Origin of the sequence: Runella salmonicolor (assembly GCF_024158025.1) — a bacterium.
GTDB classification, from domain to species: Bacteria; Bacteroidota; Bacteroidia; order Cytophagales; family Spirosomataceae; genus Runella; species Runella salmonicolor.
In genome coordinates this window covers 1-57,671 of record NZ_JAMZEL010000012.1, presented here as the reverse complement: position 1 = coordinate 57,671, position 57,671 = coordinate 1, and the positions used below count along the sequence as shown (strand labels likewise).

The 57,671-nt window shown below is 45.4% G+C and carries 46 protein-coding genes and 1 rRNA gene (1 of these 47 running past the window's edge); 27 read left to right on the top strand and 20 right to left on the bottom strand.

Annotated features, from left to right (window positions below; all coding sequences use genetic code 11):
- Positions 1 to 1,720 carry the 3' portion of a methionine--tRNA ligase gene (metG, locus tag NCI00_RS22870; RefSeq protein ID WP_253531650.1) on the top strand. The gene continues 344 nt to the left of window position 1, outside the view, so 1,720 of the gene's 2,064 nt are visible here — the last part of the coding sequence; the start codon falls outside the window, past its left edge; it ends in the stop codon at positions 1,718 to 1,720.
- Between the two features lie 74 nt (positions 1,721 to 1,794).
- On the opposite strand, the gene NCI00_RS22865 is transcribed toward metG, so the two are convergent.
- Both NCI00_RS22865 and NCI00_RS22860 read right to left on the bottom strand, forming a co-directional pair.
- Positions 1,795 to 2,655: a Brp/Blh family beta-carotene 15,15'-dioxygenase gene (locus NCI00_RS22865; RefSeq protein WP_253531649.1), complete on the bottom strand. Its 861-nt coding sequence runs from the start codon at positions 2,653 to 2,655 to the stop codon at positions 1,795 to 1,797.
- Positions 2,652 to 3,884 carry a lycopene cyclase family protein gene (locus NCI00_RS22860; protein ID WP_253531648.1) on the bottom strand — a complete coding sequence of 411 codons (1,233 nt, stop codon included), beginning with the start codon at positions 3,882 to 3,884 and terminating at the stop codon, positions 2,652 to 2,654. Before NCI00_RS22860 ends, NCI00_RS22865 begins: the two co-directional genes overlap by 4 nt.
- Positions 3,885 to 4,211: 327 nt before the next feature.
- Here NCI00_RS22860 and NCI00_RS22855 point away from each other — a divergent pair, with 327 nt between their 5' ends.
- A complete protein-coding gene (locus NCI00_RS22855; protein WP_253531647.1) occupies positions 4,212 to 5,615 on the top strand; it encodes a Gfo/Idh/MocA family protein in 1,404 nt (467 codons plus the stop codon).
- Positions 5,616 to 5,744: 129 nt separating this feature from the next.
- On the opposite strand, the gene NCI00_RS22850 is transcribed toward NCI00_RS22855, so the two are convergent.
- The 7 genes from NCI00_RS22850 to NCI00_RS22820 form a co-directional block, all read right to left on the bottom strand.
- Entirely contained in the window at positions 5,745 to 6,209 is a 465-nt protein-coding gene (locus NCI00_RS22850; RefSeq protein WP_253531646.1) for a hypothetical protein, read from the bottom strand.
- A 240-nt stretch (positions 6,210 to 6,449) separates the two neighbouring features.
- Complete coding sequence (gene pth, locus NCI00_RS22845) at positions 6,450 to 7,010, bottom strand: aminoacyl-tRNA hydrolase (RefSeq protein ID WP_166560060.1); 561 nt, start codon at positions 7,008 to 7,010, stop codon at positions 6,450 to 6,452.
- Between the two features lie 43 nt (positions 7,011 to 7,053).
- Positions 7,054 to 7,596 carry an ATP-dependent protease subunit HslV gene (gene hslV / locus NCI00_RS22840; RefSeq protein WP_166560061.1) on the bottom strand — a complete coding sequence of 181 codons (543 nt, stop codon included), beginning with the start codon at positions 7,594 to 7,596 and terminating at the stop codon, positions 7,054 to 7,056.
- A 109-nt stretch (positions 7,597 to 7,705) separates the two neighbouring features.
- Positions 7,706 to 9,328: a pyruvate dehydrogenase complex dihydrolipoamide acetyltransferase gene (locus tag NCI00_RS22835; RefSeq protein ID WP_253531643.1), complete on the bottom strand. Its 1,623-nt coding sequence runs from the start codon at positions 9,326 to 9,328 to the stop codon at positions 7,706 to 7,708.
- 90 nt (positions 9,329 to 9,418) lie between these two features.
- The gene (locus tag NCI00_RS22830; protein ID WP_253531641.1) at positions 9,419 to 10,009 is read right to left on the bottom strand and encodes a Uma2 family endonuclease; all 591 of its coding nucleotides are present in this window, start codon (positions 10,007 to 10,009) and stop codon (positions 9,419 to 9,421) included.
- 9 nt (positions 10,010 to 10,018) lie between these two features.
- A complete protein-coding gene (gene lepA / locus NCI00_RS22825) occupies positions 10,019 to 11,806 on the bottom strand; it encodes a translation elongation factor 4 (RefSeq protein ID WP_114069385.1) in 1,788 nt (595 codons plus the stop codon).
- A gap of 463 nt (positions 11,807 to 12,269) precedes the next feature.
- Positions 12,270 to 12,659, bottom strand: a complete 390-nt coding sequence (locus NCI00_RS22820; RefSeq protein WP_253531639.1) for a hypothetical protein — start codon at positions 12,657 to 12,659, stop codon at positions 12,270 to 12,272.
- A gap of 253 nt (positions 12,660 to 12,912) precedes the next feature.
- Between NCI00_RS22820 and NCI00_RS22815 the strand changes: the two genes are divergently transcribed.
- On the top strand, positions 12,913 to 13,044 hold the full coding sequence (locus NCI00_RS22815; RefSeq protein ID WP_310586789.1) for a DUF1059 domain-containing protein: 132 nt from the start codon (positions 12,913 to 12,915) through the stop codon (positions 13,042 to 13,044).
- Between the two features lie 74 nt (positions 13,045 to 13,118).
- Here the strand turns inward: NCI00_RS22815 and NCI00_RS22810 are convergent, their stop codons facing one another.
- The gene (locus NCI00_RS22810) at positions 13,119 to 15,353 is read right to left on the bottom strand and encodes a DUF5916 domain-containing protein (protein WP_253531637.1); all 2,235 of its coding nucleotides are present in this window, start codon (positions 15,351 to 15,353) and stop codon (positions 13,119 to 13,121) included.
- Positions 15,354 to 15,443: 90 nt separating this feature from the next.
- Positions 15,444 to 15,779, bottom strand: a complete 336-nt coding sequence (locus tag NCI00_RS22805) for a hypothetical protein (RefSeq protein ID WP_253531634.1) — start codon at positions 15,777 to 15,779, stop codon at positions 15,444 to 15,446.
- Between the two features lie 179 nt (positions 15,780 to 15,958).
- Here NCI00_RS22805 and ade point away from each other — a divergent pair, with 179 nt between their 5' ends.
- Both ade and NCI00_RS22795 read left to right on the top strand, forming a co-directional pair.
- The gene (gene ade, locus NCI00_RS22800; protein WP_253531632.1) at positions 15,959 to 17,602 is read left to right on the top strand and encodes an adenine deaminase; all 1,644 of its coding nucleotides are present in this window, start codon (positions 15,959 to 15,961) and stop codon (positions 17,600 to 17,602) included.
- A 100-nt stretch (positions 17,603 to 17,702) separates the two neighbouring features.
- Positions 17,703 to 18,284: an RNA polymerase sigma factor gene (locus NCI00_RS22795; RefSeq protein WP_114069394.1), complete on the top strand. Its 582-nt coding sequence runs from the start codon at positions 17,703 to 17,705 to the stop codon at positions 18,282 to 18,284.
- 259 nt (positions 18,285 to 18,543) lie between these two features.
- On the opposite strand, the gene NCI00_RS22790 is transcribed toward NCI00_RS22795, so the two are convergent.
- On the bottom strand, positions 18,544 to 19,086 hold the full coding sequence (locus NCI00_RS22790) for a GNAT family N-acetyltransferase (RefSeq protein WP_253531630.1): 543 nt from the start codon (positions 19,084 to 19,086) through the stop codon (positions 18,544 to 18,546).
- A gap of 83 nt (positions 19,087 to 19,169) precedes the next feature.
- On the opposite strand from NCI00_RS22790, the gene NCI00_RS22785 reads away from it, so the two are divergent.
- Complete coding sequence (locus NCI00_RS22785; RefSeq protein WP_253531627.1) at positions 19,170 to 20,432, top strand: replication-associated recombination protein A; 1,263 nt, start codon at positions 19,170 to 19,172, stop codon at positions 20,430 to 20,432.
- Positions 20,417 to 21,349 carry an endonuclease/exonuclease/phosphatase family protein gene (locus tag NCI00_RS22780; RefSeq protein WP_253531624.1) on the top strand — a complete coding sequence of 311 codons (933 nt, stop codon included), beginning with the start codon at positions 20,417 to 20,419 and terminating at the stop codon, positions 21,347 to 21,349. Before NCI00_RS22785 ends, NCI00_RS22780 begins: the two co-directional genes overlap by 16 nt.
- A 1-nt stretch (position 21,350) precedes the next feature.
- Here NCI00_RS22780 and NCI00_RS22775 read toward each other — a convergent pair whose 3' ends face one another.
- Together NCI00_RS22775 and NCI00_RS22770 are read right to left on the bottom strand one after the other, a co-directional pair.
- Positions 21,351 to 22,115 carry an enoyl-CoA hydratase/isomerase family protein gene (locus NCI00_RS22775; protein ID WP_253531621.1) on the bottom strand — a complete coding sequence of 255 codons (765 nt, stop codon included), beginning with the start codon at positions 22,113 to 22,115 and terminating at the stop codon, positions 21,351 to 21,353.
- Positions 22,116 to 22,122: 7 nt separating this feature from the next.
- The gene (locus tag NCI00_RS22770) at positions 22,123 to 23,664 is read right to left on the bottom strand and encodes a DUF5723 family protein (protein ID WP_253531618.1); all 1,542 of its coding nucleotides are present in this window, start codon (positions 23,662 to 23,664) and stop codon (positions 22,123 to 22,125) included.
- A 234-nt stretch (positions 23,665 to 23,898) separates the two neighbouring features.
- Between NCI00_RS22770 and NCI00_RS22765 the strand changes: the two genes are divergently transcribed.
- The 4 genes from NCI00_RS22765 to NCI00_RS22750 all read left to right on the top strand — a co-directional run bounded on the left by NCI00_RS22765 (position 23,899) and on the right by NCI00_RS22750 (position 27,947).
- Positions 23,899 to 25,329, top strand: a complete 1,431-nt coding sequence (locus NCI00_RS22765; RefSeq protein ID WP_166560073.1) for a circularly permuted type 2 ATP-grasp protein — start codon at positions 23,899 to 23,901, stop codon at positions 25,327 to 25,329.
- Between the two features lie 126 nt (positions 25,330 to 25,455).
- The gene (locus tag NCI00_RS22760) at positions 25,456 to 26,043 is read left to right on the top strand and encodes a TetR/AcrR family transcriptional regulator (protein ID WP_253531615.1); all 588 of its coding nucleotides are present in this window, start codon (positions 25,456 to 25,458) and stop codon (positions 26,041 to 26,043) included.
- A 79-nt stretch (positions 26,044 to 26,122) separates the two neighbouring features.
- Positions 26,123 to 27,013: an NmrA family NAD(P)-binding protein gene (locus NCI00_RS22755; RefSeq protein WP_253531613.1), complete on the top strand. Its 891-nt coding sequence runs from the start codon at positions 26,123 to 26,125 to the stop codon at positions 27,011 to 27,013.
- Positions 27,014 to 27,218: 205 nt separating this feature from the next.
- Entirely contained in the window at positions 27,219 to 27,947 is a 729-nt protein-coding gene (locus NCI00_RS22750) for a DUF4412 domain-containing protein (protein WP_253531610.1), read from the top strand.
- Between the two features lie 63 nt (positions 27,948 to 28,010).
- Here NCI00_RS22750 and NCI00_RS22745 read toward each other — a convergent pair whose 3' ends face one another.
- From NCI00_RS22745 to NCI00_RS22730, 4 genes are all read right to left on the bottom strand, one after another.
- Positions 28,011 to 29,396: an amidohydrolase family protein gene (locus NCI00_RS22745; RefSeq protein ID WP_253531606.1), complete on the bottom strand. Its 1,386-nt coding sequence runs from the start codon at positions 29,394 to 29,396 to the stop codon at positions 28,011 to 28,013.
- Positions 29,374 to 29,751 (bottom strand): four helix bundle protein, encoded by a 378-nt coding sequence (locus tag NCI00_RS22740; RefSeq protein ID WP_253531603.1) that lies wholly within the window; start codon positions 29,749 to 29,751, stop codon positions 29,374 to 29,376. Before NCI00_RS22740 ends, NCI00_RS22745 begins: the two co-directional genes overlap by 23 nt.
- 49 nt (positions 29,752 to 29,800) lie before the next feature.
- Entirely contained in the window at positions 29,801 to 32,842 is a 3,042-nt protein-coding gene (locus NCI00_RS22735) for an amidohydrolase family protein (protein WP_253531600.1), read from the bottom strand.
- Between the two features lie 170 nt (positions 32,843 to 33,012).
- Positions 33,013 to 33,465, bottom strand: a complete 453-nt coding sequence (locus tag NCI00_RS22730; RefSeq protein WP_253531596.1) for an Lrp/AsnC family transcriptional regulator — start codon at positions 33,463 to 33,465, stop codon at positions 33,013 to 33,015.
- Positions 33,466 to 33,683: 218 nt separating this feature from the next.
- Between NCI00_RS22730 and NCI00_RS22725 the strand changes: the two genes are divergently transcribed.
- The 6 genes from NCI00_RS22725 to NCI00_RS22700 all read left to right on the top strand — a co-directional run bounded on the left by NCI00_RS22725 (position 33,684) and on the right by NCI00_RS22700 (position 42,834).
- Complete coding sequence (locus NCI00_RS22725; RefSeq protein WP_253531593.1) at positions 33,684 to 36,212, top strand: serine hydrolase; 2,529 nt, start codon at positions 33,684 to 33,686, stop codon at positions 36,210 to 36,212.
- 55 nt (positions 36,213 to 36,267) lie between these two features.
- Positions 36,268 to 37,329, top strand: coding sequence for an N-acetyltransferase DgcN family protein (locus NCI00_RS22720; protein ID WP_253531590.1), 1,062 nt, complete (start codon positions 36,268 to 36,270; stop codon positions 37,327 to 37,329).
- A 56-nt stretch (positions 37,330 to 37,385) separates the two neighbouring features.
- Positions 37,386 to 38,447 carry a mandelate racemase/muconate lactonizing enzyme family protein gene (locus NCI00_RS22715; protein WP_253531587.1) on the top strand — a complete coding sequence of 354 codons (1,062 nt, stop codon included), beginning with the start codon at positions 37,386 to 37,388 and terminating at the stop codon, positions 38,445 to 38,447.
- A 110-nt stretch (positions 38,448 to 38,557) separates the two neighbouring features.
- Positions 38,558 to 41,395, top strand: a complete 2,838-nt coding sequence (locus NCI00_RS22710; protein WP_253531584.1) for a S8 family serine peptidase — start codon at positions 38,558 to 38,560, stop codon at positions 41,393 to 41,395.
- A gap of 127 nt (positions 41,396 to 41,522) precedes the next feature.
- Positions 41,523 to 42,362: a glycoside hydrolase family 16 protein gene (locus NCI00_RS22705; RefSeq protein WP_253531581.1), complete on the top strand. Its 840-nt coding sequence runs from the start codon at positions 41,523 to 41,525 to the stop codon at positions 42,360 to 42,362.
- A gap of 13 nt (positions 42,363 to 42,375) precedes the next feature.
- Positions 42,376 to 42,834: a Uma2 family endonuclease gene (locus NCI00_RS22700; RefSeq protein ID WP_253531579.1), complete on the top strand. Its 459-nt coding sequence runs from the start codon at positions 42,376 to 42,378 to the stop codon at positions 42,832 to 42,834.
- Positions 42,835 to 42,858: 24 nt separating this feature from the next.
- Here the strand turns inward: NCI00_RS22700 and NCI00_RS22695 are convergent, their stop codons facing one another.
- Complete coding sequence (locus tag NCI00_RS22695) at positions 42,859 to 44,361, bottom strand: DUF7133 domain-containing protein (RefSeq protein ID WP_253531577.1); 1,503 nt, start codon at positions 44,359 to 44,361, stop codon at positions 42,859 to 42,861.
- A gap of 54 nt (positions 44,362 to 44,415) precedes the next feature.
- Positions 44,416 to 45,504, bottom strand: a complete 1,089-nt coding sequence (locus NCI00_RS22690; protein ID WP_253531574.1) for a plastocyanin/azurin family copper-binding protein — start codon at positions 45,502 to 45,504, stop codon at positions 44,416 to 44,418.
- Positions 45,505 to 45,698: 194 nt separating this feature from the next.
- Here NCI00_RS22690 and NCI00_RS22685 point away from each other — a divergent pair, with 194 nt between their 5' ends.
- The 10 genes from NCI00_RS22685 to NCI00_RS22640 all read left to right on the top strand — a co-directional run.
- Complete coding sequence (locus NCI00_RS22685; RefSeq protein ID WP_253531571.1) at positions 45,699 to 46,157, top strand: DUF5606 family protein; 459 nt, start codon at positions 45,699 to 45,701, stop codon at positions 46,155 to 46,157.
- Positions 46,158 to 46,220: 63 nt separating this feature from the next.
- On the top strand, positions 46,221 to 48,140 hold the full coding sequence (locus tag NCI00_RS22680) for an alginate lyase family protein (RefSeq protein WP_253531567.1): 1,920 nt from the start codon (positions 46,221 to 46,223) through the stop codon (positions 48,138 to 48,140).
- Positions 48,141 to 48,247: 107 nt separating this feature from the next.
- Positions 48,248 to 49,255, top strand: a complete 1,008-nt coding sequence (locus tag NCI00_RS22675) for a transaldolase family protein (protein ID WP_253531564.1) — start codon at positions 48,248 to 48,250, stop codon at positions 49,253 to 49,255.
- Positions 49,256 to 49,343: 88 nt separating this feature from the next.
- Positions 49,344 to 49,946 carry a 7-carboxy-7-deazaguanine synthase QueE gene (locus NCI00_RS22670; RefSeq protein ID WP_253531561.1) on the top strand — a complete coding sequence of 201 codons (603 nt, stop codon included), beginning with the start codon at positions 49,344 to 49,346 and terminating at the stop codon, positions 49,944 to 49,946.
- Positions 49,901 to 51,883, top strand: a complete 1,983-nt coding sequence (locus NCI00_RS22665; RefSeq protein WP_253531558.1) for an OmpA family protein — start codon at positions 49,901 to 49,903, stop codon at positions 51,881 to 51,883. The genes NCI00_RS22670 and NCI00_RS22665 overlap by 46 nt, the downstream gene beginning before the upstream one ends.
- 7 nt (positions 51,884 to 51,890) lie before the next feature.
- On the top strand, positions 51,891 to 53,873 hold the full coding sequence (locus NCI00_RS22660) for an OmpA family protein (protein WP_253531555.1): 1,983 nt from the start codon (positions 51,891 to 51,893) through the stop codon (positions 53,871 to 53,873).
- Positions 53,874 to 54,042: 169 nt separating this feature from the next.
- On the top strand, positions 54,043 to 54,984 hold the full coding sequence (gene trxB, locus NCI00_RS22655) for a thioredoxin-disulfide reductase (protein ID WP_114463802.1): 942 nt from the start codon (positions 54,043 to 54,045) through the stop codon (positions 54,982 to 54,984).
- A 72-nt stretch (positions 54,985 to 55,056) separates the two neighbouring features.
- Positions 55,057 to 56,136: a M23 family metallopeptidase gene (locus NCI00_RS22650; RefSeq protein ID WP_229599135.1), complete on the top strand. Its 1,080-nt coding sequence runs from the start codon at positions 55,057 to 55,059 to the stop codon at positions 56,134 to 56,136.
- Positions 56,137 to 56,142: 6 nt separating this feature from the next.
- On the top strand, positions 56,143 to 56,862 hold the full coding sequence (bshB1, locus tag NCI00_RS22645; protein ID WP_253531552.1) for a bacillithiol biosynthesis deacetylase BshB1: 720 nt from the start codon (positions 56,143 to 56,145) through the stop codon (positions 56,860 to 56,862).
- Between the two features lie 607 nt (positions 56,863 to 57,469).
- Positions 57,470 to 57,671, top strand: a 16S ribosomal RNA gene (locus NCI00_RS22640); the annotation flags it as partial.

The following is a 57,671-nucleotide window of genomic DNA, read 5'->3' as shown; positions in this document are numbered from 1 at the left end:
AGACGGCTTCATTGAAGAAACCAGCGAGCAATATTACGACGAAGTAGCGCAGCAGTTTTTGGCCGACCGCTACATCGTGGGTACTTGTCCTGTGTGTGCCAATCCAAACGCCTACGGCGATCAGTGCGAGCGTTGCGGAACGGCGTTGAGTCCGTTGGAGTTAAAGAATCCTCATTCTACGTTGTCAGGTTCAAAACCAGTATTGCGAGCCACTAAAAACTGGTTTTTGCCGCTAGATAAAATGCAGCCTGACATTGAAAAATACGTCAGCAGCCATACCGAATGGAAGACCAACGTGGCCGGTCAGTGCCAGTCTTGGCTGAAAGAAGGGCTGCGCCCGCGCGCCATGACCCGCGACTTGGATTGGGGTATCAAAGTGCCCCTGCCCGATACCGACGGCAAAGTGCTCTATGTGTGGTTTGAAGCGCCAATCGGGTACATTTCGGCCACCAAAGATTGGTTGATTCAGAAAAATGGCACCGATGCAGGTTGGGAAACTTGGTGGCGGCGGTCGTCACCAGAAGACCAAGATACCAAACTGATTCACTTTATCGGCAAAGACAACATCGTGTTTCATTGCATCATCTTCCCGGCTACTTTGATGGCGATGGGCGATGATTACATTTTGCCCGACAATGTGCCCGCCAATGAATTCATGAATCTGGAAGGGGATAAGATTTCGACATCCCGCAATTGGGCCGTGTGGTTGCATGAGTTTTTGGAAGAAATGCCTGACAAGCAGGATGTACTGCGGTACGTGTTGACGGCCAATGCCCCCGAAACCAAAGACAGTGAGTTTACTTGGAAAGACTTTCAGACCCGCAATAACAGCGAATTGGTGGCCATTTACGGCAATTTCGTGAATCGTGCCGTGGTGTTGACCCACAAATATTGCGATGGTAAAGTGCCAGTACGCGGTGAATTGACCGATTTTGATAAAGAAACCTTGGCAACGCTGGCGGCTTTCCCGCCCCGAATCGCCGAGGCCATCGAAACCTACCGTTTCCGCGAAGGCTTATCGTTTTTGATGGATTTGGCGCGTTTGGGGAATAAATACCTGGCCGAAACGCAGCCTTGGCAGGTCATCAAGACGGATGCCGAGCGGGTGAATACCATCATGAACATCGCCTTGCAAATTGCGGCCAACTTGGCCATTGTGAGTGAGCCGTTTTTGCCTTTTACGGGAAACAAACTTCGCCAACAGTTGGGTGAAGGGCAGTGGAAATGGGAAGAAGCGGGAAGCGCAGATTTATTGGCTGAAGGACAGGCGATTGGCGACGCATTTTTGTTATTTGAAAAAATTGAAGACGCCGTCATTGAAAAACAAATTCAAAAACTACACGACGCAAAGAAAATGAATGAGTTAGAAACCAAATCGGTGCCTGAGTTGAAACCAACGGTACAATTTGATGATTTTGCCAAATTAGACCTCCGCATCGGTACCATTTTAGAAGCTGAGCGAGTGCCTAAAAGCGATAAATTATTGAAGTTTTTGGTCGACGACGGTTTTGAAAAACGCACCATTTTAAGTGGGATTGCTAAGCATTTTACACCTGAAGAAATGGTGGGCCGCCAAGTGACCTTCATTGCCAACCTCGCGCCGCGCAAAATCATGGGGCAAGAATCCAACGGCATGATTCTCATGGCCGAAGACCGCGACGGAAGCCTTTCGCTGATTCAGCCGCACAAAGAAGTGTGGGCGGGTGCGTCTATTTCATAACGAGGGCTTGAAGTATCGTTGTAAAATCATTTCACTAAAAAGGGCAAATAGGTTCAAAACTTATTTGCCCTTTTTTAGTGAAATGCAGCGTAGAGGCGGTGCATGACCACGATATGAGGCAACGTGATGAGCGATAAAAGAATGAAGGCTTCCCCAACGGCAAAACCTCGAAAGTAAACGTACACCCCAAAGCCGACCAAAGCCAAGAGACCAAAGGGAAGCAATGCGAAAGTGAATTGCTTGAATGTGCCTTTTTTCGTTGCTTTATAATAAACCAATTGATGTTGGAGCGATTGCATTGAATGCCAAAGACAGAATACCACAATAAAGCCAAACAGTAAGGGCGTGAGCCAATACCACGCCGTCACTACGGCCCATTGCAAAGTGTATCGTGGCCAATTTTGGCTTTCGTAACGAAGCAAAACGCCGAAATAAATGAGAGAAAATGCGGCACCAATCCCCCAACGCGCTGTTTGAGTAATGGGGAGATTGATACTTGTGTTGCCAACCATCGTCCCAAAAATACCAAGCGCTTCTTCCCAGTGCAATAATACGGGAAAGGTCAACAGCCATATACCCCAAAGTAAAGAGGGGAAATACCAAACAGATGGATTCTCAAAGTTTGATTGTCCGAAATGATGGAGAGAAATCGCAAAGAAAATGATAAGGGCTGCCGCAGGTGTCACCCACCAAACTGCCAAATAAACGCCCATTGAGCCTAAATAAATGCCGATAAACGCCAATAAACCCATCAACGTGGTACTTTGACGGTACAAATGGTCGTTGGCCCCGTGAGGAATCCCCACGCTGCACAGCAACACCCCGCAGAGGACTCCCTGCTCGGTAGTGTTCCAATCCAACCATGCGAACAAACCGATAAGCAGCCCCTGCAATAGGCATTGGAACATGAACAAAGGGGAATGTACGTATTTCATAAGTTGAAATAATAAGAGGTTAAACTGCGAAGAAATAACCGGATAGGCAGGCGAATAAAAATCAGCATTTCTTCCCAAAGGTTGGTCTCTTCATCCAAAAATCGCAGAATACGGGGTACGGGCTGGGTTTCAAAAAGGCGTTGAAACACGGCTTTGCCGCGGTTAGGGTAGCGGGCTAAAATTTGTAAAAGTAAGTGGTCATAAAATCGAAATCGTTGCGCCCGCCGCATCGTGGGTAGTGGTTTCTGCTGTTTGAGGGCTGTAGCAAGGGCTTTGGCGTAGGCTTGCATCCGCCGAAATCCATAACCTGTGGTGGGCTTGATGGCTCCGCCCAAAGTACCGAGGTAGATGAGGCGGGTTTGGGCGCTCAGGTACTTTCGTTGCATATCAAATTGGGGCGTCATTGGAATTGCGCCTTCTTCTTCCTCCAAAATTTGATAATTAATGTTTTTTTTGAGCATATAATCACTCAATGCCGCATCGGCTTCATCTCTCGTGAGCCTAAACTCCCCAAATCGGGTTATTTCGACCAGAGCCTCGGTACTCGAAAAAGGCAACTCGTACATGAATTGAGTACTGCCGTTTTGGGCTATATCAAATCGCATGAGGGTGGCGCAGGTCTCATCAAATACCGGCTCAACGGTTCGGACGCGCCAGCCGACAAAGGTTTGCCACAAAAAGAGTCTGTTTTTTTTTCTTTCTTGATTGCCCAAAAATACAGAGAGTGGATTGGAAGAACCAAGTTCGCCATTTGGCTGACCGGGCATAGCCGACATAAATACCCGACTGCTCCACCAAGTATCATCGGTGGTTTTTATCCTAACTTTTGCTCCAGTGTCGTCAATTTCTACAACGGTCATTGTGCGCCAGACAATGTTGGCGCAACCCGCAAGTTGTTGTCTGATAGATGCGTAAAAATCGGCACTGCGTACGTGATGATAGGAATAAGGGGATAAATCATTGCGTTGGGAGAGGTCGTGGGGATTGAATATAGAAGACCACGATTGGCTAATCATTTGGTTGGGAGTTAATGGTGAAGTTGACCAATAACACCATGTACGGTCGTTATGCTTGGTTGAATCACTTTCTACAATGCACAAATGCTTGGTATTCAGTAGTCCCTGCTCAAAAAGTGATAGAGCCAGCCAAAGACCAGACGCCCCCGCACCCACGATTGTATAATCAAAAAAAGCTAAAGTGTCTGTTGAAATGAGGGAGGGGGATGTCATTATTTAATCTCGGTAGGTGGGTTTTGAGGCCAACAATAGACATGCTGGTAGAAGCATTTTTAGAAAGTTTTTGCTTTTGGATTTACAACATTTTGTTATTTGAGATTGTTTTGCCGCACGTCAAAGCCAGGGAATACCTTCTTATCCCCTTAAATCCTATCCACTCGTATTTCGTTTTTTAAATTATTTTATTAATTTGCTTCCCAATTGTATTATAACTATTTCTGATTTTATTATTAAATTAACGATATGTATTGCATCGCAGAAATAGACAATAAAACTCCCTAATCGACACTATTTAATTAACCTTCAAACCCCTCCCATTTCATGAAAAATTTCCTGGAACGCCGTTCATTTTTGAAAGCATCGGCGGCGATAGGTTCCGCTTTAGGATTACCTTTTATTTCCAAAGCCAATAACAATTCTGTTGAGGCGCAAATCGAACGGGCCAACTTTGCCCCCAAGCCCGTGGGTAAGTCAGTCATTGGTCTCAAGATGCCACCCATTGCCCAAGTCCGTGTCGCCTTTATTGGGGTAGGAAACCGTGGTTCGGGTCACGTGAAGCTCGTTCACGCTTGCGGGGCTAAGGCTAAAATTGTGGCGGTTTGTGATATTCAGGAGCGTTACACCAATCGTACAAAGCAATGGTTGGAGTCAAAAGGCGTAAATGATGTTGCTTACTACCACACCAAAGTGGATGCTTGGAAAGAAATGTGTCGCCGCGATGATATTGACCTTGTCATCATCGCTACGCCTTGGGAAGACCACGTACCCATGTGCGTTTATGCCATGCAACAGGGCAAACACGCAGCTACCGAAGTACCCGCTGCGTATACTTTGGAAGATTGCTGGAAGTTGGTCAACACCGCCGAGCAAACCCAGCGTAACTGTATGATGTTAGAAAACGTCTGCTACGGTGACGAAGAATTATGGCTGCTCAACATGGCCAATGAAGGTCTTTTTGGCACGCTTACCTACGCGGAATGCGGGTATATCCACGACCTGCGTGAGATGCTTTTCTCCAAGACAGATTACTACAATATGTGGCGTATTCGTCACAACTACGCCCGCGACGGAAACCTGTATCCGATGCACGGTTTGGGGCCCGTAGCTCAATACATGAACATCGACCGTGGCGACCGCTTCAATCATTTGGTTTCGATGAGCAGTTTGGAAGCAAGCCTAAGTGAAGACTCGACCGTAATGACCGACCCTACGAATGAGTTTCATGGTCGTAAAGGATTTAAGAAAGGAGATATGAACAACACCTTGATTAAGACACATTTAGGCCGCTCGATTTTGGTGCAGCATGATATTGTGACGGCGCGGCCTTACAGCCGTATCAACATGTTGGCGGGCACCAAAGCGTTTCATATGGGCTATCCAAGTCATTTCTCGAAAAAAGGACAGGGCCACGGATTTTTGAAAGAAGAAGAATACAAGGCGCTCAGAGAGCAATACAAACACCCGATTTGGGCCAAAATGAAGGACGAAATCGAGAAAAACGGCGGGCACGGCGGGATGGATTTTGTGCTGATTTACCGTTTGATTGATTGCTTCAATCGGGGTACGTCGCTAGATATGGATGTGTACGATGCGGCTTCTTGGTCGTCGGTTACACCACTTTCGGCGCTTTCGATTCAGGGTGGCAATGCGCCTGTTAAATTCCCTGATTTTACCCGGGGACGTTGGAAAGAAGCGCGTAAGCTCGGAATGCTGGTGAATGTATAGAACTTGATGGGCATAAAAAGATAAAGCCCCGCTATCGAGAGCGGGGCTTTATACTGACTATTCCTAAACCCTTAACCTTTTCTACATGAAAAAACTAACTTTAAATTCTTGGCAGCTTTTCAAAAGTTATTAAAAACCGTTGAGCATGCTGATTGGTTCCCCAATGATTCTTTCCGTATCGTGGGTGGGAGTCAATGTTTCCCACTCTACAGTCCACAGAAAATTTATATTGTGTGCCGTTTTGCGAACGTTTTCGAGCCAAATTTTTGCATTTTCGTCATTGCTGCTCTTCATGGCATGATTCAACAACTTCACTGCACTTTTAAACTCTTGCTGCTTTTCGGCGTTTATATTCACTAACTTGGACGGGCTTTGGTTGTATAAAGTCACAACTTCTGTAAAAACTTTCCACTCGTCCTGCTCAATAAAAGGCGTAAAATGATCGGTAATGTACTGTTCAAATGCCTTTTCTCTTCCTTTTGATAAACCCGCAGTATTTACGGTACTTTTATCATCTTTTGCGTTTGATTCGATTGAAATTAAACTCAAACAGAATCCTATTACAAATATAATTAACTTAACTGGGTATTTCATAATATAGTTCAATTCTCTTCTGCTGATTGAACGATACAAAGGTACGGCAATATTTTATAAGTCCAAATTTTTATTTTTCATCATTCGGAATAATATTCTGTTTATTCTTTCATAAAACGCTGATTTTTAATAAAAAACAAAGTGAATGTTTGAATATTTCAGAATATTATTCTGGTTAAAATAATACAACTTCAATAAAATTTTTATTTACAAAAAAGTAAAATTCTTTAAAAAGTACAATCATTGATTGAAATTATTCATAGCATTTTGGAGTCCTAAAGTACAAAAACTAAGTATTGCTTCTCCTGCACGGTCCAAATCAATGAGTAATTCTTCGAAACTATTTTCGGGAAAATTACTTAAAACATATTTTACCTGTTGTCCACGGGGAAAATCATCGCCAACCCCAAACCGCAACCGGGTGTACTCCTGAGTGCCCAGCAATTCTTCAATATTTCGTAAGCCGTTATGTCCTCCGCTGGAGCCTTTGGGTTTGATTCGAATCTTGCCCTGCGGAAGTTGAATCTCATCCGTCACGACCAGCACATTTTCAACGGGGATTTTCCACGCGTCCATGTAGTAGCGCACGGCTTTGCCGCTGAGGTTCATATAGGTAGTCGGTTTGATAAAGTAAATCTGCCGTCCTTTGTATTTAAACTCGGCGGTATAGGCCAGTTTTTGCATCGAAAACTTAAAGTCATGTTGGGCAGCCAGTCGGTCAAGTACCATAAAGCCTACGTTGTGGCGCGTAAATGCGTATTCAGGTCCAATGTTGCCGAGACCTACGACGAGGTATTTCATAGAAAGTGTAATTGATTATAAAACAAAAAAGTGAATCCAGTCTTTATTCTTTGACTTTCTCCACTACCAGATTGTGGTTGGTATAGATACAAATATCGGCGGCAATGTGGAGACTTTCGCGGACCATATCTTCGGCAGAAAGGTGCTGTGCGTGTTTTTTGAGCGCCAAGGCTGCACTTTGGGCAAACATCGCTCCTGAGCCGATAGCGGCTACCTGATTGTCGGGTTCGAGTACATCGCCGGTGCCTGAGATAACGAGCAGCTCTTCTTTTCCCGCCACTATCATCATGGCTTCCAATTTTCGAAGGTATCGGTCGGTGCGCCAGTCTTTGGCGAGTTCGATGGCGGCGCGTTTGAGGTTGCCGCCGTAGGCATTGAGTTTTTCTTCAAAACGCTCAATGAGCGTAAACGCGTCGGCGGTGGAGCCCGCAAATCCCGCAATTACTTTTCCGCCAGCTAAACTTCTTACTTTACGAACGTTGCTTTTGGCCACGGTATTTCCCATGGTGGCCTGCCCGTCGGCGCCTACTACTACTTCTCCGTTATGAATGATACCTACTACGGTGGTGGCATGAATTGGTTGCATGATATAAATGAGTCTGATGATTGAAAAACAATTGATGGACAATAAAAATCCCTCTCCTAAAAAATGACAGTAGGAGAGGGACTAAGGTCGGCCGCTGCCGTGGGGTTGATTATACCAACATTCCGAGCGGGTTCTCCAACAGTTTCTTAAACGTTTGGAGGAAGGCCGAGCCTGTAGCACCATCTACCACGCGGTGGTCGCAAGAGAGCGTTACTTTCATGATATTGGTGGGATAAATCGTACCGTCTTCTTTGAAAGCGGCTACTTTCTTGATGCCACCCACGGCCATGATGCACGAATCTGGCGGATTGATAATGGCCGTAAATTCGTCGATCCCAAACATTCCAAGGTTTGAAATCGAGAATGTATTGCCTTCCCAATCTTTAGGTTGAAGTTTTTTGTCCTTGGCTTTGGCGGCCATTTCTTTCACTTCTCCAGCAATAATGGAAAGTACTTTCTTGTCGGCGTCACGCACCACGGGAACCAACAGACCTTCGTCAACGGCTACCGCCACGCCAATATTTACGTAATGATATTTGCGAATCTTATCACCCAACCACGCAGAGTTAACGGCAGGATGTTGTTTCAATGCCAACGCTGCGGCTTTGATGACCATGTCGTTAAATGATATTTTGACAGGGCTAACTTCGTTGATTTTACCGCGCAATTCCATGGCTTTGTCCATGGTAATTTCCATGGTCAGGTAGAAATGCGGAGCTGTAAACAAACTTTCGCTCAAACGACGGGCAATGGTTTTGCGCATTTGCGACACCGGCACGTCCTCGTATTCGCCCACGGGCGCTGGAGCGGCGGCGGGTGCAGGAGCAGCAGCCTGTGGTACTGGAGCTGGAGTGGCTACGGGCTTTGCAGGTGCTGATTGTGCGGCGTCAATGTCTTTCTTAACAATACGTCCACCTTCGCCCGAACCCGTGATTTTGGTTAAATCAACGTTTTTATCTTTTGCCAACGCTTTTGCCAATGGCGACGCCTTAATGCGAGCGTCGGTACCGTTGTCGGAGACTTGCGGGGCCTGAGCAGCAGGAGTCGTTGCGGCGGGAGCAGGTGCTGCGACTGCAACGGGGGCTGGTTGACCATCGCTGTTCAATAAAGCTTGGTAATCAGCGCCGTCTTCGCCAATGATAGCAATGACGCCATCTACGGCTACGGCTTCTCCTTCTTTGGCTCCAACGTAGAGCAAGGTGCCGTCTTCGTAGTTTTCAAGTTCCATGGTGGCTTTGTCGGTTTCGACTTCGGCCAGAATATCGCCTGATTTTACTTTGTCTCCTACTTTTTTTAGCCACGCTACCAGTACCCCTTCGGTCATGGTATCGCTCATTTTAGGCATTCTTACAATCGTCGCGTTGACATTTGCGGCGGGCGCAGGGGCTGCTACTGCGGGAGCAGGTGCCGCCGCTGGTTGCTCAGCGGGAACTGTGGCAGGTGCGGGTTGAGATGGAGCAGCGCCGCCATCAAGAAGCGCCTTGTAATCTTCGCCGGGCGCACCCACGATTGCCATGATGCCATCTACGGGTACGGCAGCGCCTTTTTCTACGCCAATGTACAAAAGTGTACCTTCTTGGTAGGACTCCAAGTCCATGGTCGCTTTATCGGTTTCTACTTCGGCAATGATATCGCCTGATTTAATTACATCTCCTACTTTCTTGTTCCAAGCTGCTATGACGCCTTCGGTCATGGTATCGGACATCTTGGGCATTCGGATTACTTCTGCCATATGAGTGAGAATGAATAGGGAATAGTTCCTTTAAGTTTCGAGTGTCAAAATTAGTAGAAACACTCAAAAGTCGTTTATTTCTTTCAGAAATTAGTTCGATGTTTGTTCATTAAAAATCACTCCGCTGTATAATTCGGCAAGCGGAATTTCGGCTTCGATAGAATCTAACTGCACCATTTGGTCCAATTGCTCATAGACTCGGTATTGCCAAGTCTTTTCGTCTATTTTAAAAAATACTTCTACCAACGGAAAGCGTTGCTCAATTAATACATATTCCCTGAAAGTTGGAATTTGACGGTATTTTTTAAATTTCTCACCTCGGTCGTACGATTCCGAACTTTCGGAAAGCACTTCTACAATCAGCACGGGATTTTTGGCGGCTTCGGGATTCTCATCAAAATACTCTACGGGGCCACAAATCACCGATGCATCCGCGTAGCGATATTTTTCCTCGCTGATGGCGATTTTTAGGTCGCTGTTGTAGGCATTACACGGGCGATTTTTGAGAACACGGCGGAGTTCTCCACCTATGTTGTTTCCAATAAGACTATGTTCAACCGTTCCTCCAGCCATCGCAAATACTTCACCGTCTTCATACTCGTATTTAATGCCAGTTTGGCGTTCGAGTTCAAGGTATTCAGCAATGGTATAAAATTGATGATTGTGTGCTGGCAAACCCATATTTATACATTAATTAATCTTTAACACCGCCATAAACGCCTCTTGCGGGATTTCTACGCTACCGACCTGACGCATCCGTTTCTTTCCTTTTTTCTGTTTTTCCAACAGTTTACGTTTACGAGAAATATCTCCTCCGTAACACTTGGCCAGTACGTCTTTACGCATGGCTTTGACGGTTTCGCGGGCAATGATTTTTTGTCCGATAGCGGCCTGAATGGCAATCTCAAACATCTGACGAGGAATAAGTTCGCGCAATTTTTCGCAAAGTTTCTTTCCCCATTCGTAGGCTTTGGTACGGTGTACGATGGCCGAAAGGGCATCTATGCCGTCGCCGTTGAGCATCACGTCGAGTTTAATCATGTCTGACTCACGGTAATCCAGCAGCTCATAGTCGAGCGAAGCATATCCGCGCGAGATGGTTTTTAACTTATCGAAAAAGTCAAATACTACTTCAGCCAATGGCATTTCAAACACCAACTCCACACGCTCGGCGGTAAGGTAGTTTTGGTTTTTGAGCAGGCCGCGCTTGTCCATACAAAGCTTCAAAATGGGCCCGATGTATTCAGACTTCGTGATGATTTGTGCTTTGATAAAAGGCTCCTCAATCCACTCAATATAGTTGGGTTCGGGCATTTCAGAAGGTGCACTTACTTCGAGCATGTTTCCTTTGGTGGTCACCACGTTGAATTTTACCGAAGGAACGGTCGTAATCACGGTCATGTCAAACTCCCGCTCTAGGCGTTCCTGCACGATTTCCATGTGCAACATTCCTAAGAAGCCGCAACGAAAACCGAAGCCCAACGCCGCCGACGTTTCGGGTTCCCACACGAGGGCTGCATCGTTGAGTTGCAGCTTTTCCATGGCTTCCCGCATTTCTTCAAACTCGCTGGTTTCGACGGGATAAAGTCCCGCAAAAACCATTGGCTTTACTTCTTCAAACCCTTTGATGGGTTCTTTGGAAGGTTTATCTACGTGCGTGATTGTATCTCCAACTTTTACTTCACGGGCTACTTTGATACCCGAAATCAAGTACCCTACATCGCCGCATTCAATCACATCTTTGGGTTCTTTTTCCAGACGTAGCGTCCCGATTTCGTCGGCATTGTATTCTTTGCCCGTGGCCACAAATTTTACCTTATCGCCTTTGCGGATGCTACCGTTCTGAACGCGGAAAATTACTTCAATACCGCGATAAGAATTAAAAACAGAGTCAAAAATCAGGGCTTGGAGCTCAATATCAGGATTGCCTTTGGGGGCGGGAACACGCTCAATAATGGCCGCTAAAATTTCTTCAATGCCGATGCCTGCTTTGCCCGAGGCGGGAATGATATCGTCGCGGTCGCAGCCGAGGAGGTCTTCCATTTCGTCTTTGACTTCTTCGGGCATGGCACCTGGAAGGTCAATTTTGTTCAAAACAGGGATGATGACCAACCCCTGATTCATCGCCAAATACAGGTTAGAAATCGTTTGTGCCTCTACGCCTTGCGAAGCATCTACGAGCAACAGTGCGCCTTCGCAGGCGGCAATCGAGCGTGATACCTCGTAGCTAAAATCCACGTGGCCGGGCGTATCAATCAAATTAAGGGTGTACTTTTCGCCTTTATATAAATAGTCCATTTGGATGGCGTGGCTCTTGATGGTGATACCGCGCTCACGCTCCAAATCCATGTCATCAAGTAGCTGGGCTTGCATTTGACGGTTAGTGACCGTCTTGGTAAACTCCAATAAGCGGTCGGCCAGCGTGCTTTTGCCGTGGTCAATGTGGGCAATAATGCAGAAATTACGAATGTGTTTCATTAAAAATTTAGTATTGAGTGCAGCGTATTGAGTAGTAAGAGCTTGGTACAAAAACTGTACTCAATACTTAATACTCAATGTGGTTTGCAAAATTACGTCAGATTAGCCGAATAACAGCGGCTTTGGTAGGATTGTTTGCCCAACAATCGGTTGAAGTTGCATTTTATGGTTATATGCCACCGTAGGGGTAAGTGCAATTATGAAACATAGTTTAACCGCTACGTTTCAGATTGTAGGTAACCAATATGTTACTTAAAGGTGACCTAAGGTTGCGTACCATTTATTTACAATACTGGCTCCTGAAAAACAGGAGCCAGTATCGCTTTTCCTCACGTTATACTACCTTATGTTTCAGTAAGGTAGCCATTATGGTTACATTACATTGGAGATTATTTACTGGAGTGATGCTTTCACCTCCTGCTTCATCTATTCTCGGATATTAATTGGAATTTTAAATTCTGACCTAGTGGCTGGTTTTAGAAAAATGGTCTTTAACGAAGGCATGAAGTTGGTTTTCGGTCATTTTTTCAGTCGACATAACTTCAATCTTTATATTATCAAAATGGTGGTCGGTTTTTAATAGATTAACAAGTTCGGCCTTGGCGTTGGTAGGACCAAAAAGGAGTACTTCATCATAGTTTTTGATAACCTCCCCCAACCGTTTGTAATAATCGGCCTGTTGATGTTGCTCTTTATTGTGCATTATATTTTCATTCTTTCCTAAACTGATTTCCTTCGCTTCGTGCGTAAATGTTGACTCAATTTCGGCATCTTGTTTGGGTTCATCCGTAAATTCCATAAAGTGAGCGCTTTCTGAATCCATCCAAATGCCAATTTTCTTTGATGTTGTCATGGTGTGTGTTAGTTTTGGATTGTGTAATTAATATCAATTTGTGTAAAGAAGTGATAATAGTCTCCTCCTTCTTTTATTGACCTACAAAAACATTGCTTCTGTTTTTGGTTTTTGAACATTTTTTTGTACCGCAAAAATCCGTTTTTTAGGCCCAAAATCATTACACTTTTACCTTGAAGAATTACATCTTTCACACATCAACTCTCCCATCCTTGGTACCCAATATACAACTTAGAATCTACCTGTTTGCTGAATTTCAATAAAACTACCTACCAAAGAAGAAGTACTAAACATAGCCGCGGCTCATGCCCTAAACGTGCACGGACTGGCTATTACGCCCGAAATGGCAGAACAGGGAAAAGTTTTCATTAAAGAGGAGAATTGAAGGGGGGGGCACCGCAGAACACTGAGCATTCACCGCAGATAACATTCAAAAGGTCATCTGCGGTGAATAGAATATTACAGATTAAACCAATACGTCAGCTTGGCTTGGATAGAACGGTTGCGAGATTGGCCGTTGGCGGTGTTGTAGTTGTCGATATAGACCAAAAAGAAATCTGACACGGGCGCAAAACGCCACTGAAAACGCGTATTGATATTCATGTTCTCAAATTGACTGTTGTATTGCATATAGGTTGTCAAAAAAACCTTTTTAGAGAACGTCCAGTCTAAGCGTGGGCCAATCAAAAAAACGTTGTTTTTGCCGATGGGCAAATCAATGTGGTTGTAGGTGAAGTTCATCGCCAACGCAATGTAGGGCTGATAACGATAGTTGAGCGAGCCCGCCAGACTCACGATGTTTCCGTCGTAATATTGCCCGATGAGCGGCTGGGCAAAAAGCCACCATTTTTTGCGTTGGTCCGAGAAATAATTGAGCGAAGCGTTGTAGTAAGTATACTCCGAACCTCTTTTTAAAGGAGCCAGTTTGTTGTTGCTGCGTAACGCGTCAAAGTCAGAAAAAAGATAGGTATAGTTTTGATTGATTGAAAACAGCATCCGTGCCGAGCTATTGAAAAACATTGACAAAAACGGCCCCGCTATGCGGTCAGTGGTACCTATGTTGGGCATGGTGTATTGCTCCAAGGCCACCCCAACACTGTACCGGTTGACGAGTTTGTTGCGCGGATAAAACGAAAACCCGAGTGTAGGGTTGATGCGCAGGTAATCTTTGCGCGGTACAAAACCCACTTCGGCGTCGTAGCCCTTGCCCACCCAATCGTGCGCCCAGCGGAAAGTATATTTCAATACACTGTACATGATGGAGAATCCATTGGCAAAAGCATCTTTTTGCTTGGTTTCACTGAAAGATTGATGATAATAGGCTTTGCCCGTCCAGCGGCTGTCTTTAGAGGTAAAATTGTATTCCAGACCACCCACTCGGTTAAAATTCGTCAGTTTGGGGCTCATTTCGGGGTGTAAGGTCTGTTTGTTGACAAAAATAGCCGCGATGTTTGACCGGTTAAATATCTTCCGTTGCACGGCCAGTACGCCATAATTTGCCCCCGAGATTCCCTTAAATTCATCATCGGCCGTTTGAGCGTTGAGTAGCCCAAGACGCCAGTTATCGTCTAGTTTTCCGCTCAAACGAGCGCCGTACACAATACGGTTCGGAACGCCTAAGCCCGTCGTGGAGTCGCGGGCGATGCCGATTTGACGCGAGAAAAAAGGACTGATGATTTGATTGCCCGCTCCGCCAAGGTTGCTTTGCGGGGGCAAAAAAGGGTTGATGACGTAACTTCCGAAACCCGAAAACAAATCGGAATTTTCCAAGAAGAACTGCCGCTGTTCGGGAAAGTTGATGTCAAATCGGGAAAGGTTGATAATTTGTCGGTCGGCTTCTACATTGGAAAAATCAGGATTGATGGTCAAATCCAAATTAAGCCCCGACGTAACGGCGATTTTGGCGTCTCCTCCGAAGTTGAGCCGGCTTCCATTATTGGGGTTTTTAGGATTCACGAAGTCCTGCGCGTTGCCCGCCGCAATGTACGGAATCAGTGAGATGTTGGCACCTGATTTTTTCAAAGGTTTTTCGAATTCAATCGGAATGGCATAGCCCAAATTCATGATAATCTGATTTTGGGGAATTTGCACAAGCGTGCTTTGCTCGTTTATTTGGGTATCAAAACGATAACTTTTAAACAACCATTGAGGCGTGTTTTCTTTGAAACGCAAGGTCGTAAAGGGAATCGCGATTTCGGTGGTCCAATAGTTATCATAAATCTTTGATTCGCCCGTCCATTTATTATCCCAAAATTCACTAAAAAAAGAGTTGTCGGTGGCCCCGTTGTAGAGCAATGCTTCGCGCATTACGCCCAAGGGGTTCATCCCAAACAAAAACGCATTGGTCTTATCGTTGAAGGTATCAATGACAAAGGTGACGTTGTCGTTGCCGCCCGCCCGATAATCCCGGCGGTAGGAGAGAATGACAAACTTGTTGCTTTTGGTATAGCATTTGGCGCTGATGTAAACGAATTTCTCGTCGTACGCGATTTTTACATCCGTTTTGTACACGGCTTTTAGGGTATCCGTGGGGAAGTATTGCCAAAAATCCCCTAATGTGGTACTTTTTTCCCAGATGGGTTCGTCCAAAACACCGTCAATTTTAATTTTATCCGTCGTGAAATTGACCTTGTAAGGGGTTATGTTTTGGGATAAGACTGGGATGGAAAATAGGAGTAAAAGTAGAATTCTCATCAAATGCGGTGGGTTGTTTACGAGAGATAGATTAGGAAAGAACAAATTTAAGGGTTTTGTGTACCAACAACCATCTCATAGCTCAATAACTCACAAATATTTCCAAAAAGCCCAAGCTTTTCGGGTCTTTAGGTATATTAAATCCTTGTCATTTGTGTAGGCTTCGCGCTCAAAACTAATATTTCTGTATGCTAAATAGCGACGACGGTACTGAATCAACCGCACGAGAAACTCTACCAGATACCAGGCATAAAAAAGAAATATTCCCAGCTCAAGCTGTTGACGCAGATGAATGCGCTCGTGATTGAGCAGCCATTTGGGCGGGCTGGCTTCACGGCAAAACACCCACGGAAAAAACGTCAGCCCTTCCACCCACAAAAAAGGAGTGTGTACTAAAATCATGGGCAGACGAAATTGTTTTGGCATGGTTTTCGTAAAAGGTTTGACAACTTTTTACGAAAGAACTAATTTTAGGCAACTTTCTCAACGGGTTGAGGGCTAAATCTAAAAGTGGCAAAGGTATTATTGCTTCTTTTCTTACCGATAATAAAGTATTTATTTGCGCTTAACTCTTTCATTTTAAACCCCTAACCCTTTTGGGAATTATGCTATTTACAGCCAATTTACTTAATCTTTTTGACCACACCATTGGAAAGGCCGAAATTGAAGTAGCCGAAAAAAGAATCATCAGTATCAAAATAATTGGAGCCGAGGAGCCAGAACTGCCGTACATCATGCCCGGTTTTGTGGATGCCCACGTCCACATTGAAAGTTCGATGTTGACCCCCGCGCAATTTGCCCGTCTAGCGGTTGTCCACGGAACCGTCGCCACGGTCTCCGACCCGCACGAAATCGGCAATGTGTTGGGCGTGGCGGGCGTAGAATACATGATTGAAGACAGCAAACGCGTGCCGTTTAAGTTTTGTTTCGGTGCTCCTTCATGCGTACCCGCTACTACCTTCGAAACCGCTGGGGCCGTGATTTCAGCCAAAGACGTTCGTCGGTTGTTGGCCATGAAAGAAATTGGTTACTTGGCCGAGATGATGAATTTTCCGGGCGTTTTGCACGAAGACCCCGATGTGATGATGAAAATCCGTTTGGCGCAGGCATTCAATAAGCCCGTAGACGGACATGCGCCGGGGCTGCGCGGTGCTGATGCCCAAAAATACATCGAAGCGGGCATCACGACCGACCACGAGTGCTTCACCTACGACGAGGCGCTTGATAAACTTCAACTTGGGTTAGATTATATTTTGATACGGGAAGGAAGCGCAGCCAAAAATTTTGAGGCGCTTATCCCGCTTATCGCCGACTTCCCCAACCGACTGATGTTTTGCTCGGACGACAAGCATCCCGATAATTTGGTGGAAGGCCATATCAATCAGTTAGTAAAGCGAGCGCTGGCCAAAGGCTATCCGCTTTTCAGCGTATTGCGGGCGGCCTGCCTGAATCCCGTATTGCATTATCGTCTCAACGTCGGTTTGTTGCGGGAGGGAGACCCCGCTGATTTTATTTTGGTCAACAATCTTCAAGATTTTGACATTTTGGAGACCTACATAGAAGGAGAGAAAGTATCCCAAAATGGCAGCTCAAATATCCCTGACCTGCGAAGCCCGCTGGTCAATCAATTTGACTGTAAATTTTTACAGGCCACTGATTTGAAAATTGAAGCGACTTCTTCGTCTTTGACATTGAACGTCATTGAGGCGTTGGATGGACAACTCATCACAAATCAGTTGGAAGTGCCAGCGCTGATACAGAATGGCCTTATTGTGTCGGATACGGCGCGGGATATTTTGAAAATCGTTGTTGTAAATCGCTATCATCCTGCGCCTGTCGCGGTAGGATTTATTAAAAACATCGGATTGGAGGAAGGAGCGATTGCGTCGTCGGTGGCGCATGATTCTCACAATATCATTGCCGTGGGCTGTGACGATGAAAGTTTGGTACAGGCCATCAATTTGGTGATTGAAGCCCAAGGTGGTGTGAGTGCGGTCAGCCAAAAAGCGGGTGCGGCGCATCTTCTACCGCTCCCAATTGCGGGTTTGATGTCGGACGTTGATGGATATAAAGTGGCGGAACAGTATACGCAAATTGATTTTTTTGTTAAATCTCAACTTGGTTCTAAGCTAAATTCGCCGTTTATGACACTATCTTTTATGGGCCTTTTAGTAATTCCTTCGTTGAAAATGAGTGATTTAGGTTTATTTGATGGGCAAAGTTTCAGTTTTACCAAATTATATTTTTAAAAATTAATTGTTAAAAAAACACTTTTTATTTTGCAACTTATTATAAAGAAAATTACATTTGAGGCGTGATTGTTTCTAAACCCCAAACCCCTCCACCCCAATGCCTCGTTTTCACCTTACAACCCAAGAAGAGGTAACTCTCTGGAATCAGTTCCGCCAAGACGATGAGCCTTCTTTTGCACGTTTGTATCAATGTTATGTTCAATTATTGTACAATTACTGTACACAATTCAGCGCCGATAAGGCTCTAATCAAGGATTGTATCCACGATTTGTTTGTGGAACTTTGGCAACACCGCCACACGCTCGGCGATACCACTTCGGTACGCTATTATTTGATGGCTTCGATTAAACGTAAGTTGGTTCGTCACCTCAATGCCCAGCAAAAAAACACGAGCAGCGAGGAGATTCCGTTGGAGTACCATCATTTGTACACCGCTTCGGCAGAGTCTTATGTGATTGCTCAGGAAGATTATCTACAAACCAATCGTAACCTGAATGAAGCACTCGAAAAACTGCCCCGCCGTCAGCGCGAAGCTATTTTCTTGAAATTCTACGTTAATATGACCAACGAAGAAATTTCTAACTTCATGAAAATCAATATCCAATCGGTGTATAACCTCGTATTTGGTGCGTTGACGAGCTTGAAAAAACAACTGTCGATGGAGCGCGTAATCGTGTAGCGTTAAAAAGAATTTTGCTTTAATTTGATATTTAGGCCAACGCCCGTGGATGAATTTCTACGGGCGTTTTGTTTGGTGTTTCTGCCTAATTATTGAGGGAAAATAATACCTTCAAAGTTTTAGTTGTAAATTGCTGATAATCAAAAGTATAGTGGGCTGTGTGGCGGGCCGTTTGGAAAGCCTCTCTTAACTCAGCCTACATACTTAATAGCATGGTGGTAATTTCATGCTTCTCGGTAATTTTTAGCACGAAGAAAACTTAGATTGGCTGAAATTTTTTCCATACGCACCGCCAAACACGAACATTATTCCCTCCAGGCATCATGTCTGAAAACAGGGCTTGTTTTTCACCACCAACTTTTTCGTAAAAAAATCGGGCTGAGTGGTTGTCTTCGAGGACCTTTAAGTAGAGTTTGGGTTGGTTGAAATGTTGAAGACTCCAGTCAGATACTTCTTGCATCAGATCTCTACCAATTCCCCGTCCTTTAAAAGAAGGTAGTACGTGAAGATTGTCAATAAATGTCCCAAATTCATCGGTTTGACTTCCGTAAGCGCAAACAAAGCCAACGACGATATTGTCTATTTCTTTGACAAAAATAATTTGATTAGCTGGAGGCTCATTTATTTTCTGCGTCCAAACCTGAATCCGATCTGCCAGGACGTGGTTGTCCAGATAATCATCTGAAAGCATTCCTCGATAACTGTTTTGCCAACTTAATGCGTGTAGGTTAGCGATTGTTTCAATGTCGTTAGGGGTAGCAATTCGGTAATTGTTCATTTTTTTTAAGTAAAGAGTATTCAAAAATAATAGGAAGTTTGGAAGACTCCTAGGATAGATTTATACGAGCATTTGTATTTTTGTGCCCACCATTAACTGCCGATGCTATGCTTGCTCCCTTGCCCGAACGTATGCGCCCGCGCACGCTCAATGATTTTATCGGCCAACCCAAACTATTGGGGGCCAACGGTGCTTTACGTCGGGCTATCCAAAACAATTTGGTGCCGTCCATGATTTTGTGGGGGCCGCCGGGTGTAGGAAAAACAACGCTGGCGCTACTCATTGCCGAATCGACCAAACGAACCCTCTACAGTTTGAGCGCGGTAAGTTCTGGAGTGAAAGAGTTGCGCGATGTGTTGGCGCGCCCGTCTGGTCTTTTTTCGCCCGTAGTGTTTATTGATGAGATTCACCGCTACAACAAAAGCCAACAGGATGCGCTGCTTGGCGCGGTCGAAAAGGGACAAATTACCCTCATTGGCGCAACCACCGAAAATCCTTCCTTTGAAATCAACTCGGCGCTGCTGTCGCGCTGTCAGGTGTATATTTTAGAAGCGCTCGGAAAAGAAGAATTAATAAAAATGCTGCACCAAGCGGTGGAAAAAGACGAAGACTTGAAGACCAAAACCATTCAGTTTGAGTCGTATGATGCCCTGTTGCGGTTGTCGGGTGGTGATGGACGAAAGCTGTTGAATCTGCTGGAATTGGTGGTTAATGCCCATAGTCAGGAGGAACTGATTGCGATTACCGATGAAATGGTGACCGAAGTAGCCCAGCAAAACATGGCGCGTTATGACAAATCGGGAGAGCAACATTATGACATTATTTCGGCTTTCATCAAATCGCTCCGGGGAAGTGACCCCAACGCGGCCCTTTATTGGATGGCCCGCATGATAAAAGCGGGGGAGGACCCCGATTTTATCGCCCGGCGTATGTTGATTATGGCTTCCGAAGACATTGGAAACGCCAATCCGACGGCAGTAATCATGGCCAATGCCTGTTTGCAGGCCGTTAAGGTGATTGGCTATCCGGAGTCTCGCATTATCATGTCGCAGGTGGCGGTGTACTTGGCTACCTCTCCCAAAAGCAATGCGAGTTATTTGGCCATTGATGAGGCATTGGCGTTGGCCGAACAAACCGCGCATTTGCCCGTGCCGCTGCATCTACGCAACGCCCCGACGAAGTTGATGAAAGAAATCGGCTACGGCAAAAACTACCAATATTCTCATAATCATCCTGGAAATTTTGCGGCTCAAAACTTTATGCCCGACGAGCTAAAAGGCACTGTTTTGTACCAACCAGGACAAAATGCCCGGGAAAATGAAATTCGTAAACAATTGCAAAAATGGTGGGGCGAATGGTACGAATATTGAAAAAAGCTTTACAATACGCTCCTTGGTTGGTGCTTTTTGCCTCGTTGATTGGATATTTGGGTGAATACAGCCGTTGGTTTGATCATTTTTCCAGCTTCCGGGTTCAATACTGCTTTTTAAGTTTGATGTTAGCCATTTGGCAGCTTTTGCGGAAGCAATGGGCATTGACGGCCCTGAGTTTAGCGCTATTTGTAGGAAATGCTTGGTTGATAGAGAATTGGTTATTCTCGTCAAAATCAGTTTCGCAACATAAAGCTGATTTTAAGGTTTATCACGCTAACGTTCTTTTCAAAAACCATGATTATTCGCTCGTTACCCAACAGATTCGGGAAGAAAAACCTGATTTTTTTTCCATCAATGAAGCCACACCGCCGCTTATTGCGCACTTAAAAAAGACGTTTGCGCAAGAATATCCGCATTCTTTTGTGGTTTTTGCCAAAAATGACACCGAGGTGTTTGTGGCAAGTCGTACGCCGATTGTGGTTGACTCAGCGGCGACTTTTGCCGTGAGAGGGTTGATGCGATTGACCACGATTGTCAAAAACAAACCCTTGACCATCATTGCGTGCCACGCCTACAACCCCATCAAGGAAGTGGATTTTATAATCCGTAATCAAGAATTGAAGCACATTGCAGCATTGTTGACCCAAGAACGAAATCCAACGCTCGTGATTGGCGATTTAAACATCACACCTTGGTCGGTTATTTACCAAGATTTCATAATGAAGTCAGGGCTAACCAATTGCCGCGAAGGGTTTGGTCTTCATCCAAGTTGGCCGGTTTGGATGCCACTCATGTTGATTCCGATTGACCATTGTTTGATCAACAACCGATTAGAAACGGTCGTATTTCAGACTGTAAAATACACCAAGTCTGACCACTATCCATTGGTCATTCAGTTGCGTTTTCGGCCCTGATTTATTGATTTTTTGCTTTCATTCGGCCAATAGCCGCCCGTGTAAAATCCGACAGGACGAGTCGGCCGCTGATGGCTGCACGCTCGGTCAAAAGGGTATTCCAATGTTCTGTTCCTTGCCAAAATACTTTCTTCAATTCTTGTAAAGCAGCAGGATGGTAGGCCGTGAGAGAACGTGCAAAGGCGCTGAGGGCCGTATCCAATTCGGCGGTTGTTTCAAAAACCTCGGTATAAAGACCTTTGTCTTGGGCCCAAGTGGCGGAGTAAAAGGTAGAAGCATTGAGCGTAAGTTGTGAAAAGGCTGATACGCCTATCTTGCGCTCAATGGCAGGCCCTACCACAAACGGGCCGATTCCAATCAATAATTCACTCAACCGAATGGAGGCGTGTTGGGTGGCAAAACAATAGTCGGTTGCAGCGGCTAAACCTACCCCGCCACCTACGGCTTTGCCCTGTACCCGCCCTAAAACAATTACTGGACTCGTACGACAAGCATTGATGACGTTGGCGAAGCCCGAAAAAAAAGTCAAGCCTTCTTCTTCGTTTTGAATCGTGGCTAGTTCGTCAAAACTTGCGCCCGCGCAAAATGTACGCTCACCTCCGCTTTGTAAAATAATGACTTTTGTGGCAGGATTTTGACCCGTTTCTTGGATAGTTTCGGCCAACTGCCGCAAAAGAAAACTTGGCATGGCGTTTTGGGCAGGGTGAAAAAACGTAATCGTAGCGATTCCTTCGGGAGAAAGGTCGACGGTGACATGAGGTTCCATAAGCGGATTATCGTTTACGACGCGAGGATTTTTCGTAAGGCTGATACCAACACTTGTTTGGGTCGTCAGGTTTGCGATGGAAAAACGGAGCGTACAACCCAAAGTAAAAGTCTAATCCTTGGGGTTTACCAATGTCCAAAAGCCCTCCTAGATGGTCGGTACCGATGATAACTGGGCCGATTCGGGTGGCTAATCCCATGGTAAATACTCTGTAATTGTCGACCATGGCTAAAGGAGTGGAAACTTCAAACCATTTGGTTTCGTAACGGGGTGTTATGGCAAAAACCGATTGTGGTTTTATATCCAAATAGTTTTTGCCGCGTAAGCCCTGCACCCAAAGCGCATTGACGTACAATCGATTTTTGTGATGATAGTCAAAACTTGCATTGAAAGAAGTGGGCAGACCAACGGTCCATCCTCGGGGAGTATCGGCAGGCCGGACATTGATGCTTCGGTTGACGGCATCAATGGCAGCACCACTGCTTGGCAGACTGTTGAAATTAATGTAGGAGAATTGGGCCGCAGGAGGGTCAACGTCGATTTCTCGTACATAATTTAAGTTTTTGTAGCGGATAGCCCCAATATCTGTCAGCGCCGCTGAAATACGGTATTTGTATTTATTTTTGTTGGGGTCGTGGTGCCGACCGCCTCGTGGTCCACCGATTTTGAGTTTTTGTACGTCTGGCCGGTACTCATATACTGCCCCGAGGTCAAAGCCCCAGCCACCTCCTGCCGAGCGGTTTCCGAACAGAAATTGGGGGTTAAGTCCTAGATTAGAAAAGGCTTCTTCGGTAGTGTAGCCGTAGGTAGCCTGTAATTTGGAGGCCAGAATAAATTCACGTTCGGGGTTGAGACTTTCAACGTTGATTCGGTAAGCCGCGTCTTGCATATCGGCATGGACATTATAAACCCCAACCAATCGCTTCACGGTCACGCCTACTTTCAGAAAGTCTTCATCCCAATCGGCCAGTACGGCACCAAAAGTAGCGCCTATTTCTACTAGGCCGTTGGTCGACAACTTGGCGGTTTGATTGGTGAAATCCTTACTTTGTAATTCAACCAAATTGGTTCCGTAGCGAATCACACGCGCCGTTTCTTCCGATACATCCGTCAGGTTGAGGGTATACCTACCTCGGGTAGTAAGTGCTATGGCAAAGCGGTTGTTTTTGAAAGAAAATAAGGCAGATGGCCCCCGTAAATCTCCGCCAGTATGAAAATGTTTGGGTTTACCGTTGAGGCGTTCGGCATAATAGGCGTCTTTCCAGATAATTAGACCACGTTCGCTGCGGTATTTCTGGGAAACACTGTTGGTGATTAAACTTACAAATGAGTAAGGAGCATCGTAACGAAGGTAGTTATTGATTAGAAAAAAATCGTTGCCAATAAGATTGATGTACAATTTATGTCGAGAGTCGGCGGCATGAGCAGGGTTTAGAAAAAGTGCGTTTGTACCTGCATAATTGCTCGAAGATAGCCCCAGCCAGTGTTGAGCTTGGACAGATATGCAACTCAGTATTCCAACAATAATGACCAAAAGGCGACGTGTCATCCCGAAAGAGTAAAGTGTTAGTTTGTATTAAAACCAGCGGAAAATAAGATTTGTTGGAAATACTATATCTTCCATTTCAAGAAACGTAAAAAGGTGACGCAAAGTACGATATAATCATACAATTTAAGAAATGTAAAATGAATGGGATAAATTGAGGTAGAAAATTTGGCTAAATCGTTATTTTGTACATATCTTGTTCGGCAAAACAAATAACTCACCTACTTTTTCGCCATTATGCATTTCTCTTTTAAAAATTATGACACCGAGAAGTTTTACGATGAAATGTTTTCGTCGGACGGCAAGATTCGCCCCGGCTGTGAGGCATTTAAACAACGCGTAGAACAACTGACGCAAACCGAATTGATGAATCGCCAGCATACCGCCGAAAGGGCGCTGATGTCAATGGGGATTACGTTCAATGTTTATTCTGAAGGAGAAGGAACCGAACGTATTATGCCGCTTGACATTATCCCGAGGGTAGTAGCAGGCGAGGATTGGAATCGACTGGAAAAAGGACTTATTCAGCGGATTACGGCCCTGAATATGTTTATTGACGATATCTACAACGACCAGAAAATTCTGGATGATGGAGTGGTGCCGAGAGATTTGATTGAAACCTCAAAATGCTATCTCGAAGCCTGCAAGGGGTTAAAACCCCCGAAAGGAATTTGGTGTCACATCACAGGTACAGATTTGATTCGGGGCGACGACGGAACATTCATGGTTTTGGAAGATAATCTCCGTTGCCCGTCGGGCGTGTCTTATATGCTGGAAAATAGAGAGTTGTCAAAGCAGATTTTTCCCGAGGTCTTGGCCCGCACAGGTGTACGGCCAGTATCTGATTATCCAGCGCGTTTGTTTGAAATGCTTAAATTTATTGCCGACCGTCCCGATCCAAACATTGTGGTACTGACGCCGGGAATTTATAATTCAGCTTACTTTGAGCACTCTTATTTGGCGCAGCAAATGGGCGTTGAACTCGTTGATGCCCGCGATTTGGTGGTTTCGGGAGGATACGTAAAAATGCGAACAACCCGTGGGTTTGAGATTGTTGACGTAATCTACCGTCGTTTGGATGATACGTTTTTGGACCCGCAGGCGTTTAATCCGCATTCGCTCATCGGGATTCCGGGAATATTTGATGTGTACAAAAAAGGCCGCGTAGCCCTTGCCAATGCTCCTGGAACGGGCGTTGCCGACGATAAAGTGATTTATGCGTACGTGCCGCGCATTATCAAGTATTATCTGGATCAAGAAGCGATGATTCCTAACGTTCAAACGTACATTTGTCGCGAAGCCGATGACCTCAAATACGTACTTGAAAACGTGGAAAATCTGGTCATTAAAGAAGCCAACGAAGCAGGAGGCTACGGAATGCTCATTGGGCCGAAAGCGACCAAAGAAGAACACGAACTGTTCCGTCAGAAAATCAAAGACAATCCCCGTAACTACATTGCCCAGCCCGTGATTTCGCTCTCACGCGTGCCTTGTATCGTGGACGACCACGCCGAAGGTCGCCACGTAGATTTGCGCCCTTATATTCTTTACGGCGATGGTATCAACGTCATTCCGGGCGGACTCACGCGCGTTGCGTTGCGCAAAGGTTCGTTGGTCGTAAACTCATCGCAAGGCGGGGGTGGAAAAGATACTTGGGTAACGTATTGATAATTAAATATTTATAATACATTTCTATTTCTTTTTATAAGCCCCTTTTCAAAAGGGGCTTATTTTTTCAAAAATAATTGATAAAAATCTTGACATACCAATTAGTATGTATACCTTTGTGGCACCATGACAGATACACGCACCGAAATATTGCACAAAAACTACGAAGCCATTCACCGCAATGGCTTTCAGGGAGTTCGTGCCGATAAGGTGGTGGCTGAAATGGGTATTACGAAGGGGGCGTTGTATCATTACTTCCCCAATAAGTTTGATTTAGGGTACGCTATTTTAGACGAGTTGCTGGCGCCTCACTACCTAAAAATCTGGGAATCGTTTGAACGCGCCGAGAAAAATTTTGGGGTTGTTTTATTAGGCGTATTAGAATCATACCGAGATTTTGCCAAAACTGATGAAGAAATCAAGCTTGGTTGCCCACTGACCAATCTTACGCAGGAAATGCCGCCTTTGGATGAAGGGTTTCGCAAAAGATTGCACCGAATTACCCACCAAATGCAGTTACAGGTTGAGACAGGCCTAAAAAATGCCCAATTGGCAGGAGAATTTAAGCTTGATTTTAACCCAACTCAGACCGCTTTTTTCTATTTATCGGCCATTGAAGGAGGTTTTAGCGTGGCCAAAGCCATGCAAAGCCGGGCCGCTTTTGAGATGGTTATTGCCCAATTAAAACAATTTTCCGAAGGACTTAAAGTCTGATTTTTTTTGCGCAAATACATACCAACTAGTATGTATGTATACTGAAATACAAATTTAAATTTATTAAAACCAAAGAAACATGTACGTTATTACAGGAGCCACCGGACACACCGGGCACATCATTGCCGAAGAGCTGCTTGCAGCAGGAAAAAAAGTAAAAGCCGTTGTTCGCAACGCAACAAAGGGGGCCGCATTGGCCGAAAAAGGAGCCCAATTGGCCGTCGGTGATTTGGAAGATGCCGTATTTCTGAAAGAAACATTCAAAGGTGCCGAAGCCGTTTATTTGATGGTTCCGCCCAAGTGGAACATTACCGATTGGCGGGCGTATCAGCGTGAAATCATTCAAAATTTTGTGGACGCATTGCAGGGGTCCGGCGTAAAATACGCCGTGGTCTTGAGTTCAATGGGGGCACACATGCCAACGGGTGCCGGACCCGTAAGTGGATTGTACGATTTAGAACAGGCACTTAAAACCGTAGAAGGGTTGAACGTGCTCAATTTGCGCGCAGGCTATTTTATGGAGAATTTCTTCGGCAACATCGGCTTAATCAAGGCTGCTGGGATTCAGGGATATACGCTCAACGAGGACTTAAAGGTTCCGTTGGTGCATACGCACGACATTGCAGAAGTGGCCGTTAAGCATTTTTTAACGCTTGATTTTGAAGGTCATTCCCATGTTTTTGTGGCGGGAGCGGCCGATTATACCATGACGGAAGCAACCGCTATTTTGAGCGATGCCGTTGGAAAGCCTTTTCACTATGTACAGTTTTCGCCTGAAGATGCCCGGGCGGGGATGATTGGCGCGGGCCTTCCCGAAACCATCGCTGACGGTTACAACGAACTTTTTGCGGGTTTAAACTCGGGAGAGTATCTCAATGGTTACGAGCGTGATGCGTCCAATACCACACCGACAACGTTTGAAGATTTTGCTAAAAAAGAATTTGCCGTGGCATTTAATGCAGCAAGCTAATATTTTACTGGCGGTTGTTGAATCCTCAACAACCGCCAGTAGCCTCATTTATGACTAGGGTTTTTATTGATAATTTTAGAATTGATGGGAAGATTTGCCTTGGTAGGCGTTTGAGGGCTAATGGCCCTTTTTTGATTTTAAATAACTCTACCATACAAAATCATGACAACCGACGTTGTATATCTTTCCTATAAAAATCAATACTATGAAACAATTCTTAACGCTTACTTTTGCGTTGGCGGGAGCCATTTCAGTACAAGCACAACAAGGAACGATTGAATACAAAATGACCATGTCGGGGCAAGGGCAAAGTAATGTATCGACCAGCAAAATGCAATTTGCGAGTGGAAAAGTACGGATGGAAACCAGTCTCAATATGCCCGGAATGTCGCACAAGCAAGTGATGCTGATGTTGCCCAATAAGCCCAATACCATGATTATGCTGAATGAGGGGGCTAAAACCTACACCGAAGTAAATACCAATTCGGCCCCCAAAGACCCCAACGCCGCTAAAGTGACGGTAAAAGTGGTAGGAAAAGAAAAGCTTCAAAACCTCAATTGCACACACATCGTGGTGACCATGAGCAACCGCCCCATGGATATGTGGACCACCAAAGACATCGCCGGCTATGAAAGCATGATGGGTTATTGGAAATCAAACATGAGCGGCGGCAATGACCAAATGTACAGCGAACTGAAAAAAGCGGGTGCTGAAGGTTTTGTGGTCAAAACGCAAATGAAAAATAAAGAAGGGGGGATGACGATGGAGTTGGTGAAATACGATACTAAGCCCGTGTCGGCCGCCCTGTTCAATATTCCAGCTGACTATAAAAAAGGTACGTCCATTGATCCAAACAAAATCCAGAATATGACGCCTGCCGAGCGTAAAAAAATCATGGAAGAAATGATAAAACAACACGGCAACAAGCAATAATGATTAATACTTGCCAAGACTCGAAATGGAGACGCGGAGTCTTGGCAAGTATTGTATAAGCCTTTATTTGTTTCCGATATCGTATTTGTCGTTGTATTTTTTGTACTGGCGTTTGTGGCGGTCGTCGAGGTCGGTCTTTCGGCCCCTGATGAAAGCGTGTTCAATGCCGTTGGAGCGCATATCCAAAATGTCGCCTTTGCAGACCACGAGCGTGGCCAACTTCCCTTTTTCCAACGTCCCTACCTGTTTGTCAACGCCCAGAATTTTGGCGGGGGTAGACGTAATCATTTTTAACGCTTCTTCGCGGTCGAGGTTGCCAAATCCTGCGGCGGTTCCCGCCACAAATGGTAAGTTGCGCGTACGCCAATAGGCTTCGCCATAACTTAACGCAACCGTTACGCCCGCTTTTTGCAGCAACGAAGGCAGTTGATAGGGCTGATACACTGGCTCATCCTGACGGTTGGGGAGGCGGTGGGTTTCCCCCAAGACCACGGGAATATTGTTTTCTTTCAGAAAATCTACCACCCGCAAAGCATCTTCTGCTCCTACAATGACTGGTTTCTGAACCCCGTGCGATTTGGCAAATTTGACAGATTCGATAATGTCTTTGCTGTTGTCGGCGCGGATGTACAAGTTTTGATTGCCACTAAATAGCCCCCGCAACGCTTCCAATTTGAGATTGGTAATGCTTGGATTTTTGATTTGGCTGTACGCGCGGGCATCCGAAAACAATTGCGCAAGATTATTGATTACCTCCTGACGGCGGCTGTTTCGCTGGAGGCTTACCGAAAAATCCTCGAAGTTGAACTCACGGGCAAAAAATGGCGGCCACGTCAGCCACAAGCCATCGTCTTTTTTCAGAACAGCATCTTCCCAGTTCCATCCGTCGAGTTCCATCACCGACGATGAGCCCGAAATCGTACCACCTTGGGGAGTCGCTTGAGTAAGCAATAATCCATTGTTACGCAAAGTAGGAATGACTTCAGAATCAGTATTATACGCAACCAATGCCCGAACGTTGGGATTGAGCGCCCCGATTTCCTGGTTGTCGGTAGTGGCCCGAACCGAACTGATTTCGACCAAGCCCGTCGTGGCGCCCATGGCAATGAGGCCCGGATAAAGGTGTTTGCCAGTTACGTCAATGATTTCGGTGGCGTTGCGGTCAAAAGTCGTACTTGCATCGCCTACGGCAGTAAGGATTCCTTTGTCAAAGACCACCGTTCCTTTGTCAATCACGGTTCCGTTGCCTACATGAACGGTGCCCCCCACCAACGCAATTGGCTTGGTTTGGGGCTTGGCAGGGGCGGGGTTTTGTGCCGATACGGGCTGAAATAAAAGACCCGAAATAAGAAGTAAGAAATAAGAAATAGGCCGTAAGAAATAAGATGCCTGAGCAAAATATAACTTATGGACTTTTATAGGATAGTTAGAAGGTCTTCCAGTTCTCATGTAATTTCGAAAGTTTAGCACCGAGATATTCAGTATCGGTAGTTAGTTCTTTGTATGATTCTTGACTAATATACAGACAATCTAAGGCGAATAATAACCAACATTTAGTCTCTTCAAGAGAGCCGATGGAGTCGATTAAATGTCTTTTGAATGTATTTTCAAATCTTCGCTTTCCCCAACCTTCTGCAATATTTGCTGCAACGGAGCAAGAGGAACGTCGTATTTGATCGGTTAAGGAGTATTTTTCTTCAGAAGGAAATTTTGTACTGAGCCAAAAAATTTTCATGGCTAATTGATGAGCCAAAGTATAAACTTGTAAATCTCGGAATGTTTGGATGGGTGTTTTATTATCCATGATGTATAAAAGTCTTGACTCCTACTTCTTACTTCCTGTTTCTCTTTTCCTATTTCTTTTCCTCCTCGCTTTGCTCTTCGCCTTCTGCCATTACGCCCTCTACATCTTCGCAATGCCACATACGCTGACGGCGGAAAGGCGGACGGATGGCGGTAGCGCCGCCCGTTTTGGCCGAAATCATTTTCTGCACCAAACGAGCGCGTTCCTTTTCTACTTCGTCGCGTCGTTTGTCGTCGCCTTCGGTGGAGTAGTAAATCGCCCCTTCCACAATGGTATAGTCAGGACGGGCGTAAATAGAAAGCGGGTGGTTGTTCCACAAAACCAAATCGGCATCTTTGCCCGTCTTGATGCTGCCCGTACGCTTATCTAGGTGCATGATTTTAGCGGGATTGATGGTCACCATTTTAAGGGCTTCGGTCTCGGCAATGCCACCGTACTCTACCGCTTTGGCGGCTTCCTGATTGAGGCGGCGGGCCATTTCGGCGTCGTCGGAGTTGATGCTGGTCAATACGCCCACTTTGGTCAAAATGGCGGCATTGTACGGAATCGCGTCTTTTACTTCCATTTTATACGCCCACCAATCGGCGAAGGATGAACCTGCGGCCCCGTGTTTTTTCATTTTATCGGCTACTTTATAACCTTCCAAAATGTGCGTAAACGTGTTGATTTTGAAGCCTAAAGAATCCGCCACTTTCAGAAGCATATTGATTTCAGATTGTACATACGAGTGACAAGTAATGAAGCGCTTAGCGTTGAGAATTTCAACCAACGCGTCCAGTTCAATATCACGGCGAGGCACGGGCATTCCGATTTTGGTCTTCATCGAATTGTACGAATCCCAGGCGCGCTCATACTCGCGGGCGCGGGTGAAATGATCCATAAATACCTGCTCAACGCCCATGCGCGTTTGCGGATAACGGCTCGTTGGATTGCCGCTGTTGGCCTGTTTTACGTTTTCGCCCAGGGCAAATTTGATAAACTGCGCTTCGGGCAGGAGCATGTCCGAAACATTGCCGCCCCATTTCAACTTCACCACGGCCGATTGTCCACCGATGGAATTTGCGGAGCCGTGCAACAGCTGCGACATGGTGACGCCGCCCGCCAATTGACGATAAATATTAATATCGTCGGGGTTGATAACATCGCTCATGCGTACTTCAGCAGAGCTGGATTGACCACCCTCATTGATGGAGAAAAGCGCGATGTGTGAGTGCTCGTCGATGATACCAGGCGTTAGGTGTTTGCCTGTGCCGTCAATCACGCGGGCGTTGGCGGCAGAGAGGTTTTTGCCAATGCGGGCAATTTTGCCGTTTTCCACCAATACATCACTGTTGGGCAATATCCCTGCGTCGTCGCTGGTCCAAACGGTGGCATTTTTAATCAACAACGTTTCTGATTTTGGTTTTTCAGCATTTCCAAACCCAACAAATGGAAACAACGGTTTTCCTACATTAGGAGCAGGTTTGCGGGTCGAGTCGCGGCGTGCTTCGGTCAATTTTATGGGCTCCTGCAAGGTAGCCTCCCACTTGGTAGGCGTACCTTTGGCGGTTTCGCCGCTTCCTTTAAATCCCGTTCCTTCCCGGTAGCCCGTCAGGCGGGTGGTGGCGTTGGGGGCTTTTCGGTCGGTTTGAAAATTGAGCGAAATCAGGTCGTTGAGGTAAGTGACTTTCGGCGTAATTTTTACGGTGTCGCTCAGTACAATTTGATATTCAGGTTTCTCGGGTTTTCCAGATATGGTTAATTTCCCTTTTTCGGCCTCCATGCTTAAGTTGTACGTTCCTCGAATATCGGCTTGATTGAGGTTATTGATGATGTATTTTTTGCCCCTAATCCAGTTTTCGTAGATGACGTTATCGGCGTTGAACAAATTGCCCGAAGTAATGATAAAATTGGCCCAAGCGCCCGTTTTGAGACTTCCTACTTTATCGTCGCATTTGAGGAGCTGGGCAGGAGCCGTCGTGAGCGCTTCCAGTGCTTTGGTTTCCGACAAACCGTATTCAATGGCTTTGCGCAGGTTGGTCCAAAATTCCGTTTTTGTTTTGAGCAATGCCGACGTCAGTACAAAACTAACGCCTGCTTTCTCCAAGGCCGCCGCGTTGGCGGGAGCCATTTCCCAGTGTTTCATTTCGGCAAGGCTCACGTTGTCGGCATCCCAAACATCTTCTACATCGAAGGCCGCTGGAAAGTTGAGCGGAACAATAAGTGAACCGCCGGCTGCTTTTATTTCGTCAATGCGCTGGTATTCATCGCCATTGCCGCGAAAAATATATTGCGTTTTGAATTCGTCACCCAGTTTATCGGCCCGGAGCAAGCTCCATTTGTCGGTTGCTTCAAATACGGTCGGCAATCCGCTCAGGGCATTAAAAGCGTCGAGTGAGATGTTGTATTCAACATTTTTGCCTGCGTTTTTATACCATTCGGCATCGTAGTAAGTTTGGCGCAACAACGCCATCGCGCCCATGGGTGAGTTGGGGTATTGTTGGCCAGAAGAGCCTTTGCTGAACGATAAATGGGCCGAAACGGGACTGCGAACAATGACGCTGTTTTCGCTATCGGTAGCCAAGGTTACGAGCGCACCGCTACCGCGTACGATGCCGTCGTGGTGGTGAGTAAGCACTGTGGCAAAGCCCAATTTGCGCATTTCATCGGCTTTGGCATTGTTGACGGTAAATAATTTCCCTGCTTCCGTTTCGGGATTAAGGGCCTGATTCCAGCCGTAAGCGCCTTTTTTGTTGGATTCAATCTGCTGCGGAGTGCCGCGTCCGCCACCTTGGGTGCGTTTGACTTCGGGCATTCCGTAGTCCGATTCCATGTCAATCAGAGCGGGATAGATGCGCTTGCCTTTGAGGTCGGTTACGACGGTTCCGTTAGGAATTTGTAGGTCTTTGCCCACGCCAACGATTACGCCATTTTTGATGAGTAAAGTGCCATTTTCGAGTACGTTGCGCGCGTCAATGTAAATGGTGGCGTTGGTGAAAGCGTACAATTCGGGGCGCTCGTCATAAACGCCGTTGCGGGGGAAAGTGGGTGTTTGGGCCCAGATGCACGAACATACCGATAGCGTGATGAGAAGGGTAATCAGTTTTTTCATGAAGTGATACAGATTTTAGATTAGGTTATGGTTTCCAAAGCTACTTTGGAAAAATGTTGAAAAAAAGGGGGGCGTAAAAAAGTGCAGTTATTTACTAAAAAGATGATGCAATGCTTTGGATAACGTACTAGCTCGGCGCTTTCATTGTAAAACAAAAGCCTTTGTTTTTCCTACAACGGTATTTCGGTAGAGTACTTCACATCGTGCAATACCACCACACTGCTGTGGACTTTTACCATCGGTATTTCGGCAAATGTTTTCAGGAAACTGTCGTATTCTTTGATGTCTCTAACGAGGACTTTCAGTTGATAATCAACCATTCCCGCCAGATGATAACATTCCATTACCTGCGGCATCTGACGGACAATTTTCTCAAATGTTTCGATGTTTTCGGTGGTATAAACGGGCATCGAAACGTTGCAAAACACTACTTGTCCGCGGCCTACTTTCTCGGGGTTGACCAGTGCCACATAATTATTGATGTAGCCTTCTTTTTCCAAGCGTTTGATACGTTCAAAAACGGGGGAGGTGGTCAGGTGAAGGGCTTCGGCCAATTCTTTGATGGTCAACTTGGCGTTTTGCTGCAACAACGACAAAATACGGAGGTCAGTTTCGTCAAGCATAATTTGCTTTTGGGATGGGGTATTTGACTTTATTTAAAGCAAAATATGCTTATTTTTTGTAAAACACTATTTTTTATAACTAATAAATTCCTTAATTAAAGAATAAAAAACTATTTTCGTCCACACTTCATCAACATTTAAGAATCAAAATGGCAGGCTGATTTACGCTTTGCCAACTCCTTCCTGAATCTTATATCGAAATTTTTAATCCCAACTTTATGACAGCCAAACGATTCTTTTCGGTACTCTGTGTGCTGTTGAGCATTCAGCTTTCTTACGCTCAATACAGCTCTTCAAAATTGAAAACTTTGGATTCGACATTGACGATTTTGCACCAACGGGCATCTTTCAATGGGGCGGTTTTGGTGGCAGAAAATGGAAAAATAGTGTACAAAAAAGCGTTGGGCATTGCCAATCTGGCCACGCAGGCGCCGCTCAAAACGACATCATCCTTCAATTTGGCCTCGATTTCGAAGCAATTTATGGCGATGATGGTCATGATGTTGAAAGAGCAAGGGAAACTACAGTTTGACGATAAAGTGCAGAAACATTTGCCCGATTTTCCCTACGAAAAAATAAGCATTCGGCACCTGCTCACCCATACGAGCGGCCTGCCCGAATATTTTGAGCTGGCCCAGAAACACAACAATACACTGGATACACTGACCAACGAAAAACTGCTTCAGCTGTTGAAAACCCATCAACCCTACGTAGAATTTGGGGTAGGAGAAAAATGGGAGTACAACAATACGGGCTATGTGATTCTGGTTTCGGTGATTGAAAAAGCGGCGGGGATGCCCATTGAAGATTTTTTTAAACAACAGATTACGAGGCCGTTGGATATGAATGATACCTATATTTATTGCCTGCGTATGAAACAATCACCCATCAATCGGGTAATGGGTTATCAGCGAAAAAACGGACGGAATGTACCCAATGATTTAATTCGTTTGGACGGAGTCGTTGGTGATGGTAATGTGTATTCGTCGGTTGAAGACTTATTGAAGTGGGAGCAGGCGTTGTATACCCAAAAATTGGTCAGCACCGCTACGTGGCAGGAGGCCATCACGCCCGTTAAACTCAACAACGGCACGACTTACCCCTACGGGTTTGGCTGGAAAATAGAAGAAGAAGGCAAAGTATTGTCACATACGGGAGGTTGGGTAGGTTTTTTGAACGTGATTGTCCGAAATGTAGAAAAGAAACAAACGATTATTGTTCTGACCAATTCTACTGACGTGACAGCCACTAGAATTGTAAGAGATATTTTGGTGGGTAAAGTGCCGAAACTTCCTCAAACACAACTGATTTCGAACATTAAACTCATTGATGGCACAGGCACGGCCAGCCGGAAAACGGCTGTACGTTTGAGAGACGACAGGATATGGGAAATCGGTGATTTAACGCCCTTCCCCAACGAAGCTGTAACCGATGGAAAAGGAATGACGCTCGCGCCTGGTTTTATTGACAGTCACAGCCACCATTTTGGTGGTTTGGAACAACATCCCGACGCTATTGCGGCACTTAATCAGGGAGTTACGACGATTGTGACTGGCCAAGACGGAGGCAGTACGCCGATGGATACCCTGCAAAGTTTTTTCAAAAAACGGCCCGTGGCCATCAACGTCGCTACCTACACGGGACATTCTACATTGCGGGCCAAAGTGATGGGAGCCAAGAGTTTATACCGAACCGCCAAGCCAGAGGAGGTAGAAAAGATGAAGATTTTGCTGCGCGACGAAATGAAAAAAGGCTCGCTGGGATTGGCGACGGGGCTAGAATATGAGTCGGCTTTTTTTTCTAATCGGGACGAAGTATTGACACTAGCCAAAGTAGCGGCGGAGTCGGGTGGACGGTACATGAGCCATATTCGAAGCGAGGACATTAATCTCGATGAAGCCGTTGATGAAATCATTGAAATCGGTAAACAAACCAAAATGCCAGTGCAGATTTCGCACATCAAAATTGCCAAACGCGACCAATGGGGAAACGCATCGGCGTTGTTGACTAAACTCCAAAAAGCCCGTGCTCAAGGCGTAAACATTACTGCCGATTGTTACCCGTACGATTTTTGGAACTCCACGTTGCGGGTGCTTTTTCCCAACCGAGATTATACAAATAGTGCAAGTGCTGAGTTTGCCGTAACGCAACTATGTGACCCCGAAAAATCGGTGGTCGTTCGGTTTGCACCCAATAAGGATTACGCGGGCAAAACCCTTTCTCAAATTGCTGCGATTCGCCAAGAAAAACCCGCCCAAACCTTGATGGTTTTGATTGCACAAGCCGCTGAGTTTGAGGAGAAGAATCCAGATTATGAGGGTGGAATTGAGGCAATTATGGGAAAGTCGATGGATGAGCCTGATATAACGAGTTTCCTGAGTTGGTCACACACAAATATCTGTTCCGATGGAGCGTGGCGTGGGCATCCCCGTGGGTATGGGGCTTTTACACGGGTGTTGGGAACGTACGTACGCGACAAAAAAATCATGCCTTTAGAAACCGCCATTCATAAAATGACGGGGCTAACGGCGGAGCATCTAGGAATTACTGACCGTGGAATTGTACAATCGGGATACTATGCCGATTTGGTGCTATTGAACCCCGAGACCGTGAAAGACAACGCCAGTATTCAAAATTCGACCGCGCTTTCGTCGGGGATTGAAAAAGTGTGGGTCAACGGCCAACTCGTTTATGAGTCGCAGAAATCTACGGGTAAATTCCCTGGGGTATTTATCAAAAGAAAATAGTAATCAACAAAGCTTAAACGTCCTTGTTTGAGGTTATAAAAAAGAGGTACACACCATGAACAAAGCCATTATTTTAACCAACGGCCTGCTCACTACCAACGATGCCAAAACGGCCCACGGCTTGATTCGAGGCACCGAGCGTTACGAAATCGTCGGAGTAATAGACCCACCCACGGCGGGCCGCGACGCAGGCGATGTGCTGGACGGAAAAGCCAGAAATATCCCCATTTTCGATTCACTTTTGAGTGCACTTGTTCAGCTAAAACAGGTTGATTATCTGATTGTTGGAGTGGCGACGGTGGGCGGAGTTTTGCCCGAAAATATGTTGAATATTATAAAAGAAGCTATCCAGCAACAGATTTCCATCGTCAATGGACTCCACGAATACTTGAGCGAAAAACCTGAACTTATGGCGCTGGCGGCGCAACATCAAGTGCAGTTGATTGACGTTCGTAAACCCAAATCCCGCCAAGATTTACACTTCTGGACGGGAGAGATTTACGACGTAACGGCCCCGATTATTGCGGTCGTCGGCATGGATTGTGCGCTCGGAAAACGTACCACGGCACGGATGGTTCGTCAGATGTGCGAAGGTCAAGGTATAAACGCCCAGATGATTTATACGGGGCAAACGGGCTGGTTGCAGGGCGGAAAATACGGCTTCATTTTTGACTCAACCCTCAACGATTTTGTATCGGGCGAGGTAGAACACGCGATTGTTTCGTGTTGGAAAGAAACCCATGCCGACCTGATTTTGGTGGAAGGACAATCGTCGTTGCGCAATCCTAGCGGGCCGTGCGGGTTGGAGTTTTTGATTTCAGGAAATGCCAAACACGTTATTTTGGTTCATGCACCCAAACGAAAATATTTTGACAATGAGCCCCATTGGGGCAGGATTCCGAGTGTGGAATCAGAAGTGGAAATCATTGAAAAATTTGGGGCAAAAGTAATTGCCTTGGCGTTGAATACGGAAGACTGCTCAGTCCAAGAAGCGCTTGATTACCAGAGATATTACGAGCAACAACTGCAAATTCCTGTGCTGATACCGTTGGAAGAAGGCGTGGAGAAGTTGATGCCAACTTTGAAAGAATTGACGCGCTTGAGCGTGGCGCGTTGATGACACAAACAAGGCTGATTAAGACGTTTTTAGGCCGTTAACCTTTGGGTTTTTACATGAAAATAAAATCGCTTCGAGCTTATCTCAAAAATCTGGCGTTGAGCAAGCCTTACAGCATTGCGGGGTATACGTTTTCGGACGTAGAAAATGTGTTTTTAGAAGTAGAGCTAGAAAACGGCATGGTGGGTAAGGGAGCGGCAAGCCCCGCAGAAGAGGTAGTGGGAGAAACCTGCGAACAGACTTTTAAAAACTACCAATCTGCCTTTTTTGAAAACCTTGTAGGACGGGATATTCGGCATTTTCGGCAGTTGATTGACGAAGTGAAACGCCATTTTCCGCAGTTGCCCGGCACGCAGGCCGCCCTTGATATTGCCCTACATGATGCCTTTGGGCAGTTTTTAGGTATTCCAGTGGTGGAGTTTTACGGCCAAAAAATAACACAGCTCCCTACATCCGTGACCGTCGGAATCATGTCGGTGGAGGATACGCTTAGAGAGGCCACGGAGTACGTCAGACTTGGCTTCAAAGTGCTGAAAGTAAAAACGGGCGAGAACGTAGAGCAAGATATTGAACGGGTTTTGAAATTGAACGAACGTTTTCAAAACAAACTCAAAATCAGAGTCGATGCCAATCAGGGTTACGCATTGGTTGATTTACAAAAGTTTTTGAAGGTTACACAATACGTTGATTTAGAGTTGATTGAGCAGCCTTTGTTGGTTGGAAAAGAGCAAGAGTTGTTGGTTTTGAAAGAGGAAGAAAGGCGGATTTTAACGGCCGACGAATCCCTCAAAGATGCGCATTATGCGTTGCAATTGGCGCAGCAACCACAGCCTTTCGGTAGTTTCAACATCAAACTGATGAAATGCGGTGGAATCATCAGCGCGTTGGAAATTGCTAACATTGCCCAACACGCCCGCATCGACCTTTTTTGGGGTTGCAATGACGAAAGCATCGTGAGCATTACGGCGGCGCTCCACGCGGCATTTGCCTGTTCCAACACCCGTTACCTTGATTTGGATGGTAGTTTTGACTTGGCCGAAGATGTGGTAAGTGGCGGGTTCATCTTAGAAAATGGATGTATGAAATTGACCAAAAAGGCGGGGTTGGGACTTAGTTAAAAAGCCGATAAGGGTCAAGTTGAAGGAAAGAAAACAGAAAATGATTGTTTTTTCCTAACTTCGTCTTGGTCAAATATTACATTTTAACAGCATCCAAAAATCAGTGCGGTATGACTAGGCGTGTTCCAATGCTTTTTTTTAGCCTTCTTTTTTCTTATTTTTCATTTGCTCAGAAAATTAACAAAGATTTTATTGACGGAGAAATATACCTAAAAGTTACTAATAAGCCCGTCGGAACTTTGACGGCTACGGTCAATTTCGAGAGAGAGCTTCCATTTTTAAAAGATTTTTCTACCGATTTTGTCCTGACAAAAATGAACCGTGCATTCTTTACGATGGGTTCTGAAAAACTTCAAAAAATATACCGCCTTACGGTAAAAAAACCAGACAAAATAGATGCGCTGATTGATTTGCTCAAGCAAAATCCCGAGGTTGAATACGTAGAAAAAGTGCCTTTTCGAACAATCATTGCTACGCCCAATGACTCGATTGTTGGCTCACAGTGGTCTTTAACCAAAATCAAAGCATTTGAAGCTTGGGATGTAAATGCTGGGGATACAAACATTGTGGTGGCGGTGGTAGACAATGCCATTCAAACAAATCACGTTGACTTACAGGCCAATATGCTCCCCGGGCGTGACTTGTCGGACAACGACAATAACCCCAATCCTCCCAATACCAGCTTTAGCCACGGTACGCACGTGGCGGGAATCCTCAGCGCCGTGAGCAATAACACGGTAGGAATCGCGTCGGCCTCTAATAATCGAATCAAGATTTTGCCCGTAAAAGCAACGCCCGATGCAGGAAGCCCGCTGGGAATCTACAACGGATTTGAAGGCATCACTTGGGCAGCCGACAATGGGGCCCAAATCATCAGCCTCTCATGGGGCGGGGCAGGGTATTCGCAGGCCGAGCAGGAAGTGATTGACTATGTGCATTCGAAAGGAATTGTGATTGTGGCGGCGGCGGGAAACAACAACAACGATGTGGAAAGTTTTCCAGCGGCGTATAACCATGTGATTTCGGTAGCCAGCCTTGATGCCGACGATAAGCGAAGCTCGTTTTCTACGTATGGTTCTTGGGTGGATATTTCGGCGCCGGGGCGTGGTATTTTAAGTACAGTGCCCACTGATGGATACGCCTCTTTTAATGGTACGTCAATGGCTACCCCGTTGGTGGCGAGCGTATTAGGTTATATTTGGTCGTGTACCCCTTCTTTGACTCCTGCGGAGCTTGAAAGTATTTTAGTCAACACCGCTGATAACATCGACGCCGCCAATCCTGCCCAAATTGGGCTTTTAGGGGCGGGTAGAATCAACTTGTTGAAGGCGATTGCGTGCTCCACACAGGGGATATTGTCGGCAACGATTACGGCCAATGGCTCAACGTATCTTTGTGAGGGTGAATCGGTTACGTTGTCGGCCAATACTGGCCCTGGCCTAAGTTATCAATGGCGGGTGAATGGGGAAGAAACCACGAATGTCGCTGATTCATTGGTGGTTAGTACCGCCAATGACTACCAAGTGATAATTTCAAAACAGCAATGCGTTATCAATTCGGGTACGGTTAAGGTAAGAAACAATACGCTCACTACGGCGACTCCGATGGTAACCAACAAAGAGGTCTCTTATTGTACACCTTTAACCATCGGAAACGGATTGTTGGCCAATGCAGCTGACTGCAACTACGCAGGCCCTACGACTTTTACGTATAACGGACCAACCGTGGGTTATGACGGATTTAGTAAAAATGGCGATGATCCAAGCGTAAATGCCGCGGGCTTGGGCGGATTAATCACTTCGGTAAAAGTGTCGATTACGTGGGAGAAAAAAGACCAAGGCGACGAAAACACCTGCGATGCAGCGGATGGAGGAGGTAAGCCCTTCAACGAAGAAGTTTCTTTTAAACTTAAATCTCCATCGGGAACGGTCATTACGTTGATTGCGGCCAACACTTATGCCTCAGGGACAACTACTTCGGGCGTTGTGACAACGGTTTTTGAAGATAGCGCAAGCCCAATACTTCTCAACTCACTGCCAGTGTCGGGGACATTTGCTCCCACTCAATCATTTTCTGCTTTTATCAATGAAGAACCCACTGGTGCATGGACACTTTTGGCCGAAGACAATGGCTATATTGACCCCTTGTGTGTCAAAAATTTTTCAGTCACCCTTACCACCAACAGCCCAACGCTGGCACCGACCGTTACTTGGTGGGATTCCGCCACGGGAGGGTCGCTTTTAGGTTCTGGAGGGGAGTATTTAGCCTTGACGACCACGGTTGGAGTGCAGACCTATTATGTACAATCTAGGTGCGAAGGGCTTTGTCCAAGCCCCAGAACGCCCGTTACTGTGACAGTGATGCCCATACCTCAGGTCTACGTATTTCCGATTTCAATGAACTTAGCCAACGATAGTACGTTCAATAATTTTCTAAAAAATCAACCACTTCAGGTGGCCAAAGACACTAATAATCAGTATATAATAGTTGATTCAACCATGGTAGGAGGTGTGGTGATTGGTAATACGCCGCCGTTGACAAGCCCCGTCACGCTTTGTTCGACAAAAACGTACCTGCTGTTGGCCATCGGCTGTCCAACGAACAAAATCTCGTGGTCGAACGGTAAAAAGAGTCAAGCGCTTCTTGTCACGCCATCCACGCCGATGAATTATTCGGCCACCTGTACAGATTCACTAGCCACCTGCGCCCCCATTACGTCCAATACCGTCGCTTTTGTATCGCCGCTGACGAATGTGTTGATTACCGACAAAATCTACGCCAATTCGGTGCAGACTTTTACGGGAATGACCATTACGGCCTCTAACGAAATAGAAACCCCCGCCCAAATTCAATACCGAGCCAACAATGCCATTCTTCTAAACCCAGGTTTTAGCGCAAGCGGAAACAGTGTTTTTACGGCGCAAGTTGGAACAGGTTGTGATAATTGAAGGCTGAACCAAGGCTTTTAGGGTAGGACGGTGATAAGGATAAAATAAAAACTGAACAAAGTAGTTTTGAGGCAGGTAAGGGCTTTGGCACATAAAACCTGTTCGTATACCCGCAAAATACACTAAAATGACGCGTCAATTTCGCAGCCTTCTTTGCTTATTGTTCATTGTTTCGGTATCAGTGCAAGCCCAAAAAAAACGTGAATATTTTGGTTGGGGCCTTGTTTGGGCCGATGAATTTAACGTTGACGGTGCGCCTGATAAGAACAACTGGACATTTGAAAAGGGGTTTGTACGTAACCACGAATTGCAGTGGTACCAGCCCGAAAATGCCTATTGCAAAAAAGGCAAACTCATCATCGAAGCGCGCCGCGAAAACCGCCCAAATCCAAACTATGACCCCAACAGTCAGGACTGGAAAAAGAACCGAAAAGAAATCGAATACACCGCGTCGAGCCTTAAAACGCAGGGGCTGCACAGTTGGAAATACGGGCGCATCGAAATGCGTGCTCGCATCGACACCCGCGCTGGACTCTGGCCCGCCTTCTGGACGCTGGGCGTAGAAGGCGAATGGCCGCGCAATGGCGAAATTGATATTATGGAATTTTACCGGGGAATGCTGCTGGCCAACATCGCTTGGGGCAGCGAGACGCGTTTTAAGGGCGTTTGGCAAGACCTCAAGAAACCCATCGAAACCTTTGAAGACCGCCGTTGGGGCAAGAAATTTCACGTGTGGCGCATGGATTGGGACGAAAAAGCCATTCGGCTGTACGTAGACAACGAACTGCTCAATTTTGTGGAGCTTTCCCAAACCGTCAACCGCGATGGCTCAGGCAAAAATCCTTTTATGCAACCCCACTATCTACTGCTCAACCTCGCCGTCGGCGGCGATAACGGCGGCGACCCTTCGGGTACAAAATTTCCTTCAAAGTATGAGATTGATTATGTGCGGGTGTATCAGCGGTAAGGGTTGTAATAAAATGCTAAAAAGCTTATTTTTGGTAGAAAATTTAAAAGAACTAGCTATGAATGACAACATAATTTATATGGGAGTAAACGCGCCGCGTATCCATCAGGCTATCATTGCAAAATTGATAACAGGTTTGACCAATTTGTATTTACAAGATAAAACTTCCTTGTTTGCCTATCCTGAAACGATGATTGACGAAGGCCAGACCAGTCCTACACCTGATATCATGTTGGTGAATTCTGAAACGGAACTTACGGAGGCCATCATAGAAATAACCCATACTCAGGGTGTTAAAAAAGATACCCAAAAGCTCAAAGAATTGATGCAAACGTATGATGTAAAAGAAGGCTTTGTGTACGATTACAAGCTCAATCTTTGGCATCGTTATATACTTGAAAATCTTGATTATGCCGAAAACTCGTCTTATTGTCAAGTAGTTGATTGTGATTTAAGTAAGTTTTTGTTTTAAGGGAGAGTTTTTTAAAATATCCAATTACTTCTTCAACTGATTCAAAGTATAAAACACCGCCCTGTTCATCAGCAACTTGCCGTCGGGAGTTTGTAGTTCTCCCATCTTTAGGTCATACACATAACCCGCTTTCAATTCCGCTAGTTTGAATGTCACTTTACGGCCGTCGGGGGAGACTTTCACTTCTTTAATAGCGACGTCGGCCACATCGGTTTTAGGAGAACCGTAGGGTTGGTGGTATTTGTAGTAATACCGTTGAAACTTGTAAAGCTCAGGGTTAGAGGCGATTTTGGGGTCTACGGGTAAGGAAAAGGTAAGTTCGAAGCCCTCCGTGGTCAAATTCATCGCCATTATATCCAGTGGTACTTTGCCTTTCCAGTGAATCCTTGAAAGCCCTTCGTCGCCCACCCAGCCGTGGTCGTTGTGTCCTACCCATAAGTCGCCGTTTTTGTCGAATACCAGTCGATTATTGCCTTTTAGTAGCCCCGTTCCGTCGCCAAAAGCAACGCAGGCACCTTGCAATTGGCCATTTACCTCTTCCATTAGCAGCCGTACCAATCGTGGATAATCCATTTCTCCGATGAATAATTGCCCCGCAAAAGGTCCGAATTTTCCGCCCGTATTATCCAACAGCGGTTGGGTAGGAGAGTGGGCGATTTCGGTATGGGGGAATGCGATGGATTCGCGCGTTCTCATGCTGTCGAGCTGCGCCACAGGCAACGACAAAGGCTTTACCCTCGGAAAACCTTCCTGCCAAATCAAGCTGGCAACGTGACCATAAAATTTTCCTTTTTCGACGTGATACAGCGGACTAGTTCCGCGCCAATCGCCCTGATTGTCAGAAACAAAAAGTCGGCCTTTAGCGTCAAAACCCAGGCCGTTGGGCGACCGAAAACCTGAGGCGTACGGCTCCAGTTTTTTGGTTTTAACATTGTATCTCATGACCCAACCGCGATACGGCACGCAGGAATACATCCGTCCTTCGCGACTGAGTGAGTCGTATTGCCCACGTATTTCGGGGCGAATGCCTGCGCCGTTGGATGCGACATTGAGCGCCATAAAGAGGTTGCCTTCTTGGTCTTTCAACGGCCCAAAAGCAAATTCGTGGTAATTGCCCGACATTCCAAAATCGTCGGTGATGGTTTCGTATACATCGGCTACGCCGTCGGCATTGGTATCTTTGATGCGGGTCATTTCGGGGCGTTGCACCACCAAAATCTCCGAATTGCTGACGGCCACCACGCCCAACGGATCGTGTAGCCCTTCCGCAAATTTCTTCCACGTTTTTGTTTTAGGGTTGTAGGTCATTACTTCGCCCAAGTGAAAACACGCCACCAAGCGCCCATCGGGCATAAAATCCATGCCGCCCGTCTCGGCTCGTAGGCCTTTGGGGAGTTTGATTTGCTCGGTTTCGTAGTAATTTGTGATGGTATCGCGCTGAGCAAAACAATCGTTGAATGAGCCGAAAAGCAAGTAGGCAACGAAGAAAAACGATACTAGCTGAGAGAATGAAGAATGTTTTTTCATGCTAAATAAGCATCTATAAATGAGTGAATTACGTCTCTTAAAAATATAGTAAAATCAATGGTTGTGGGCGGCAGCGTGTGGGGGCTGTGTCTTGTTACGGTTCATGGTCAATGTCACTTTTGAGGTACCTTTAGGAATCGTCAGCGTGCCATTTTGCCATTTCCCCACGGACGATTTGTACGTGATTCCGTCGTCAGTCTTGGTAACAAAATACAATGTTTGTGTAGTGGGTTTGGCAAACGTAAAGACGCGGGTCAGACCTTCTTCATTGGCGAGACTTTTTAATGTTTCCTTTACGTCAACGCCGTCTAGCGCATAGTTGAATGTGGGCAAACGGTTTGCTAAAGTATATCCTTTGAAGCTCACATCGGGCAATTTGTCGGCTTTGCCCACGCGCAGCGGGTAGGTAACGTTATCTTTGAAATATATATTCCCCTGAATTTTGGCAAACGCATTGCCATTGCCTTTCCAATGGGCGGTGTTGTCCACAAACCCGCCTGCCCAGGCGTATCGCAGATAACATTTGCCCGCGTCGAAACAGTACGAATGCGTAGATGTCAACGCTACCGCAATGGCCGCTGGGCTGCAATCAGGCATAAATGTGCGGTACAAAAGCGGGTATTCTAGCGCAAACGGATGCGGGGAACTGACGATAATCTCGGTGTTTTGGCGAGAAGGCGGAATGTTGGGGTCGGTTGCCAAGGGAGGTAACGGCTTGGTAGTCACGTAGAGTGCGCCGTACATGACATAGCCGTGCCCTGGGTAAGTACACACGTAAGGATATGCCCCTTCGGTGCTGGGGGCCGTAAACGTAAATGTTTGGGTAGTGTTGGGAATCAATATTTTGCTCGCCGCCAATACATCTTCTGACTCGGGTACGTAATTGGCCGCTTGCCCTTTATCGCCCATTTTAATGGCTGCTTCAACCACCGATAAGCGTTTGTCGGGTTTGGTAAACACCAGATTGTGAGCCATATCATCCTCGTTTTTAAGAATGATTGTTACTTTCTGTAAAGGTTTTACGGCAATCCTTACTAAATCATATTGAAGCCCCGTAATGGCTTGTAATGTAATAGTGGTATCGGATTGGGAAAAGCTTTTTGTAGCAATAAAAAGACCGAAAACAATTAAAAATAGACGCATGAAATAGTGGGTTTGGGGAATAACTCTTTGGAGAGAAATGCGTTTTGTAAAATTTAATGACAAAAATAGCCTATTTCTCCCTGTTTTGAACGTTAATGAAATGCGGCTTTTGGGAAAATGTGACGGATTCGCGAAATTCCTTTATTTTTGCCGCTCAATAAATGGATTGAAACGTTTTATTATAACCATTGGATATGGAATTGTTGAAAGAAATTGCCAATTTTTCGGGTAAAAGTGGGTTGTACCGTATTTTAAAACCCGGTCGTGGAGGTGTAATTGTTGAAAGTTTGGACGACAAGCGCGAAAAATCAATGATTGGTGCTTCGGCGCGGGTGTCAGTGTTGAAAGATATCTCTATCTTCATGCAGGATGAGGAAAAAGCCACTCCACTGGGAGATGTCTTTGCGAGCATTCATGAAAAATACCAAGATACCAAGCTCGATGCAAAAACATTGTCGGATTATCAGTTGGTAGATTTTATGTCGGAAGTTTTGCCTGGCTATGATACTGAAAAAGTATACCTTTCTGATATTCGTAAAATTATCAATTGGTATAATATCTTGACGGCTTACGCCCCAGAAGTGTTTGAAAAATCATCGGAAGAACAACCGACCGAAGAAAGCAGCGAACAGCCTGCCGAAGAAACTAAGTAGTCTCACCGCAACACTTTGTACGAAGCCGTGATGTAAGGTCACGGCTTTTTCTCTTTTTAACGCATGTTGTTTTTTTTCAACTTACTGGTCAACATGGGGCCGCGCTACGTGTGGTTTCGTTTACGCTACGAATTGCGCCGCAAGACTGGTCTGTTGAAAGCCCAATTTTCCGTCAATCCTCCTGTAAAAGAGTTTATTACGCTACCTCAATGGAAAGAACTTCCAGGAAGGTTTTTCTTCGAAAGTCGGGAAGAACTCATTGCAAATGCGTCCGACGGTTTTAAACCGTCAGACGCATTAAAACAACAAGTAGCCGAATATCAGAAGGGAAACATCCTGTTTTTCGGCGCAACCTACTATTCAGTCAGTGATTGGCTGACCAACCCCACCAACGGTTATCGCTACGATGCCACCAAACATTGGACCCAAATTCCTGACTTTTCACCCACGGCGGGCGATATAAAATACGTTTGGGAAAAATCCCGTTTTGCCTTTTTATATCCCTTGATTCGGTACGATTTCTATGCTAAGGAAGATTTTTCAGAAACGGTTTTTGGCGAAATAGACAGTTGGATAACGGCCAACCCAATTAATTGCGGCCCCAATTGGCGGTGCAGTCAGGAAATCTCGTTGCGGGTGCTCAACTGGACGTTTGCCCTGCATTATTACAAAAATTCGCCTGCCCTGACCAAAGAGCGTTTTCAGCGAATGATGCACGTCATTTATTGGCAAATGCGCCACGTAGAGGCAAATATTGATTTTTCGCGCATTGCGGTTCGCAACAACCACGCCATTACCGAAACCCTCACGTTGTATTTAGTAGGGCTTTTGTATCCCTTCTTTCCTGAATCAAAACGCTGGAAAACCCTTGGTAAACAATGGTTTGAAGAAGAAATAGCCTATCAGATTTACGAAGACGGGACTTTTTTGCAGTTTTCGATGAATTATCATCGGGTGGTGATTCAACTGCTTACTTGGGGAATCCGTCTGGCCCAACTCAACGGAGAGCGATTTGATAACGTGGTGTACGAGCGTGCTCAAAAGTCGGTGGAATTCTTGCGGGCCTGTCAGGATAAAAAATCGGGGTGGTTGCCCAACTACGGAAACAACGACGGCGCTTTGTTTTTTCCACTTAATACAACTCATTTCCGCGATTATCGCCCTCAATTGAATGCCTTGGCTTCGGTTCTGAAAATTGAAGAAGGTAGTTTTGAAGATAGTTTTTGGTACGGGTTGACTGTTGATTTTAATACAAAACAGGTATTTTTTAACGGACAAAATCGACAGTCGTCAATCTACAATCGTCAATTTAATGCTGGAGGTTACTACACCCTGCACGATGGCGATGCGCTGACCTTTATTCGTTGCGGAGCTTACAAAGACCGCCCGTTTCAGGCGGATAATCTACATTTTGACCTTTGGGTAAATGGTAAAAATCTCCTGCGAGATGCAGGCTCTTATCTATACAATACTGATGAAAAGTGGACCCAATATTTTGCAGGTACGGCTTCGCACAATACGCTGATGCTGGGCCAACACGACCAAATGCTGAAAGGTCCGCGTTTTGTGTGGTACCATTGGGTAAAAAAGGCGAGCGGCGCATGGCAAAATCAAGTAGGTGACCCGTCATGCCAAATTTTTGAGGGGTATATTCAGGCTTTTGGTCAGGTAGGAAAAAACATTATTCATCGCCGTCGAGTAACTAAATATACCGGGGAATGCCGCTGGCTGGTGGAAGATTGGCTCGAAAACGCCCCCGAAAGTGTACCAATGTACCAAATTTGGCATCCGTCCGATGCTTTTTTTGAAGGATTTTCGATAAAAGCCGTTGACCAAAATAACAAAGAATTGATGGCTCACGAGACGCAGGGGTGGTACTCAGAACTGTATGGAACGAAAGTGCCAGCCAAAAGGCTTGTCTTTTCAACTTCAATGCGTTATATCAAAACCGAAATATTTGCCGTACCTTTGCTGCCTGTTTAGAAAAACCATCCTAAAAATAGTTGCTTGTTTAGGAGTAATCGTAACCTACACTTTACGAATTGCCACAAGCAGTTAACATACAACGATTAACAATTCTTCCCAAAAAAATGGAATTATACCTTGATTCAGCCGACCTTAAAGAAATCGAAAATGCGTTTCAATTAGGTTTTTTAGCGGGTCTCACCACTACACCCACATTCATGCACCGCGAAGGAGTCACCGACCTTGATGCCATGATTGTGAAACTCTCTAAGATTGTTCCCGTTTTACAAATTGAAGCCCTTGGCGATACCGCCGAAGACATTCTGAAAGATGCAGAACGTCAATTGGCGCTGGGACTTGACCCTGCCAAAACTGTGTTTAAGATTCCCGTTTCGCTGGAAGGCGTTCGGGCGTGTAAGTTGTTGCGTGACCGTGGCATGATGGTCAACGTACACCTTGTTTACACCATCCAGCAGGCATATATGGCCATGGCAGCAGGTGCAAGCTACATTTGCGTGTTGGCGGGCCGGATGCAAGACCAAGGCTACGACGCCATCAAATTGATTGGCGAATGCGTAGAAATGGTTAATTTTTACGGTTCAGATTCCAAGGTAATGTTTTCTTCGGTGCGCAATGCAGAGCACGTACGCAACGCGCTTGATTTGGGTTGCCACACCATTACGGTGCCTTGGAAAATCATGAAGGTATTGACCGAAAACAGCTTTACGGCTTTAGGTACGCAGCAGTTTGTGGAGCATACACGCCTTATCACGGTTACAGTAGGCGAAGCCATCAACGGCGTCAATCCAACGGTTTCAACCGATACAACCTTGGCCGATGCCATCGTTAAAATGACCGAATATGGTTTTGGTTGTGTAACGGTAGTGAATGCCGACGGAAGCGTAAAAGGTGTATTTACCGACGGTGACCTTCGTCGTTATCTTTCTTCGGAAGGCCGCGATGTATTGGGCAAGAAAATCGGCGATTTTGAATACAAAATGCCCGTTTCTATTGAAGCAGATGCTTTGTTGGATGCGGCCTCAGCCTTGTTTAAAAAGACCAGCGTAGATACCATTTTGGTGACCGAGGGCGGCAAAGCTGTTGGTATGTTGGATATTCAAGATTTGAAATAATACTCGTTAGGGGTAAATTTCACTAACGAAAAACAAATAAAGATTCTGTGGCCGGTGTTTTGCGCTGGCCACATTTTAGTTTTAAGCTATGAACGAAGTACTCCCTTTAATGGAAGCCTTTTATACCCTTCAGGGAGAAGGCTATCACAGCGGCAAGGCGGCTTATTTTATTCGCCTCGGAGGTTGTGACGTGGGTTGTGTGTGGTGCGATGTAAAGGAATCATGGGATGTAGAAGCGCACCCCAAAGTAAGTATCAAAGACATGGTAGAAGAGGCGCTGAAGCACCCTGCACGTATGGCGGTTGTAACGGGTGGAGAGCCATTAATGCACAATTTGGAGCAACTCACCGAAGCGTTGCAAGCGGCTGGTTTTCATACCAACATCGAAACCTCCGGTGCTCACCCGATGTCAGGGCGTTGGGATTGGGTTTGTTTTTCTCCCAAAAAATTTAAAGCGCCTCATCCGAGCGTGTATGCACAGGCCCATGAACTGAAAGTCATTGTGTATAACAAAACGGATTTTGAATTTGCCGAACAACACGCTGCCTTGGTCAACAAAGAATGTGTCTTATTGCTTCAACCCGAATGGAGCCGTGTGCAAGAAATGACGCCTCTCATCGTTGAGTATGTAAAACAGCATCCGCAATGGCGCGTTTCGTTACAGACTCACAAATACATGGACATTCCTTAGCGTTTAGCCTGTATTTTAGGAGTAGAACCCTACCGTTGCTTCATTTCTTTTTACTTCTTCTGGTTGCCTTCACATCAATAGCCCAAAAGCGCGTTCAAAAACAGGCTCAGAAAGAATTTGAGGCTGCCAATCGGACGTTGCAGTTTAATCCTGAACAGGCACTAAAAGAATTTCGCGAGATTATTATTTTAGATAGCACGTTTGCGCCCGCTTATATGCGCATCGGCCAATTGTTAGAACGGGACTTGACGCAAAAAGGTAAAGCCATTAATTTTTATGAGAAAGCGGTAGAATTGGATTCTACCGAAATAGCGTTCAAAAACCTATATGAAATTCTTGGGAAGCATTATTTAGCTCAAGGAGTTTATTCAAAAGCCGTTCGTTTTTTTCAGGGGTATTTAAAATTCCCTGGCACGTACCTTCCCCATCAAAAAAACATACAGCGCTATCTGAGTCAATGTATTTACGCCCAAAAGGTATTGGCTGTCAATGCTGATTCTACCTCTCGTTTTTTCCTACCTTCGCCGATTAATGGTAACGATTTTCAAAGTTATCCCGTTTTGACGGCCGATTTAAAGACGCTGATTTTTACCCGTTTTCGGGGGGATGAAGATCTGTTTGTCTCTCAAAAAGAAGAAACTGGCTGGTCTGTTCCCCGTAGTCTTTCCCAGATAATAAATACCGATAAAAACGAAGGGACTTGTAGTATTTCTGCCGATGGAAACACTCTGGTCTTTACGGCATGTCATCGCCCAGACGGCCTTGGCAGTTGTGATTTATACATTTCTAAAAGAATAGGCCAAACGTGGCAAATGCCCCAAAACCTTGGGCCGATTATTAATTCTCAAAATTGGGAGTCGCAGCCGGGCCTTTCGGCCGATGGACGTACATTGTTTTTTTCGTCAGACCGCCCCTTGGGAGTTGGTGGGAAAGATATTTGGGTTTCCCAATTGGACACTTCGGGTGAGTGGACGAGCCCTCAAAATCTTGGGAAAACCGTTAATACAGCGTTTGATGAAATTTCGCCTTTTATTCACTCCAACAATGAATCGCTCTTTTTTGCTTCAGACGGTCGAGAAGGAATGGGCGGTTTTGATGTATATCTTTCCAAATTGACCGGTACTCATTGGTCTGTTCCTGTTAATTTGGGGTATCCATTGAATGACTTTGCAGACCAACAGGGTTTTTACATTGCCCCCGATTGTAGACAGGCTTTTTATTCATATAAATACAAGTTGTCTGATAAAGAGGACGGCATAACGGCAGGCTCTAAGATTTGTTACACGCAATTGCCAGATACACTGGCGGCTTTGTGTCCAAGAACGTTTGTTCTGAAAGGAAAAGTATTGGATGCCGAAATACGTAAACCTCTTAAGGCTACGTTAACTATCCATAATCAACGCATATCATCATTTCCGCTGTCGGTCTACGCAACCAATGACTCTACAGGTAAGTGTGTGGTTATTTTTCCTAATCGGGCAGATGCGTTTGTTTTAGTGGAAAGTAGTGGTTATTACCCCAAAATACTTAGGGTAGATTCGGCTACAATCACTGAAAACAAGGAAATGGAAATAGCATTAGTGCGTTTCCATTCTGATAAAAGTGAGGTATTAAAAAATGTACTGTTTGTGCCAGGAAGCGCTGAATTAGAGGCGGCATCAAGTGGAGAATTGGACCGACTTGTGTATTTTCTGGAAAAAAATAAGTCTGTTAAGTTGATTATAGAGGGGCATACCGACGATTTGGGTGATAGTAAGTATAATGAACAGCTTTCTTTGGAGAGGGCAAAAAAAGTGGTTCATTATTTGATGATGAATGGAGTGGATTCAAAACGTTTACGCGCAGAAGGGTTTGGTTATCGTAAACCCTTGATTCATAATAAATCAGAGGAGGCTCGTCGTCTAAATCGTAGGGTTTCTTGGCGAATAATTGAATAACATAAGAATGAAAAAGAGCCATAATGAACGATTGTGCTGGACGAGATTATTGCAATCTTCAGCCGTGCGAAATAGGAGTATATTCTTTTTTAGTCTCCTTATTTCTTCGTCGCTTTTTGCCCAATCTTCCCAATCCTTTCTTCCCAACCCTTCGGGTAATAAAAAAGCGATTGAAGCATTTGAGCGAAGTACAAAGTTTTTTATTGAGAAAAATTACGAGCAAGCCAATCGGTGGACCGACGAAACCCTGAAATACGATTCCACTTTTGCCGAAGCCCATTTTCGCAAAGCCCAGTTGTATGAAATTTATACGCAGCCCGATTTGGCGTTGCAATCTTACCGAAAGGTAGTTACGTTGCGGCCCGATGCGCCGCAGTCGGCTGCCGCCTATCAGAAGCTCATTGAATATCACTTGCGAGCGGGTGAATATGCCCAAGCTAAAAGCGATTTAACCCACTATATTCCTTTATTACGACCGAATAGTGTAGCCCAAAAGCGTGCACAACGGCAGTTGCTCACCTGCGCATTCGGCGAGAAAGCCATCGAAAATCCCTTGGTCATTAGTCCCGAAGAATTATCGGACACGGTCAATCAATTCATTCTTCAGTATTTCCCCGCCCTGACTGCCGACGGTGAAACGCTCTTGTTTACCGCATTAAGACCCGAAAACGATGAAGATTTGTACATTACCCATTTTAAAGATGGCCGTTGGACTGTGCCTGTGTCGATTTCGGATAAAATAAACACCGCTGAAAATGAAGGAACAGGAACGCTGTCGGCCGATGGTCGCACGCTGGTTTTTACGGCCTGTAACCGTCGGGATGGCTACGGAAGTTGTGATTTATACATCAGCCGTAAAAACGGTAAAGATTGGGACGCACCCAAAAACATCGGAATCAACGTAAATACGCCTTTTTGGGAGTCGCAACCAACGCTGTCGCCCGATGGCCGCACCTTATATTTTATATCCGACCGTAAAGGGGGTATCGGCGGACGAGATGTTTGGTACACTTCTCTTCAAAAAAATGGCGAATGGAGTGCCGCCAAAAATATTGGAGGGCCAGTCAACACCCCCGACGACGAAGCCTCACCCTACTTACACGCCAATGGCCACACCCTATTTTTTGCTTCCGAAGGCCATCAAGGCTTTGGCGGATATGACTTGTTTTTCTCCGATAGCACCGCTACGGGTTGGCAAAAACCCGAGAACTTAGGCTATCCTATTAATACGTCAGATAATCAGGTGGCTTTGGTCATTACGTCCGACAGCCAATACGGCTATTATTCGTTGGATACCAAGCGGGTTGGAAATCAGCGGGTATCCAGATTATATCGGTTTAGAGTGCCGACCGAGCTGCAACAAAAATTCAACGCGGCCAATTACTTAAAAGGACTGGTAACAGACGCCCGCTCGGGAAAATCAGTGAAGGCAAATCTTGAACTAATTGATTTAAAGACGGGAAAGGTCGTTCAACGGTTTTCGACGGATACCGAAAATGGACAGTATCTCACTACCCTGCCCAACGGAAGCGAATGGGGATTGTACGTAAACGCGGCGGGCTATTTTTATAAAAGTTTATCCTTCGATTACACGCAAAAAAACAAGGCAGAGGGGCTGCAACTTGACATTAAATTGGAACCGATGAACCTTAACACGTTCGGGGTTTTGAGTAATATCTATTTTGAAACAGGAAAGGCTGACCTTCAGGATAAATCGCGGACTGAACTCAACAAGTTGATTGAAGAGCTGAAACTCCAGTCCACCTTGCGCATCGAAATCGCGGGCCATACCGACGACGTTGGGGATTCCAAACAAAATCAAATCCTTTCCCAAAAACGGGCGCAAAGCGTAGCAGACTACCTGATTACGGCGGGTATTTCCCGTGAGCGCATTCGCGCCATTGGGTTTGGAGAGGCCAAACCGATGGCTCCGAATACCTCCGAAGAGAATCGACAGCTTAATCGTCGGATAGAATGGCGCATTTGGTGAGTTTTGAAAAGCGGCCTCCTTTCGTTTTGTTATCCGGTACTTTTTTACTTAATTTTGCAACTCTTTTGCAAATAATTGCATTGAATAGATGAACGATTTTTAGGAATGGGTTGTAGAATTTAATATAAAAACCGTCGAGAAATCGTTGAATCTTAATCGTAATTTCGTAATGTCTTCAGAAAAAGTTTCTTGTTTAATAGTTGGTTCAGGCCCCGCGGGGTATACAGCAGCAATTTATGCATCTCGTGCCGGTTTGAAGCCGGTCTTATACACAGGCGGACAGCCTGGCGGTCAATTGACCATCACGACCGAGGTTGATAATTACCCTGGTTATCCAGAAGGAGTACAGGGCCCCCAAATGATGATGGATTTTGAGGCGCAGGCGCGCCGTTTTGGTAGTGACATTCGATACGGATTAGCGACAAAAGTAGATTTTTCGGATCCAACCCTTCATAAAGTTTGGATTGACAATGACCATCTTATCGAATCACCTACCGTCATTATCGCTACTGGCGCATCTGCAAAGTGGCTCGGCTTGGAATCAGAGCAACGCCTGAATGGGCATGGAGTATCGGCTTGCGCGGTTTGTGATGGATTTTTCTTTCGTAATCAAGAGGTAGCCATTGTAGGAGGAGGAGATACGGCATGTGAGGAAGCCAGCTATTTGTCAAAACTTTGCAAGAAAGTCTACATGATTGTTCGTCGTAATGAGTTGAGGGCTTCGCAGATTATGCAAGACCGTGTCAAATCATTGCCCAATATCGAAATATTGTGGAATACCGAAACTGAAGAGATTATTGGTAATGGAGAAGTAACGGGTGCAAAAATTCGCAATATTAAGACTGGTGAATCGACTGTACTGGATGTTACTGGCTTTTTTGTAGCCATCGGGCACCAACCCAACACCGATATTTTCAAAGAATACATTGATATGGATGGCGCAGGATATATCCAAACCATCAAAGGAAGTTCTAAGACGAATGTAGAAGGTGTATTTGCCTGCGGCGATGCACAAGACAACATTTATCGTCAAGCCATAACGGCTGCAGGTACCGGTTGTATGGCCGCGTTGGATGCAGAACGTTATTTGGCGGAGAAAGGCTTACACTAATGTTTAACTTTCGACTTTTGAGTAGGCATGGATGCGTTCCCCCTACTCAAAAGTCGGCTAAACCAATCGCTGATGAAAGCCAAGTTTGCTTACTTGTTTGTACTCCTTTCCATTGGTTGCTTTTCGGGCTTGCAGGCACAAGAGAAAGGTCTATTCAAAAAAAATCCAAAAATTAAGCCCAACAAAACAGAGGAACCCAAAGTCAGTACCCCTGTAATCAAGCCGCAAAAAGACGAATTTGAGGAGTTTGAATCCACTACGCCCAAAATGCGGTTCTCCAACCAGTTTGAGCCAGTAAAAGAAATTAATCCAACCGTAGCAGACGATACCACAGGAACCATTGACGAAGGAGAAACCACGGTAGCCGAAATTGTCGATTCTGTACAAGTTGGAGATGATTGGGTTCAGGTAGCTGATTACTATACCATCTGGGATTCAAAAACCATCGACCCCTACAATCTCAATCCGCTAGAATTTGAAGATAATTTAACCCTTCGATTGTATGACCCCGGAAAAGGGCGTTTTTGGAATCTTCCCACGAGCGAAGCAAAAGTGACTTCACAGTTTGGCCCTCGTTGGGGAAGATGGCACGAAGGAATGGATTTAGACTTAAATACTGGCGATCCAGTATATAGTACTTACGACGGAATTGTTCGAGTAGTTGCTTACAATGGCGGCGGTTACGGAAGATTCGTGCTGGTTCGTCATTACAATGGTCTCGAAACATTATATGGTCACTTATCAAAAACAACCGTTGAAGTAGGGCAGCTCGTAAAAGCGGGCGATATGGTTGGATTGGGAGGAAATACGGGTCGAAGCTATGGCGACCACCTTCATTATGAAAACCGTTACGAGGGCAATCCGTTTAGTCCTGCATGGGTCTGGGATTTTCCCGGACAAACCATTCGGAGCGAGCGTTTTGTGTTATCGCCCCGTGTTTGGGATCACCTCCGAGGTGGCAAAGCGTTTGATAGTGAGTTTGATATAAGTAAAGCGGCAGTAAAACGTACCGTTCTGCATCGGGTACGCCGGGGAGAAACTCTCGACTCCATTGCCAATAAATATGGTATGTCGGCTTCTGAGTTGGCACAAAAGAACCGCATTCGGTTAAGCGCACGATTACAAATCGGCCAAAAGCTTCGCGTAAAATAAATAATAATGAAACTTGATATACTAGCAATTTCGGCGCATCCTGACGACATAGAGTTGGGATGCGCTGGTACTATTTTGGCTTCCATAGCCCAAGGACGGCGTGTAGGAATCGTAGACCTGACCCGTGGAGAGTTGGGAACACGCGGAACCCCCGAAATCCGTAGGGCTGAAGCTGAAGCAGCGGCCAAAATACTTGGTGCTGAAGTCAGAGATAATGTTGGACTAGCAGATGGTTTTTTTCAAAATGATAAGGAAAGCCAGCTGGCCCTTGTACCTTATATAAGGAAATACCAACCAGAAATAGTCTTAGCCAACGCCCAAGAAGACCGGCACCCCGACCATGGGAAAGGGGCAAATCTCATTTATGATGCTTGTTTCTTATCTGGACTGCGCCAAATAGATACATTTGATGAGTTTGGAAACGCTCAGGCGGCTTGGCGGCCTAAGTTTATCTACCACTTTACCCAAGATAGATACATTAAGCCCGATTTTGTAGTAGATATAACGCCTTACTGGAAAAAGAAAGAAGAGGCCATCCGAGCGTTTCGTAGCCAATTTCATGACCCTAACAGTAAAGAACCCAATAGTTATATTTCTTCTCCCGAGTTTTTAGAGTTTTTGGAAGCCAGATCAAAAGAGTATGGACACTATATAGGCGTAAAGTATGGAGAAGGTTTTACTTCTCGCAGAATACTGGGCGTAGATAATTTGTGGTCACTTATCTAGTGGGAATACTTAGAAAATTGCACTATTAAGTAAGTAGCATTTTACTATTTAAAGAACTTTTGAGAATTGTCATTTTTTTTCGAAAAAGGCCTTGGATAATAAAATCAACTACCTACCTTTGCACTCCCAAACAACGAGTAAGGGGCAAAATAAAGGTAAATTCCAAATAAAATTTTGAGAAACAAAAAAATCAAAAATAAAATTTGGAAATAAGAATTCAAATTCAGACCTTTGCAACCCCAAACAATGAGTGAGGGGAAAAATTGAAAAGGTTGTTCTAAATGAATTTTTGAAGAGTAAAAAAATCAAAAATAAAATTTGGAAATAAGAATTCAAATTCAGACCTTTGCAACCCCAAACAATGAGTGAGGGGAAAAATTGAAAAGGTTGTTCTAAATGAATTTTTGAAGAGTAAAAAAATCAAAAATAAAATTTGGAAATAAGAATTCAAATTCAGACCTTTGCAACCCCAAACACGAAATTCTCACAAACGATGTGAGGTTTTTTCGAAAGAAAAAAGTTTGGTTAGCTCTTTGAAATGATGAGTAAGTTAAGGTTTAATAGCTAGTCTTTTGCGAATCAGTCAATTTGATTTTCAATAGAATTTACGATGGAGAGTTTGATCCTGGCTCAGGATGAACGCTAGCGGCAGGCCTAATACATGCAAGGCGAAGGGGCAGCAATGTCACTGTCGTACGGGTGCGTAACGCGTATGCAACCTACCTATCACAGGGGAATAGCCTTTGGAAACAGGGATTAATACCGCATAAAGCAGGGACTCCGCATGGAGATATTGCTAAAGATTTATC

Coding starts and splice junctions, on each gene's coding strand:
- NCI00_RS22860 (WP_253531648.1), bottom strand. CDS start 3,884: ATGACATCCCCCTCCCTCATTTCAACAGACACTTTAGCTTTTTTTGAT.
- NCI00_RS22820 (WP_253531639.1), bottom strand. CDS start 12,659: ATGACAACATCAAAGAAAATTGGCATTTGGATGGATTCAGAAAGCGCT.
- NCI00_RS22850 (WP_253531646.1), bottom strand. CDS start 6,209: ATGAAATACCCAGTTAAGTTAATTATATTTGTAATAGGATTCTGTTTG.
- hslV (WP_166560061.1), bottom strand. CDS start 7,596: ATGCAACCAATTCATGCCACCACCGTAGTAGGTATCATTCATAACGGA.
- NCI00_RS22830 (WP_253531641.1), bottom strand. CDS start 10,009: ATGGGTTTGCCAGCACACAATCATCAATTTTATACCATTGCTGAATAC.
- NCI00_RS22775 (WP_253531621.1), bottom strand. CDS start 22,115: ATGGAACCTCATGTCACCGTCGACCTTTCTCCCGAAGGAATCGCTACG.
- NCI00_RS22695 (WP_253531577.1), bottom strand. CDS start 44,361: ATGAAAAAACATTCTTCATTCTCTCAGCTAGTATCGTTTTTCTTCGTT.
- NCI00_RS22740 (WP_253531603.1), bottom strand. CDS start 29,751: ATGGATAATAAAACACCCATCCAAACATTCCGAGATTTACAAGTTTAT.
- NCI00_RS22770 (WP_253531618.1), bottom strand. CDS start 23,664: ATGACACGTCGCCTTTTGGTCATTATTGTTGGAATACTGAGTTGCATA.
- bshB1 (WP_253531552.1), top strand. CDS start 56,143: ATGAAACTTGATATACTAGCAATTTCGGCGCATCCTGACGACATAGAG.
- NCI00_RS22755 (WP_253531613.1), top strand. CDS start 26,123: ATGTACGTTATTACAGGAGCCACCGGACACACCGGGCACATCATTGCC.
- NCI00_RS22720 (WP_253531590.1), top strand. CDS start 36,268: ATGAACAAAGCCATTATTTTAACCAACGGCCTGCTCACTACCAACGAT.
- NCI00_RS22670 (WP_253531561.1), top strand. CDS start 49,344: ATGAACGAAGTACTCCCTTTAATGGAAGCCTTTTATACCCTTCAGGGA.
- NCI00_RS22795 (WP_114069394.1), top strand. CDS start 17,703: ATGCCTCGTTTTCACCTTACAACCCAAGAAGAGGTAACTCTCTGGAAT.
- NCI00_RS22675 (WP_253531564.1), top strand. CDS start 48,248: ATGGAATTATACCTTGATTCAGCCGACCTTAAAGAAATCGAAAATGCG.
- NCI00_RS22725 (WP_253531593.1), top strand. CDS start 33,684: ATGACAGCCAAACGATTCTTTTCGGTACTCTGTGTGCTGTTGAGCATT.
- NCI00_RS22685 (WP_253531571.1), top strand. CDS start 45,699: ATGGAATTGTTGAAAGAAATTGCCAATTTTTCGGGTAAAAGTGGGTTG.
- NCI00_RS22705 (WP_253531581.1), top strand. CDS start 41,523: ATGACGCGTCAATTTCGCAGCCTTCTTTGCTTATTGTTCATTGTTTCG.
- NCI00_RS22805 (WP_253531634.1), bottom strand. CDS start 15,779: ATGCCAAAACAATTTCGTCTGCCCATGATTTTAGTACACACTCCTTTT.
- NCI00_RS22710 (WP_253531584.1), top strand. CDS start 38,558: ATGACTAGGCGTGTTCCAATGCTTTTTTTTAGCCTTCTTTTTTCTTAT.
- NCI00_RS22700 (WP_253531579.1), top strand. CDS start 42,376: ATGCTAAAAAGCTTATTTTTGGTAGAAAATTTAAAAGAACTAGCTATG.
- NCI00_RS22855 (WP_253531647.1), top strand. CDS start 4,212: ATGAAAAATTTCCTGGAACGCCGTTCATTTTTGAAAGCATCGGCGGCG.
- NCI00_RS22715 (WP_253531587.1), top strand. CDS start 37,386: ATGAAAATAAAATCGCTTCGAGCTTATCTCAAAAATCTGGCGTTGAGC.
- NCI00_RS22650 (WP_229599135.1), top strand. CDS start 55,057: ATGAAAGCCAAGTTTGCTTACTTGTTTGTACTCCTTTCCATTGGTTGC.
- lepA (WP_114069385.1), bottom strand. CDS start 11,806: ATGAAACACATTCGTAATTTCTGCATTATTGCCCACATTGACCACGGC.
- NCI00_RS22760 (WP_253531615.1), top strand. CDS start 25,456: ATGACAGATACACGCACCGAAATATTGCACAAAAACTACGAAGCCATT.
- NCI00_RS22730 (WP_253531596.1), bottom strand. CDS start 33,465: ATGCTTGACGAAACTGACCTCCGTATTTTGTCGTTGTTGCAGCAAAAC.
- NCI00_RS22810 (WP_253531637.1), bottom strand. CDS start 15,353: ATGAGAATTCTACTTTTACTCCTATTTTCCATCCCAGTCTTATCCCAA.
- NCI00_RS22665 (WP_253531558.1), top strand. CDS start 49,901: ATGGCGCGTTTCGTTACAGACTCACAAATACATGGACATTCCTTAGCG.
- NCI00_RS22680 (WP_253531567.1), top strand. CDS start 46,221: ATGTTGTTTTTTTTCAACTTACTGGTCAACATGGGGCCGCGCTACGTG.
- pth (WP_166560060.1), bottom strand. CDS start 7,010: ATGAAATACCTCGTCGTAGGTCTCGGCAACATTGGACCTGAATACGCA.
- NCI00_RS22785 (WP_253531627.1), top strand. CDS start 19,170: ATGCTTGCTCCCTTGCCCGAACGTATGCGCCCGCGCACGCTCAATGAT.
- NCI00_RS22780 (WP_253531624.1), top strand. CDS start 20,417: ATGGTACGAATATTGAAAAAAGCTTTACAATACGCTCCTTGGTTGGTG.
- NCI00_RS22690 (WP_253531574.1), bottom strand. CDS start 45,504: ATGCGTCTATTTTTAATTGTTTTCGGTCTTTTTATTGCTACAAAAAGC.
- NCI00_RS22835 (WP_253531643.1), bottom strand. CDS start 9,328: ATGGCAGAAGTAATCCGAATGCCCAAGATGTCCGATACCATGACCGAA.
- NCI00_RS22865 (WP_253531649.1), bottom strand. CDS start 2,655: ATGAAATACGTACATTCCCCTTTGTTCATGTTCCAATGCCTATTGCAG.
- NCI00_RS22660 (WP_253531555.1), top strand. CDS start 51,891: ATGAAAAAGAGCCATAATGAACGATTGTGCTGGACGAGATTATTGCAA.
- NCI00_RS22765 (WP_166560073.1), top strand. CDS start 23,899: ATGCATTTCTCTTTTAAAAATTATGACACCGAGAAGTTTTACGATGAA.
- NCI00_RS22735 (WP_253531600.1), bottom strand. CDS start 32,842: ATGAAAAAACTGATTACCCTTCTCATCACGCTATCGGTATGTTCGTGC.
- NCI00_RS22745 (WP_253531606.1), bottom strand. CDS start 29,396: ATGAGAACTGGAAGACCTTCTAACTATCCTATAAAAGTCCATAAGTTA.
- NCI00_RS22750 (WP_253531610.1), top strand. CDS start 27,219: ATGAAACAATTCTTAACGCTTACTTTTGCGTTGGCGGGAGCCATTTCA.
- trxB (WP_114463802.1), top strand. CDS start 54,043: ATGTCTTCAGAAAAAGTTTCTTGTTTAATAGTTGGTTCAGGCCCCGCG.
- ade (WP_253531632.1), top strand. CDS start 15,959: ATGCTATTTACAGCCAATTTACTTAATCTTTTTGACCACACCATTGGA.